The 54,390-nt window shown below is 67.8% G+C and carries 57 protein-coding genes, 1 other RNA gene and 1 riboswitch (2 of these 59 only partly in view); of the genes, 37 read left to right on the forward strand and 21 right to left on the reverse strand.

The annotated features are described in order from the left end of the window. Both PAM7066_RS10580 and ffs read left to right on the forward strand, forming a co-directional pair. Positions 1-138, forward strand: the final stretch of a protein-coding gene (locus tag PAM7066_RS10580; protein WP_085854134.1) for a metallophosphoesterase. Its footprint begins 1,656 nt before the window's first position; only the last 138 of its 1,794 coding nucleotides appear in the window; the start codon falls outside the window, past its left edge; its stop codon occupies positions 136-138. Between the two features lie 31 nt (positions 139-169). Beyond that, positions 170-266, forward strand: an RNA gene (ffs, locus tag PAM7066_RS10585) — signal recognition particle sRNA small type. Here ffs and PAM7066_RS10590 read toward each other — a convergent pair. The 6 genes from PAM7066_RS10590 to PAM7066_RS10615 all read right to left on the reverse strand — a co-directional run bounded on the left by PAM7066_RS10590 (position 262) and on the right by PAM7066_RS10615 (position 4,087). Continuing rightward, the gene (locus PAM7066_RS10590) at positions 262-891 is read right to left on the reverse strand and encodes a trimeric intracellular cation channel family protein (RefSeq protein ID WP_085854135.1); all 630 of its coding nucleotides are present in this window, start codon (positions 889-891) and stop codon (positions 262-264) included. The genes ffs and PAM7066_RS10590 overlap by 5 nt on opposite strands. Continuing rightward, positions 888-1,340 (reverse strand): ribonuclease HI, encoded by a 453-nt coding sequence (rnhA, locus tag PAM7066_RS10595; RefSeq protein ID WP_085854136.1) that lies wholly within the window; start codon positions 1,338-1,340, stop codon positions 888-890. The genes PAM7066_RS10590 and rnhA overlap by 4 nt, the downstream gene beginning before the upstream one ends. Before the next feature lie 5 nt (positions 1,341-1,345). Beyond that, positions 1,346-1,798, reverse strand: coding sequence for a DUF3429 domain-containing protein (locus PAM7066_RS10600; RefSeq protein ID WP_085854137.1), 453 nt, complete (start codon positions 1,796-1,798; stop codon positions 1,346-1,348). 138 nt (positions 1,799-1,936) lie between these two features. Further along, positions 1,937-2,887, reverse strand: a complete 951-nt coding sequence (gene ispH / locus PAM7066_RS10605; protein ID WP_085854138.1) for a 4-hydroxy-3-methylbut-2-enyl diphosphate reductase — start codon at positions 2,885-2,887, stop codon at positions 1,937-1,939. A 189-nt stretch (positions 2,888-3,076) separates the two neighbouring features. Next, positions 3,077-3,511 carry a YqaA family protein gene (locus PAM7066_RS10610; RefSeq protein WP_085854139.1) on the reverse strand — a complete coding sequence of 145 codons (435 nt, stop codon included), beginning with the start codon at positions 3,509-3,511 and terminating at the stop codon, positions 3,077-3,079. A gap of 12 nt (positions 3,512-3,523) precedes the next feature. After that, positions 3,524-4,087, reverse strand: a complete 564-nt coding sequence (locus PAM7066_RS10615; RefSeq protein ID WP_085854140.1) for a LabA-like NYN domain-containing protein — start codon at positions 4,085-4,087, stop codon at positions 3,524-3,526. Between the two features lie 65 nt (positions 4,088-4,152). Between PAM7066_RS10615 and folK the strand changes: the two genes are divergently transcribed. The 5 genes from folK (at position 4,153) to PAM7066_RS10640 (ending at position 8,783) form a co-directional block, all read left to right on the forward strand. Then, a complete protein-coding gene (gene folK / locus PAM7066_RS10620; RefSeq protein WP_245749654.1) occupies positions 4,153-4,782 on the forward strand; it encodes a 2-amino-4-hydroxy-6-hydroxymethyldihydropteridine diphosphokinase in 630 nt (209 codons plus the stop codon). 107 nt (positions 4,783-4,889) lie between these two features. After that, positions 4,890-5,246, forward strand: a complete 357-nt coding sequence (gene rpoZ, locus PAM7066_RS10625) for a DNA-directed RNA polymerase subunit omega (protein ID WP_085854141.1) — start codon at positions 4,890-4,892, stop codon at positions 5,244-5,246. Positions 5,247-5,252: 6 nt separating this feature from the next. Beyond that, positions 5,253-7,394 carry a RelA/SpoT family protein gene (locus tag PAM7066_RS10630; RefSeq protein WP_085854142.1) on the forward strand — a complete coding sequence of 714 codons (2,142 nt, stop codon included), beginning with the start codon at positions 5,253-5,255 and terminating at the stop codon, positions 7,392-7,394. 1 nt (position 7,395) lies between these two features. Next, on the forward strand, positions 7,396-8,034 hold the full coding sequence (locus PAM7066_RS10635; RefSeq protein ID WP_085854143.1) for a DUF2062 domain-containing protein: 639 nt from the start codon (positions 7,396-7,398) through the stop codon (positions 8,032-8,034). Continuing rightward, positions 8,031-8,783 carry a pyridoxine 5'-phosphate synthase gene (locus tag PAM7066_RS10640; protein ID WP_085854144.1) on the forward strand — a complete coding sequence of 251 codons (753 nt, stop codon included), beginning with the start codon at positions 8,031-8,033 and terminating at the stop codon, positions 8,781-8,783. Before PAM7066_RS10635 ends, PAM7066_RS10640 begins: the two co-directional genes overlap by 4 nt. Before the next feature lie 31 nt (positions 8,784-8,814). On the opposite strand, the gene PAM7066_RS10645 is transcribed toward PAM7066_RS10640, so the two are convergent. Together PAM7066_RS10645 and PAM7066_RS10650 are read right to left on the reverse strand one after the other, a co-directional pair. Continuing rightward, a complete protein-coding gene (locus tag PAM7066_RS10645; protein WP_085854145.1) occupies positions 8,815-11,331 on the reverse strand; it encodes an ABC transporter permease in 2,517 nt (838 codons plus the stop codon). After that, positions 11,328-12,017 carry an ABC transporter ATP-binding protein gene (locus PAM7066_RS10650; RefSeq protein ID WP_085854146.1) on the reverse strand — a complete coding sequence of 230 codons (690 nt, stop codon included), beginning with the start codon at positions 12,015-12,017 and terminating at the stop codon, positions 11,328-11,330. The genes PAM7066_RS10645 and PAM7066_RS10650 overlap by 4 nt, the downstream gene beginning before the upstream one ends. Before the next feature lie 40 nt (positions 12,018-12,057). Here PAM7066_RS10650 and PAM7066_RS10655 point away from each other — a divergent pair, with 40 nt between their 5' ends. The 5 genes from PAM7066_RS10655 to PAM7066_RS10675 all read left to right on the forward strand — a co-directional run bounded on the left by PAM7066_RS10655 (position 12,058) and on the right by PAM7066_RS10675 (position 16,466). After that, positions 12,058-12,693 (forward strand): arylesterase, encoded by a 636-nt coding sequence (locus PAM7066_RS10655; RefSeq protein ID WP_085854214.1) that lies wholly within the window; start codon positions 12,058-12,060, stop codon positions 12,691-12,693. A gap of 74 nt (positions 12,694-12,767) precedes the next feature. Further along, entirely contained in the window at positions 12,768-13,967 is a 1,200-nt protein-coding gene (locus PAM7066_RS18960) for an MFS transporter (protein ID WP_085854147.1), read from the forward strand. A 59-nt stretch (positions 13,968-14,026) separates the two neighbouring features. Beyond that, a complete protein-coding gene (locus PAM7066_RS18965; RefSeq protein ID WP_085854148.1) occupies positions 14,027-14,872 on the forward strand; it encodes a prephenate dehydrogenase in 846 nt (281 codons plus the stop codon). Next, positions 14,869-15,720 (forward strand): prephenate dehydratase, encoded by an 852-nt coding sequence (locus tag PAM7066_RS10670; RefSeq protein ID WP_085854149.1) that lies wholly within the window; start codon positions 14,869-14,871, stop codon positions 15,718-15,720. The genes PAM7066_RS18965 and PAM7066_RS10670 overlap by 4 nt, the downstream gene beginning before the upstream one ends. An 11-nt stretch (positions 15,721-15,731) precedes the next feature. Then, entirely contained in the window at positions 15,732-16,466 is a 735-nt protein-coding gene (locus PAM7066_RS10675; RefSeq protein WP_085854150.1) for a hypothetical protein, read from the forward strand. Here PAM7066_RS10675 and PAM7066_RS10680 read toward each other — a convergent pair. Both PAM7066_RS10680 and hemC read right to left on the reverse strand, forming a co-directional pair. Continuing rightward, positions 16,463-17,143, reverse strand: a complete 681-nt coding sequence (locus tag PAM7066_RS10680) for an aminoglycoside phosphotransferase/kinase family protein (protein ID WP_085854151.1) — start codon at positions 17,141-17,143, stop codon at positions 16,463-16,465. The genes PAM7066_RS10675 and PAM7066_RS10680 overlap by 4 nt on opposite strands. Next, the gene (hemC, locus tag PAM7066_RS10685) at positions 17,140-18,072 is read right to left on the reverse strand and encodes a hydroxymethylbilane synthase (protein ID WP_085854152.1); all 933 of its coding nucleotides are present in this window, start codon (positions 18,070-18,072) and stop codon (positions 17,140-17,142) included. Before hemC ends, PAM7066_RS10680 begins: the two co-directional genes overlap by 4 nt. Positions 18,073-18,171: 99 nt before the next feature. Between hemC and hemE the strand changes: the two genes are divergently transcribed. Together hemE and PAM7066_RS10695 are read left to right on the forward strand one after the other, a co-directional pair. Continuing rightward, positions 18,172-19,200 carry a uroporphyrinogen decarboxylase gene (gene hemE, locus PAM7066_RS10690; protein WP_085854153.1) on the forward strand — a complete coding sequence of 343 codons (1,029 nt, stop codon included), beginning with the start codon at positions 18,172-18,174 and terminating at the stop codon, positions 19,198-19,200. A 32-nt stretch (positions 19,201-19,232) separates the two neighbouring features. After that, complete coding sequence (locus PAM7066_RS10695) at positions 19,233-19,901, forward strand: hypothetical protein (RefSeq protein WP_085854154.1); 669 nt, start codon at positions 19,233-19,235, stop codon at positions 19,899-19,901. Positions 19,902-19,921: 20 nt separating this feature from the next. Here PAM7066_RS10695 and PAM7066_RS10700 read toward each other — a convergent pair whose 3' ends face one another. Next, complete coding sequence (locus PAM7066_RS10700; RefSeq protein WP_370738089.1) at positions 19,922-20,473, reverse strand: DUF1285 domain-containing protein; 552 nt, start codon at positions 20,471-20,473, stop codon at positions 19,922-19,924. An 89-nt stretch (positions 20,474-20,562) separates the two neighbouring features. On the opposite strand from PAM7066_RS10700, the gene PAM7066_RS10705 reads away from it, so the two are divergent. The 11 genes from PAM7066_RS10705 (at position 20,563) to PAM7066_RS10755 (ending at position 35,693) form a co-directional block, all read left to right on the forward strand. Beyond that, positions 20,563-21,564 (forward strand): AAA family ATPase, encoded by a 1,002-nt coding sequence (locus PAM7066_RS10705; protein ID WP_085854156.1) that lies wholly within the window; start codon positions 20,563-20,565, stop codon positions 21,562-21,564. Then, a complete protein-coding gene (locus PAM7066_RS10710) occupies positions 21,561-22,436 on the forward strand; it encodes a DUF58 domain-containing protein (RefSeq protein WP_085854157.1) in 876 nt (291 codons plus the stop codon). Before PAM7066_RS10705 ends, PAM7066_RS10710 begins: the two co-directional genes overlap by 4 nt. Continuing rightward, entirely contained in the window at positions 22,436-25,207 is a 2,772-nt protein-coding gene (locus tag PAM7066_RS10715) for a DUF4159 domain-containing protein (RefSeq protein WP_085854158.1), read from the forward strand. Before PAM7066_RS10710 ends, PAM7066_RS10715 begins: the two co-directional genes overlap by 1 nt. A gap of 88 nt (positions 25,208-25,295) precedes the next feature. After that, positions 25,296-27,350, forward strand: coding sequence for a hypothetical protein (locus PAM7066_RS10720; RefSeq protein ID WP_085854159.1), 2,055 nt, complete (start codon positions 25,296-25,298; stop codon positions 27,348-27,350). Positions 27,351-27,440: 90 nt separating this feature from the next. Next, positions 27,441-27,812, forward strand: coding sequence for a preprotein translocase subunit SecG (gene secG / locus PAM7066_RS10725; protein WP_085854160.1), 372 nt, complete (start codon positions 27,441-27,443; stop codon positions 27,810-27,812). Between the two features lie 111 nt (positions 27,813-27,923). Further along, on the forward strand, positions 27,924-29,567 hold the full coding sequence (gene pyrG, locus PAM7066_RS10730; protein WP_085854161.1) for a CTP synthase: 1,644 nt from the start codon (positions 27,924-27,926) through the stop codon (positions 29,565-29,567). Between the two features lie 596 nt (positions 29,568-30,163). Then, positions 30,164-31,612, forward strand: a complete 1,449-nt coding sequence (locus PAM7066_RS10735) for an FAD-dependent oxidoreductase (RefSeq protein WP_085854162.1) — start codon at positions 30,164-30,166, stop codon at positions 31,610-31,612. A gap of 77 nt (positions 31,613-31,689) precedes the next feature. Next, on the forward strand, positions 31,690-32,853 hold the full coding sequence (hflK, locus tag PAM7066_RS10740) for an FtsH protease activity modulator HflK (protein ID WP_085854163.1): 1,164 nt from the start codon (positions 31,690-31,692) through the stop codon (positions 32,851-32,853). Beyond that, positions 32,853-33,893, forward strand: a complete 1,041-nt coding sequence (gene hflC, locus PAM7066_RS10745; RefSeq protein WP_085854164.1) for a protease modulator HflC — start codon at positions 32,853-32,855, stop codon at positions 33,891-33,893. The genes hflK and hflC overlap by 1 nt, the downstream gene beginning before the upstream one ends. Next, on the forward strand, positions 33,893-34,087 hold the full coding sequence (locus PAM7066_RS10750) for a DUF2065 family protein (RefSeq protein WP_085854165.1): 195 nt from the start codon (positions 33,893-33,895) through the stop codon (positions 34,085-34,087). The genes hflC and PAM7066_RS10750 overlap by 1 nt, the downstream gene beginning before the upstream one ends. A gap of 154 nt (positions 34,088-34,241) precedes the next feature. Further along, positions 34,242-35,693 (forward strand): DegQ family serine endoprotease, encoded by a 1,452-nt coding sequence (locus PAM7066_RS10755; RefSeq protein WP_370738090.1) that lies wholly within the window; start codon positions 34,242-34,244, stop codon positions 35,691-35,693. A 64-nt stretch (positions 35,694-35,757) separates the two neighbouring features. Here the strand turns inward: PAM7066_RS10755 and PAM7066_RS10760 are convergent, their stop codons facing one another. Together PAM7066_RS10760 and PAM7066_RS10765 are read right to left on the reverse strand one after the other, a co-directional pair. Next, the gene (locus tag PAM7066_RS10760; RefSeq protein WP_175484621.1) at positions 35,758-36,255 is read right to left on the reverse strand and encodes a peptidoglycan-binding domain-containing protein; all 498 of its coding nucleotides are present in this window, start codon (positions 36,253-36,255) and stop codon (positions 35,758-35,760) included. A 58-nt stretch (positions 36,256-36,313) separates the two neighbouring features. Next, on the reverse strand, positions 36,314-36,703 hold the full coding sequence (locus tag PAM7066_RS10765; protein WP_245749656.1) for an OB-fold nucleic acid binding domain-containing protein: 390 nt from the start codon (positions 36,701-36,703) through the stop codon (positions 36,314-36,316). Between the two features lie 100 nt (positions 36,704-36,803). On the opposite strand from PAM7066_RS10765, the gene PAM7066_RS10770 reads away from it, so the two are divergent. Continuing rightward, positions 36,804-37,127, forward strand: a complete 324-nt coding sequence (locus PAM7066_RS10770) for a 2Fe-2S iron-sulfur cluster-binding protein (protein ID WP_085854168.1) — start codon at positions 36,804-36,806, stop codon at positions 37,125-37,127. Positions 37,128-37,156: 29 nt separating this feature from the next. Here the strand turns inward: PAM7066_RS10770 and purD are convergent, their stop codons facing one another. After that, a complete protein-coding gene (purD, locus tag PAM7066_RS10775; RefSeq protein ID WP_085854169.1) occupies positions 37,157-38,422 on the reverse strand; it encodes a phosphoribosylamine--glycine ligase in 1,266 nt (421 codons plus the stop codon). Between the two features lie 111 nt (positions 38,423-38,533). Between purD and xseA the strand changes: the two genes are divergently transcribed. Beyond that, positions 38,534-40,090 carry an exodeoxyribonuclease VII large subunit gene (gene xseA / locus PAM7066_RS10780; protein WP_085854170.1) on the forward strand — a complete coding sequence of 519 codons (1,557 nt, stop codon included), beginning with the start codon at positions 38,534-38,536 and terminating at the stop codon, positions 40,088-40,090. Here xseA and PAM7066_RS10785 read toward each other — a convergent pair. Next, entirely contained in the window at positions 40,087-40,482 is a 396-nt protein-coding gene (locus PAM7066_RS10785; protein WP_085854216.1) for a hypothetical protein, read from the reverse strand. The two genes, xseA and PAM7066_RS10785, sit on opposite strands and share 4 nt — an antisense overlap. A 132-nt stretch (positions 40,483-40,614) precedes the next feature. On the opposite strand from PAM7066_RS10785, the gene ftsY reads away from it, so the two are divergent. Both ftsY and PAM7066_RS10795 read left to right on the forward strand, forming a co-directional pair. Next, a complete protein-coding gene (ftsY, locus tag PAM7066_RS10790) occupies positions 40,615-41,808 on the forward strand; it encodes a signal recognition particle-docking protein FtsY (protein ID WP_085854171.1) in 1,194 nt (397 codons plus the stop codon). Continuing rightward, positions 41,805-42,206, forward strand: a complete 402-nt coding sequence (locus PAM7066_RS10795; RefSeq protein ID WP_085854172.1) for a GNAT family N-acetyltransferase — start codon at positions 41,805-41,807, stop codon at positions 42,204-42,206. The genes ftsY and PAM7066_RS10795 overlap by 4 nt, the downstream gene beginning before the upstream one ends. A gap of 6 nt (positions 42,207-42,212) precedes the next feature. On the opposite strand, the gene PAM7066_RS10800 is transcribed toward PAM7066_RS10795, so the two are convergent. Continuing rightward, positions 42,213-42,701, reverse strand: a complete 489-nt coding sequence (locus PAM7066_RS10800) for an MgtC/SapB family protein (protein WP_085854173.1) — start codon at positions 42,699-42,701, stop codon at positions 42,213-42,215. Between the two features lie 196 nt (positions 42,702-42,897). Between PAM7066_RS10800 and PAM7066_RS10805 the strand changes: the two genes are divergently transcribed. Further along, a complete protein-coding gene (locus PAM7066_RS10805) occupies positions 42,898-43,485 on the forward strand; it encodes an inner membrane-spanning protein YciB (protein ID WP_085854174.1) in 588 nt (195 codons plus the stop codon). 1 nt (position 43,486) lies between these two features. Here PAM7066_RS10805 and PAM7066_RS10810 read toward each other — a convergent pair whose 3' ends face one another. Then, positions 43,487-44,398: an alpha/beta hydrolase gene (locus PAM7066_RS10810; RefSeq protein ID WP_085854175.1), complete on the reverse strand. Its 912-nt coding sequence runs from the start codon at positions 44,396-44,398 to the stop codon at positions 43,487-43,489. 125 nt (positions 44,399-44,523) lie between these two features. Beyond that, positions 44,524-44,602, forward strand: a riboswitch (SAM riboswitch). A 41-nt stretch (positions 44,603-44,643) separates the two neighbouring features. On the opposite strand from PAM7066_RS10810, the gene metZ reads away from it, so the two are divergent. From metZ to PAM7066_RS10830, 4 genes are all read left to right on the forward strand, one after another. Continuing rightward, the gene (gene metZ / locus PAM7066_RS10815) at positions 44,644-45,825 is read left to right on the forward strand and encodes an O-succinylhomoserine sulfhydrylase (RefSeq protein ID WP_085854176.1); all 1,182 of its coding nucleotides are present in this window, start codon (positions 44,644-44,646) and stop codon (positions 45,823-45,825) included. A gap of 93 nt (positions 45,826-45,918) precedes the next feature. Further along, positions 45,919-47,016, forward strand: a complete 1,098-nt coding sequence (gene folE2 / locus PAM7066_RS10820; protein WP_085854177.1) for a GTP cyclohydrolase FolE2 — start codon at positions 45,919-45,921, stop codon at positions 47,014-47,016. Continuing rightward, positions 47,016-47,609, forward strand: a complete 594-nt coding sequence (locus PAM7066_RS10825; protein WP_085854178.1) for a GNAT family N-acetyltransferase — start codon at positions 47,016-47,018, stop codon at positions 47,607-47,609. The genes folE2 and PAM7066_RS10825 overlap by 1 nt, the downstream gene beginning before the upstream one ends. A 33-nt stretch (positions 47,610-47,642) precedes the next feature. After that, positions 47,643-49,091 (forward strand): TrkH family potassium uptake protein, encoded by a 1,449-nt coding sequence (locus tag PAM7066_RS10830; protein ID WP_085854179.1) that lies wholly within the window; start codon positions 47,643-47,645, stop codon positions 49,089-49,091. On the opposite strand, the gene PAM7066_RS10835 is transcribed toward PAM7066_RS10830, so the two are convergent. Then, positions 49,055-50,068, reverse strand: coding sequence for a P1 family peptidase (locus PAM7066_RS10835; protein WP_085854180.1), 1,014 nt, complete (start codon positions 50,066-50,068; stop codon positions 49,055-49,057). The two genes, PAM7066_RS10830 and PAM7066_RS10835, sit on opposite strands and share 37 nt — an antisense overlap. 114 nt (positions 50,069-50,182) lie before the next feature. Between PAM7066_RS10835 and PAM7066_RS10840 the strand changes: the two genes are divergently transcribed. Then, positions 50,183-50,734, forward strand: a complete 552-nt coding sequence (locus PAM7066_RS10840) for a DUF1523 family protein (RefSeq protein ID WP_175484622.1) — start codon at positions 50,183-50,185, stop codon at positions 50,732-50,734. Here the strand turns inward: PAM7066_RS10840 and PAM7066_RS10845 are convergent. Continuing rightward, a complete protein-coding gene (locus PAM7066_RS10845) occupies positions 50,731-51,546 on the reverse strand; it encodes a sulfotransferase family protein (protein ID WP_085854182.1) in 816 nt (271 codons plus the stop codon). The two genes, PAM7066_RS10840 and PAM7066_RS10845, sit on opposite strands and share 4 nt — an antisense overlap. Positions 51,547-51,667: 121 nt before the next feature. Between PAM7066_RS10845 and PAM7066_RS10850 the strand changes: the two genes are divergently transcribed. Further along, complete coding sequence (locus PAM7066_RS10850; protein WP_085854183.1) at positions 51,668-53,245, forward strand: DUF5928 domain-containing protein; 1,578 nt, start codon at positions 51,668-51,670, stop codon at positions 53,243-53,245. Between the two features lie 14 nt (positions 53,246-53,259). Beyond that, positions 53,260-53,640, forward strand: a complete 381-nt coding sequence (locus tag PAM7066_RS10855) for an HIT domain-containing protein (RefSeq protein ID WP_085854184.1) — start codon at positions 53,260-53,262, stop codon at positions 53,638-53,640. Here PAM7066_RS10855 and PAM7066_RS10860 read toward each other — a convergent pair. Next, positions 53,637-54,035 carry a SpoIIAA family protein gene (locus tag PAM7066_RS10860; RefSeq protein ID WP_085854185.1) on the reverse strand — a complete coding sequence of 133 codons (399 nt, stop codon included), beginning with the start codon at positions 54,033-54,035 and terminating at the stop codon, positions 53,637-53,639. The two genes, PAM7066_RS10855 and PAM7066_RS10860, sit on opposite strands and share 4 nt — an antisense overlap. 69 nt (positions 54,036-54,104) lie before the next feature. Continuing rightward, positions 54,105-54,390, reverse strand: the 3' end of a protein-coding gene (locus PAM7066_RS10865; RefSeq protein WP_245749657.1) for an ABC transporter ATP-binding protein. Its footprint extends 659 nt past the window's final position; the window shows 286 of its 945 coding nt (coding positions 660-945); its start codon lies beyond the right edge, outside the window — the gene reads right to left on this strand; it ends in the stop codon at positions 54,105-54,107.

Here is a 54,390-nt window from a genome sequence, read left to right on the forward strand (position 1 = left end):
AATGCCCGCGCGGTCTTCGAGACCTCGCCGCGGTCGAACGCGCTGCGATCAGACGTGCCGATCCCGGATGCGATGTGGCTGTCGCTCAACCGGGAAGGGTTCCAGGAACTGATCGTGCCGCTCGACTCCACGGGTTGAAAGCCGGTCGCGGGTTGAGTATCTGCAGGTCGAGAGGTTGGCGCGGGCAGGCGCCTCGCCAACCCGGTCAGGTCCGGAAGGAAGCAGCCGCAACGAGCCCCGCTTGGGTCGCTGTCCAGCCTCTCACCCTTTCCCCTCTTTCGGCGGTTCGTGGCCATAGATCGGCAGGCGCCATCCGAGCGCGATGGACCCTGCGCGCAGCCCGAAACAGGCCAGCGCCCCGGCGCCAAGTGCCCATGCCGCATCCACGCCGAGCCACAGGGCCACCAGCGCGATCGCGGTGCCGGCCAGCGCCGCGGTGACGTAAAGCTCACCATGCTTCAGGACGAGTGGCACCTCGTTGGCCACCACGTCCCGCATCAGACCGCCCAATGTCCCGCTTGCCACCCCCATGAACAGGACAATGGGCCAGCTCTGCCCGTCATTCACCGCGATTCCGGTGCCGGCCGCGACGGCCGAACCCAAGGCGAGCGCGTCGATCCAGTAAAGCGTCTGGCGCCGGCTTTCGAGCAGGTGGGCGGTGAAGAAGACGATGATCGCGGCGGCCACCGCAAAGCCGAGATAGCTCGGCCTGTCGATCCACAGGACCTCGCGGTCCAGAAGCACGTCGCGCACCGTTCCCCCGCCAAGGCCGGTCAGCACCGCCAGAAAGGCGAACCCGACGATGTCGAGCTGTGCACGGCTGGCGGTCAGCGCCCCGGTCAGCGCGAAGACGAAGACCGCGACGTGGTCGAGAACCCCGACGGCGCTCATTTCTTGAACGGCGCCATCCCGGCGCGGGCCAGCTCGTCCGCCCTCTCGTTCTCGGGGTGGCCTGCATGGCCCTTGACCCACTGCCAAACGACGTCGTGGCGCTGCCCGGCCTCGTCCAGGCGCTTCCACAGGTCCTCGTTCTTCACGGGCTTCTTCGCGCTCGTCTTCCAGCCGTTCCGCTTCCAGCCGTGGATCCAGCTCGTCACGCCGTTCTTCACATACTGGCTGTCGGTCACCATCGTGATCCTCGACGGCCGCTTGAGCGATTCCAGCGCCGAGATCGCGGCCAGAAGCTCCATCCGGTTGTTGGTCGTGACCTTCTCGCCGCCGTTCAGTTCGCGCCGCTTCTTCTCGGCCTCGCCCTCGCGCGCGATCAGAAGCGCGCCCCAGCCACCGGGGCCGGGATTGCCGGAACAGGCGCCGTCGGTGTAGGCAAACAAGTCGGTCATGGGGCTTATCCGAAGATGACGGGAAGAAGGGTCAGCACGACCACGGCGGTCAGGAGAACCCGCAGGCTCATCCACCAGCCCGGCGCCAGCCCCTGCTTCTGGAACATGAAGTCGAGGCCGAGGATCCCGACAAAACCCAGCGCCAGCCACGTTGCCGCCGAAACCGGTCCGCCGCCCACGAAGAAGAACGCCCAGAGCGCCGGCACGACCGACAGCGCATAGCCGCTGGCGGCCACCGCGCCCGCCGCCTTGGTGGCGAACCCCCAGAGCACCCCCGACATGAAGCTGAGGATCACCGTCCCGTAGGCGAGTTGCACATACGGTCCGACGAAGCGGGGTGAGATCGTCTGTGCCGTCCATAGGCTCAGGCTCGGGACGAACGATGTTAGGACCCCCCAGAGGAACGGCAAGAGACCGACAAGGCCGAGTGCGAGCGGTGCAGCGGGGATACGGGTCATGCGCGCTCCTTCGGGGCTTCGGCCGGGGCAGGGAGGGGCCTTGGCGTCAGGCTCTGCTGATGCCACGGGCGTGGCGCGATGGAAAGCGCGAGGCTGTCAGCCATCTCTCACTCGGACGGGAAACGAGGTGCTGCGTCCTCAGGCTGGTTCGCGCAGGACGCGGGGGACCTTGAACTCGACGTTTTCGACGGCCGTCTCGACCACCTCGATCGACACGTCGTACTGCGCGCGGAAGGCGTCGACCACCTCGTCGATCAGCACGTCGGGGGCCGAGGCCCCGGCCGTGATCCCCACGGTCGTGATGCCATCCAGTGCGCGCCAGTCGATATCCGTCGCCCGCTGGACAAGCTGCGCATAGCCGCACCCGGCGCGGCGGCCGACTTCGACCAGACGCTTCGAGTTCGACGAGTTCGGCGCGCCGACGACCAGCATCGCGTCGATCCGGGGCGCGATGGCCTTAACGGCTTCCTGCCGGTTCGTGGTGGCGTAGCAGATGTCTTCCTTGTGGGGGCCGATGATCGCGGGGAAGCGGTCCCGAAGGGCGGCCACGATCTCGACCGTGTCGTCCACCGACAGGGTCGTCTGGGTGATGAAGGCGAGCTTCTCCGGGTCGCGCACGTCCAAGCTTGCCACGTCCTCGGGGGTCTCGACCAGCAGCACTTCGCCCTCGGGAAGCTGGCCCATGGTGCCCAGCGTCTCGGGGTGGCCGGCATGACCGATCATCACCATCTGGAGACCGTTCTGGTGGTGCCGCTCGGCCTCGATATGGACCTTGCTGACGAGGGGGCAGGTGGCGTCGACATAGACCATCTCGCGCGCGCGGGCCTCGGCCGGGACGGCTTTCGGCACCCCGTGGGCCGAGAAGATCACCGGGCGATCCGTCGGCGCCTCGTCCAGCTCCTCGACGAAAACCGCGCCCTTGTCGCGCAACCCGTCGACCACGAAGCGGTTGTGGACGATCTCGTGGCGCACGTAGACGGGCGCGCCCCATTTCTCGATCGCCATCTCGACGATCTTGATCGCGCGGTCCACGCCCGCGCAGAACCCGCGCGGTGCGGCGAGATAGAGGGTGAGGGGCGGTTTGGTCATCTGCGGTCTCCTTGGGGCCCAGACCTAGGCATCCCTGCGCAATGCGTCCAGTGGGGGCGTGCGAGCGCAAGGAATTGTGGATCGGAGCGTCGATCTATGGTATTCGAATCGTATTGATCGGGACATTGACGACCAAGTGATTGAAAAAGGGGGGGGGCCGCGGACGTTCACGTACCGCGGTCGAACCTTTCATACGAACCCTGCCGTCACCCCGGCAAGGACGGCATATCGCCCCGCCTTGGCCAGGCTGACAAGGGCGAGGAACACCCACCACCGCGTTCTCAGGATGCCCGCGACGACGGTGATCGCGTCGCCGAACGGTGCCCAGCTGAGCAGCAGCGTCCAGACGCCCCACCTGCGATACCACTCCTGCGCGCGATCCAGTTGCGCCCCGGTCAGGGGAAACCAGCGGCGTTGGCGGAACCGCTCGATCCCCATGCCCATCAGGTAGTTGATCACCGAGCCGAGGATGTTGCCGGCGCTCGCGACCGCCAGCAAGAGCCAGAGCGAGACGGTGCCGCGCGCCTGCAACCCGACGAACAGGATCTCGGACTGCGCCGGAAGGATCGTCGCCGCCGTCAGTGCGGTGACGAACATTCCCAGAAGCGACCAGGCCGTTTCCATGGCCTGGCAGGATCAGGCGCTGGCGCGATCCTGCGCCTGGTCGACGTGGCGCGGCGGGCGCCCGATCACCTCGCGCAGCTCTTCCAGTTCGATGAAGTTGTCGGCCTGCCGGCGCAATTCGTCGGCGATCATCGGCGGCTGCGAGCGAATGGTCGACACGACCGAGACGCGAACGCCCGAGCGCTGAAGCGACTCGACGAGCGGGCGGAAATCGCCGTCGCCCGAGAAGAGGACCGCGTGATCCATCCGGGGCGCCAGCTCCATCGCGTCGACGGCCAGTTCGATATCCATGTTGCCCTTGACCTTACGGCGCCCCTGGCTGTCGGTGTATTCCTTGGCCGGCTTCGTCACCATGGTGAAGCCGTTGTAGTGCAGCCAGTCGACAAGGGGGCGGATCGGCGAATACTCTTCGCTGTCCAGTAGCGCGGTGTAGTAGAAGGCCCTGAGCAACTTCCCGCGCCGCATGAATTCCTGGCGCAAGAGCTTGTAATCGATATCGAACCCGAGCGACTTGGCGGCCGCGTAGAGGTTAGAACCGTCAATGAACAGGGCCAGCCGCTCGTCGCGGTAAAACATCTATAAATTCCTTCTATAAAAAGCGCGAATATCGCGAAAATTGAAATGGTAGGGAGCAAGCGTAAGTGCGCGAGAACTCGCAGGAAATTGATCCCGGATCGACCGCGCGGCAACATATCCTGAAGGATAGTCGCTCAGCTACTTTCCTGATCGCCTTCGGGGCCAATCTGCCCGGTCCCGCCGGCACGCCCCAAGAGACGCTCGGGGCGGCTCTGAACCGCCTCGCGACCGACCTGCCCGAGCCGATGAGCATCAGCCGCCTCTACGAGACGCCGGCCTATCCCCCCGGATCGGGCCCGCCCTTCCTCAATGGCTGCGCGGCAGTTCAATGGGCCGCGGGGCCAGAGACGCTGCTGGCGCTGCTGCACGACATCGAAGGCGCGTTCGGGCGAACCCGCGCAGGACGGTGGGAGCCGCGGGTGATCGACCTTGACCTCATCGCCGCGGGCGCATCCGTGCAGCCCGATCCGGCGACCCAGGATGCGTGGAGGGCGTTGCCTCTCGCAAGGCAGCGGGTGCTGCGTCCGGATCGCCTCGTGCTGCCCCATCCGCGGCTTCACGATCGCGCCTTCGTGCTGGTGCCATTGCTCGACGTGGCGCCGGATTGGAGGCATCCGCGGACGGGGCGATCCGTGCGCGAGATGGTCGATGCGCTGGACCGCGACGAAAAAGCCTCCATTCGGCCTGTCGCATAAGGCAAATTCACGGCGTCCCCGGGTTGTCAATAGAGCGCGACTCGCATATTTCCACAGCCTCAGCCGGCGTCATCGTGCGCCGTGCCCCGATTCAGCAGGAGAGTCCCATGGCCCGCGTGACCGTCGAAGATTGCGTCGATAAGGTTCCGAACCGGTTCGAGCTTGTCATGCTCGCCGCGCATCGCGCCCGCGAGATCACCGCCGGCTCCGCACCCACCGTGGACCGCGACAACGACAAGAACCCGGTCGTCAGCCTTCGCGAGATCGCCGAAGAGACGCAGCAGGCCGATGGTCTGCGCGAGCGGATGATCGAAAGCCACCAGACCCAGATCGAGGTGGACGAACCCGAAGAGGATTCCATGGCGCTGCTGATGGGCGCCGAGCAGCAGGACAAGCCCGCCACCGACGACATGTCGGAAGAAAAGCTTCTGCGCGCCCTGATGGAAGCCCAGCAGCAGAAGTAAGCCTACATGGATGACGGCGCGATCTGGCTCGAGGATGCGGAACGACTTGTCGCCCGCGTCCGTGCCTACAACCCCCGCGCCGATTTTCAGAAAATCCGCGCCGCCTATACCTACGGCGCGGAGATGCACGAGGGGCAGTATCGCCACTCGGGCGAGCCCTACATCACCCATCCCGTCGCCGTCGCGATGATCCTGGCAGAGCAGCAGCTCGACGATGCCACGATCATCACCGCGCTGCTGCACGACACGATCGAGGACACCCGCTCGACCTATGGCGAGGTGGCCAAGCGCTTCGGTCCCGAAATCGGCGACCTTGTCGACGGGGTGACGAAGCTGACCAAGCTTCAGCTGTCCTCGACCGAAACCAAGCAGGCCGAGAACTTCCGCAAGCTCTTCATGGCGATGAGCCGCGACGTGCGGGTGATCTTCGTCAAGCTTGCCGACCGCCTGCACAACATGCGCACGATCAAGGCCATGCGCCCCGACAAGCAGGCCCAGAAGGCGCGCGAGACCATGGATATCTATGCGCCGCTGGCCGGTCGCATGGGCATGCAGTGGATGCGCGAAGAGCTTGAGGACCTGGCCTTCGGCGTGCTGAACCCGGAAGGCCGCCGCTCGATCATCACCCGCTTCGCCACGCTGCGCCGCGAGACGGGCGACGTGGTCGAGAAGATCACCGGCGACATCCGGCTGGAGCTCGACAAGGCCGGCATCAAGGGCGAGGTGCAGGGAAGGGCCAAGCGGCCGTTCTCGATCTGGCGCAAGATGGAAGAGAAGAACGTCGGCTTCTCGCGCCTGTCCGACATCTACGGCTTCCGCGTCATCGTCGCGACCGAGGCCGAGTGCTACTCGGTGCTGGGCGCGATCCACTCGCGCTGGCGGGCCGTGCCGGGACGGTTCAAGGATTACATCAGCCAGCCCAAGTCGAACGGCTACCGCTCGATCCACACGACCGTTTCGGGGCGCGATGCCAAGCGGGTCGAGGTGCAGATCCGCACCCGCGCCATGCACGAGGTCGCCGAGACCGGCGTGGCCGCGCATTGGTCCTACCGCGATGGCGAGCGCGTCGAGAACCCCTTCGCGGTCGATCCCGCGGGCTGGGTCGGTGCGCTGATCCAGCAGTTCGACGCGGCGGACGACCACGACGAGTTCCTCGAGGCCGTGAAGCTCGAGATGTACCAGGACCAGGTGTTCTGCTTCACCCCGAAGGGCGAGGTGGTGAAGCTGCCCAAAGGCGCGACGCCGCTGGATTTCGCCTACGCGATCCACACGAGGATCGGCGAGCGCGCGGTGGGCGCAAAGGTGGACGCGGTCCGCGTGCCGCTCTGGCACCGGTTGCGCAACGGCCAGTCGGTCGAGATCCTGACCGCCGAAGGTGGAACGCCGCAGGCCGGGTGGCTCGATCTGGTGGTCACGGGGCGGGCGAAATCGGCGATCCGACGGTCCCTGCGCTTCGCGGATCGCAAGCGCTTCATCAAGATCGGGACCGAGCTGGCTCGCGTCGCCTTCGACCAGATCGACCGGCGCATGACGGACAAGGCGCTGACCGCCGCCGCACGGACGCTGCGCCTGCCGTCGTCCGAGGAACTGCTGGCCCGGTTGGGCTCGGCCGAGCTGGAAAGCCGCCAGGTGATCGAGGCGCTCTATCCCGGCATCGCCCCGCGCGCGGGCGACGAGATCGAGCCGACCGCCGCGATCGTGGGCCCGCAGCCCGATCTGACCTTCCGCCGCGCCCCCTGCTGCCAGCCGGTGCCCGGCGAGCGGATCGTCGGCATCTCGTACCGGGGGCAGGGGGTGCTGGTCCATGCCATCGACTGCGAAGCGCTGGCCGGGTTCGAGGACCAGCCCGAGCGCTGGATCGACCTTGCCTGGCACGCCGGCAACCACCCGGCTGTCCACGACGTGACCTTCGACCTGACCATCGTGAACGATCCGGGCGTCCTGGGGCGGATCTGCACCATCATCGGGGTGCAGAAAGCGAACATCTCGGACCTGAGATTCCTGGACCGGCGGCAGGACTTCTTCCGCGTGCGGGTCGATGTCGAACTGCGCTCGGTCGAGCATCTTCACGCGCTGCGGATGGCGCTCGAATCGGAACACGACGTCGCCCTGGTCGAGAGGGTGCGGGATCCGGCGTTGAGCCCCTGAGATGTTCAAGCGCCGCACGCCCCGATCAACGTTCGCGCAGATCGGCCGCTCGCTCTGGCCGCGCGGGGGGTGGCTGCGGGCGGTGCGCTACGTCGTCTATCGCATCCGCCGCCTGCCGGACCCGGCCTACAAGATCAGCCGGGGGATCGCGGCGGGCGTCTTCGCGTCGTTCACGCCGCTCTTCGGGTTCCACTTCTTCGTCGCGGCGGGACTGGCCTGGATCATGGGCGGCAACATTCTGGCGGCGCTTCTGGCGACCTTCACCGGCAACCCGATCACCTTCCCGATCATCGCCGGGGTCTCGGTCCAGTTGGGAAGCTGGATCCTCGACCGGCCCGAGCCGATGCCTCTGAACGAGGTTTTCAACGCCTTCAGCCACGTTTCGGTCGAGCTCTGGCACAACCTGCACGCCACGTTCACGTCGGCCCCGGTCATCTGGTCCAACATGGCCGACTTCTTCGCCATGGTCTTCCTGCCCTACCTCGTCGGAGGCATCTTTCCTGGTGTGGTCGCGGGCATCGTGGCCTACTGCGTGTCGCGTCCGGTGATCGCGGCGTATCAGAGGGCCCGGATCACGCGCCTCAAGGCGCGGTTCGAGAAACGGCACGACCTGAGGGTGCCGAGGGAGAAGAAGATATGAGCGAGCGGCTGCGTCTCGGCGTCAACATCGACCATGTCGCAACTGTGCGGAACGCCCGGGGCGGGGACCTGCCCGACCCCGTCCGCGCGGCGAAGCTGGCCCAGGCCGCCGGGGCGGACGGGATCACGGCGCATCTGCGCGAGGACCGGCGGCACATCTCGGACCGGGACATCGACGCGCTGAAGAGCGCGCTGTCGGTGCCGCTGAACTTCGAGATGGCGGCCACGGACGAGATGCAGGCGATCGCGCTGCGTCACAAGCCGCACGCGGTCTGCATCGTGCCGGAACGGCGCGAGGAGCGGACGACCGAGGGGGGGCTCGAGGTCGCGCGCGACGAAAACCGGCTGGCGCATTTCATCGCGCCTCTGGCCGAGGCGGGGTGCCGGGTGTCGATCTTCATCGCCGCCGACCGCCCCCAGATCGAGGCTGCCGCGCGGATCGGTGCCAGCGTCGTCGAGCTTCACACCGGCGCCTATTGCGATGCCCACGCCGAAGGTCGCGAGGCGGATCGCGAGGCCGAGCTCGTGCGGATCACCGACATGGCGGGTTATGCTGACGAATTGGGGCTCGAGGTGCACGCCGGCCACGGCCTGACCTACGGTTCGGTGCCCCCCATCGCTGCGCTGCCACAGGTGCGCGAGTTGAATATCGGGCATTTCCTGATCGGCGAGGCGATCTTCCGCGGCCTCGACCCCGCCATCCGCGAGATGCGGCGCGTGATGGACGAGGCCCGGGAACTCACCCGATAGGGGGCGCCAGCAGTCGGCAGGCTGGCGCCGGTCAGTCCTGTGCGCGCAGGATCCGGGCGGGCCGGGCCGCCAGCGGCCCCCAGGCGAAGGCCAGCCCCGCCAGAAGGGTCAGGGAGACGCCGCCTGCTATGATCGTCAGGGCCGAAAGGGGCGCGAAGCGGTAGCTCGTTTCCATGATGTAGACCGATACGCCCCATCCTGCCGTCGCGCCCGCAACGGTCGCCACGAGGCCGGCGACGAGGCCCAGGATCGCCCAGCGCAGAGCGAAGCTCGTGAGGATCGTGGTGCGCGAGGCGCCGACGGTCTTGAGGATCGACGCCTCGTAGGTGCGCGCCCGTGTCCCCGCCGCCGCCGCGCCGATCAGCACCACGGCGCCGGTCACGAGGGTCGCAGAGGCGCCGTAGGTGATCGCTGCGGCCACCCCGGCGAGGATCTCGGACACCCGGTCGATCGCGTCGCGCACCCGGATCGCGGTGATGTTGGGGAACTGGCCGGCGATGTCTCGCAGGATACGCGCCTCGGCCTCTGGGGCGGCGTAGATCGTCGCTATCCAGGTATGGGGCGCGCCTTGCAATGCGGCCGGGTTCATCGACAGGACGAAACCGATCCCCGCGTTCGAGAAATCCACCTCTCGGAAAGACGTGATCTCGCCTTCGATGTCGCGGCCCAGGACGTTCACTGTCAGGCTGTCACCCAGCTCGAGCCCCAGCTCTGCGGCCTCTTCGGCGGCGAAGCTGACCTGGTTCGGGCCGTCGTAGCCCTCGGGCCACCATTCGCCGGCGGTGATCGTGGTGTCCGGCGGCGGGGTCGGGGCGTAGGTCACACCGCGGTCACCGCGCAGCACCCAGTGTTCGCCGGCGACAGTCTCGGCATCCTGGCCGTTTATCTCGGTGATGATACCGCGAAGCATGGGCGCGGCCTCGATCCTCTCGACCTGCGGGTCATCTTCAAGGGCGCGGATCGTGTCGATCTGGTCGGGCTGGATATCCACCATGAAATAGGCGGGCGCGACCTCCGGCAGGTCGCGCTGGATCGCGGCGCGCAAGTTGGCGTCGATCTGGCCGACCGCGGCCAGAACGGTGAGCCCAAGCCCGAGGGACAGCACCACCGCCCCGGCCTCGCCCGACGGGCCGCCGACCGCGCCCAGCGCCATGCGCAGCGACGAGCGTCCTTGGAACATGGGAAGGCGTCCCAGCCACCGGGCGGTGCGGCGCACGGCCCAGGCGGTGCCGAGCAACGCGAGGAATGCGGCCAGAAGTCCGCCGGCGGTATAGAGGGTAAGCGTCGGAATGCCCGAGAGCAGCGCGGCGGCGGCGACGAGGGTGAGCAGGAGCAGCCCGGTGGCCAAAAGGTAGCCGCGCCGGGGCAGCCCGCCGGGCAGGCCGCCGGCTTCGCGGAACAGGGCTGCGGCGCGGATGTCCTGCGCCTTGGCGAGCGGCCAGAGGGTGAAGAGCGCAGCGGCGAGGGTGCCGTAGAGCGCCGCCTCGACCAGCGCCAGCGGGTAAACCGAGATCGCGGCGGGAATCGGCAGGCGGTCCTTGATCAGCGGGGCGAAGACGAGGGGCAGCGCGCCGCCAAGCGCGAGGCCAAGGACGACGGCAAGCGCGGTGACCGCGCCGATCTGCAGGGCGAAGGCCAGGAACAGGGTCCGTGCCTCGGCGCCCAGGGTCTTGAGGGTGGCGATGGTGGCGGTCTTTTCCACCATGTGCGCGCGCACGGCCGAGGCCACGCCGATCCCGCCGACCGCCAAGCCGGCGAGCCCCACCAGAACGAGGAAGGCCGACAGGCGCTCGACGAAGGCCTGGATGCCGGGCGCGCCGTTGCGGCGGTCGCGCCAGCGGTAGCCCTCGTCCGGCATGACGGCCGCGAGGTTCTCTTCGGCCGCGTCGAGATCGGTCCCCTCGGGCAGGCGCAGGCGGTACTCGGTCTCGTAGAGGGTGCCGGGCTGGATCAGGCCGGTGCCCTCCAGATCCTCGGTCAGGATGAGCGTCCGGGGCCCCAGTTCGAAGCCGCCGGCGGCGTTGTCGGGCTCGGCCACGATCCGCGCGGTGAGGCGGAAGGTCTTTTCGCCGAGGGTGAAGGTCTCGCCGATGTCGAGGCCGAGGCGGTCGGCCAGCACCGGGTCCATCGCGGCACCGGGCGGGTCGCCTGCGGTGGCCTGTGCCAGGGTTTGCGGGGGATCGAGGCGCAGGTCGCCGTAGATCGGGTAGGCGTCGTCGACCGCCTTGATCTCTGTCAGGGCGCGGTCCTCACCGACCCTCACCATCGAGCGGAAGTCGACGATCTCGGACACCTCGCCCAGATCGGCGAGAGCGGCACGCTCGGCCTCGGTGGCGAAGCGATAGGTGAACTCGACGCTGGCATCGCCGCCCAGCAGGGTCGCGCCCTCGCGGGCAAGGCCCTCGGTGATCGCCTCGCGCACCGAGCCCACGGCGGCGATCGCGGCGATCCCGAGGGCGAGACAGGCGAGGAAGACACGGAATCCACGCAGCCCGTGCCGGAACCCGTTGCGCAGCTCTCGGCGGGCGATGTTGAGGGCGGGGTTCACTCCGCCGCCTCGGCGTTGCGGGCAAGGCGGCCGTCCTCGAGCCGGATGGTGCGGCCACAGCGCGCGGCGAGGTCGGGGGCGTGCGTGACCAGAATCAGCGTCGAGCCGTGGCGCGCGTTCAAACCGAAGAGCAGGTCCATGATGGCATGGCCTGTGGGACCGTCCAGGTTGCCGGTCGGTTCGTCGGCAAGCAGGATTTCGGGCCGAGGTGCTGCGGCGCGCGCCAAGGCCACGCGCTGCTGCTCGCCGCCCGACAGCTCGGACGGGTAGTGGTGCATCCGGTGCCCGAGACCGACGGCCTCAAGCTCGGCGGCGGCGCGCTCGAACGCGTCGCCATGTCGCGCCAGTTCGAGGGGCGTCGCCACGTTTTCGAGCGCGGTCATCGTCGGGATCAGGTGGAAGGACTGGAACACCACGCCCATATGGGACCGACGGAAGCGGGCGAGCGCATCCTCGTTCATCGCGGTCAGGTCGTGACCCAGCGCATGCACGGTGCCGCCCGTGGCCCTTTCGAGGCCGCCCATGACCATGAGGAGCGACGACTTGCCCGACCCACTCGGCCCGACCAGCCCCACCGTCTCGCCACGCGCCACGTCGAGCGTGACGCCCTTCAGGATTTCCACCGGCCCCGCATTGCCGGCAAGGGTGAGTTCCGTGTCGGCGAGCGTGAGGATGGTTTCGGCCATGTGCAACTCCGTACTGCGTTCCGCATATGGGGCCGGGGGCATGGCCCTCAAGGCAGGCGCGCTGATCTGTCTGGCCGGACCCGCGCTGGCCGAGGTCACGGTTGCGGCACTGGGCGATTCGCTGACCCAGGGCTACGGGCTGCGGCAGGACGAGGGGTTCGTCCCGCAGCTTCGCGAATGGCTGCACGCGCAAGGGGCCGAGGTGGAGGTGATCAATGCCGGAGTCTCGGGCGACACAACGGCGGGCGGGCTCAGCCGTGTGGCGTGGACCCTGACCGATGAGGTGGACGCGATGGTCGTGGCGCTGGGCGGAAACGACCTGTTGCGCGGGATCGACCCGGCGGCCTCGAAGGCCAACCTCGACGGTATCCTCGCGGCGGCAGACGAGGCCGGGGTCGAGGTGCTGCTGATCGGCATGGAGGCGCCGGGCAACTACGGTGCGGACTACAAGCGCGCCTTCGACGGGATGTACGGCGAGCTTGCCGAAAAATGGGACGTGCCGCTTGCCGAAACCACGTTCCTGGGCGCCTTGATGGAGATCGAGGACCGCCAGGCCGCGACCGCCCGCTACATGCAGGACGACGGCATCCATCCCAATGCCGAGGGCGTGGGCGTGATCGTCGAAGCGCTTGGCCCCGCCGTGCTGAACCTGGTGGAGCGCACCGAGGGCGAGTGACCGGGCGGCCATGATCCCGCGGGTTGTTCGGGCCTGATATTGCACGCCTGCATGGGCCATGCGAAGCCGCGCCCATGCAGGCAATCCGACTCATCGCGGGGGACCGGGCGCTTCAGCTCATCACCCTCGCGTTCCTCCTCCACGGCAGCTTTGCCGCGTCATTGGTGCCCTACCGCTCGCTTCTGGGGGTAGAGTGGTTCGGCTTGTCGGACGGGATGTTCTCGCTGGTCTTCGCCTGCGGGTCGATGCTCAGCCTGTTCTGCGCCATCGGGGTGGGCGTGCTGACCGACCGGACCGGGCGGCGGCGCAACGCAGCGCGGCTGGCCTCGGCGGCTGGTGTCACGGGCGCGGCGCTGGTGTTCCTGGTGAACGAGACCTGGGCCTTCGTCGTCGCGCATATCCTGTTCTTTCCCGTGGGAATGACGCTGTTCTCGCAGCTTTTCACCTTGGCCCGCCTCGCCGCCTCGACCCATCCGCCCGAGATGCGCACCGGCCTTCTGGCGGCGATCCGCGCGGCCTTTGCGGTGCCCTTCGTCGTCGTGCTGCCGGTCTGGTCCGTCGTGCTTTCGGCCGGCGTGCCGCTGATCTGGGTCTATGGCGTCTGTGCCATTGCCGAACTGACGACCCTGACGCTGTTCGTGCTGGCCTGGCCGGCGGACGGACGGACCCGCTGGAAGGATGCGCCCTCGGGCCTGACGCTGGTGGGTGCCCTGCGGGAGCTGTCGGAGCCGCGCGTGGTGGGGCGGTCGGCGATGGTGGTGCTGGTGCTGTCGGGGTTGCAGATCTACCTCATCCTCGTCGGCCTGATCCTGACCGGGTTCGCAGAGCGCGATGCGGGCGACGTGGCGCTCTTCGTCGGCGCCGTGGCGGCGCTGGAGATCCCGATCATGCTGGCGCTGTCGGGGCCGTTGCAGCGGTTCGGGCAGGTCCGGGTGATCGCCTTCGGAGCGTTGGTCTACGCCGCCTTCGTCGGGCTGATGCCGGTGCTGGGGCCGCTTCCGGTGGTCTGGGTGCTGCCGGTGCTGGGCGCGCTGGGCGGCGCGGTAATCCTGACCGTCCCGAACGCCTACCTGCAGGACCTGATGGATGCACGCCCCGGCGCAGGCGGATCGCTGATCGCGCTGTGCAACCTGGCCGCGCAACTGCTGGCCGCGGCGCTGTTCGCGGCGGGCACGGCGATCGGGGGCTATGGCCTTGTCGCGTGGATCGCCGCAGGGGTCGTGTCGGTCGGTGGTGTGGGCTTGGCGCTTCGGGGCGCGCCCGCTCGCGCGTGACACCATTGTCATCGCGCGCGGGGCCTGTAAGACAGGGCCGCACGCACGCGAGGAGCCCAATGGACGCCCCAGACCGCATCGGCATCGTCGGCACCGGCCTGATCGGCGCGGCCCTCGCCGCGCTCGTGTCCCGTCGCGCGCCGAACGTGGCGATCGAGGCGGTCGAGCCGCAGGGCGCCTATCGCGCTGCGGTCGCCGCCCAGTTTCCGCGCATCACCTGGCGCCACTGTGCAGAGGATCTCAGGGCCTGCGACATGGTCTTCCTGTGCTGCCCGCCGCACGCGATCCAGAAGCTGGCGCGCGAGGTGCTGGACACGTGCGACGGCCTCGTGATCGACGCGGGCTCAGTCAAGGGGCGCATCGTCGAGGGGCTGTCGGACGCGCCGCGCTTCATCGGCGGCCACCCTCTTGCCGGCGGCAACCGCCCCGGACCCTTCCGTGCCGAGCCCGACGCGCTGGTCGCGGCCCGTTTCGTGCTGACCCCGCATGCAGGCAATGCCGAGCCCGACGTCGAGCGGGTCGAGAGCTTCCTTGCCCGCCTCGGCTTCTCGGTCGTCCGGTTGGACGCCGGGGCCCACGACCAGATCGTGGCGCGGACCTCGCACCTGCCGCACCTTCTGTCCTACGCCTATGCCGGCCTGCTGTCCGAGATGGACCACGACGAGCTGCAGGTCTTCGCCTCGCGATCGACGCGGACCCTCAGCCGCCACGCGGCGCAGAACACCCGCATGTGGGGCGAAATCTTCGAGCAGAACGACACGGCGCTGTCGGACGCGCTGGACGACCTGATCCTCGAACTGATGGCCCTGCGCAACGGCTTTGCCGGCGCGGGCGACAGCGTGGCCAAACGCCTTGAAACGGCCGCCCAAACGGCCGCGATCCTCAACGGGAGCAACGACGAATGAGCAAGATCGGCTATCTCGGCCACCCCGGCAGCTACTCGCACCAGGCGGCCACGCAGCTGCGACCCGACGGCGAGCACGTGAACTTCCCCTCGTTCGACGAACTGGTCGCAGCCTGCGAGCAGGGCGACGTGGCCGAGGCGGTTCTGCCGCTGGAAAACTCCGAATCCGGCCGTATCCCCGACGTGCACCGGTTGGTCGCCTCGATGGAGCTGTTCATCGTCGGCGAGCTGCTTCTTGATGTCGGCCACTGCCTCGTGACCTGCGGCCCGGCGGTCGAGGCGGAGATCCACTCGATCTTCTCGCACCCGCAGGGCTTCCTGCAGTCGTCGAAATTCCTGAAGGAGCGCTTTCCCGACGCGCAGCGCCGCACCCGGTCCGACACGGCCAGCGCCGTGCGCGAGGTGGTGGCCAGTGGCGACCGGCACATCGCCGCCATCGGGTCGGAATTCGCGGCGAAGCACTACGGCGGCACGATCCTGCACCGGGGCATCTCGAACCGCGAGGACAACATCACCCGCTTCGTGATCGTCGGCAAGGAAGCCACCTTCGATGCCACGGACGACATGTCCTCGCTGATCATCCAGGTCAGCCACAAGCCGGGCAGCCTGGTGCATGCGCTGGCGGTATTCGGCAATCACGGCGTGAACATCACAAAGCTCGAGACCTACATGATCTCGGAGCGGACCGAGCTGCCGACCTTCTACCTCGACATCGGCTGCGGCGGGCAGGCGCAGAAGCTGATCGACGCCATGTCCGAGATCGAGCCGCATATCTCGTATTCCAAGTTCCTCGGTTCCTACAAATCCGATTCGCGCCGCACCGGGCGCAACGGGTTCCTGAAGCCCTGATGGAGAAGAGCATGACTGCGAAATACGACGACGTCGCCTTCTTCGTCCCCGAAGAGAAGGCCAAGTTCGAAGCCTTCGCCCGCGGCCGCTCGATCACCGAGCTGGGCAAGCTGGTGCTGTCGGTGCGCAACGCCGAGAGGCTGGGCGCGGCGGCCGAACCGATGGCGGCGGCCTACCTCATCACCAACCTGCTGCTGATGAGCCGGGCGCAAAGGCGCATCGCCAAGCTGGTGATCCTCGACATGGCCGGAACGGCCCGGTCCGAACTGTTCCCGCTGACCAACGCGCTGCGGTATTTCCTGATGGAGGATTACACCCAGCTCGACAATTTCGACGCCTGGGTCACCTCGCTGAAGGACGTGGCGAAGGTCTCGCCGCGGCTTCGGGACGAGCTGAGCGACCTGTCCGACTTCATGAACTCGTCCGAGCTTGGCGATGCTGGTCTTGGCCAGCGCAAGGCCGAGACCATGCTGGCAGTCCGCTCACCCGAATTCACCGAGGATCAGGGCCTGACGGCCGATGTCGGCAACCCGTTCATGGTGCGCTTCTCGGCCGCGGGCGAGGAAAGCCTCGACGTGCTGGGCCAGTCGATCCATGGCGAGGCGTTCTCGTTGCGGGTGGCGAACTCGCGCGACGTGATCGTGATCGAGATCGACGGCGCCCAGGCCGAGACCGCGATCTCGCAGTGGATCAAGCGGCTGGACGACGTTCTGGACAACGCGTTGCTGGGGCTGAACTCGGCCTAGCCCGTCAGGCGCGAGGCGAGGCGGCGGGCGCGCGTCGGCTCGCGGGTCCAGCGGGCGGCGACCTGCCAGGCCAGGCGCGGCTGCTCGGCCTCGGCGCGGTCGAACAGCGCCACGTCGCGGCGGCTTTCGTCCCAGCCCAGCAGCCCGGGACGGCCGTCCGCGCACCGGACCAGGGTCTTTGGGCTCAGGTCACCGTGGACCACCGTCAGCGGCTGGTTGACCAGCGGCTCCCATGCCGCGCGGCAGGCGGCGGCAACCTCTGGCGGCATCGCGTCGAGGTCGATATCGCCGCCGCGGCTCCACTTCAGAAGCGACTGCGAAGACAGGAAATCGGGCCGCTGCGGCACACGGCGGGTCAGGTCGTGGAAGACGGCGATCCGCGTGCGGATCTGCGGCAGCTCGGTCGGGGCAAAGGGGCGGCCGGAGAGGGCCATCTCGCAGGTCCAGCCGTCCTCGACCAAGCGGCCGTTCACGCTTGGCACGTGGCGCGGCACGGCAAACCCTGCGCGCTCCGCCAGGTCGTGAACGTCGTTCAGCCAGGCCACCGCCTCGTCGCTGCGGGTCGTGGGGCGGAAGATTCGATCGGCGGCGCGGACGGCGCGGTTGTCGGCGGGGACCGGCGTGGCCTTGATCCTGACGTCCCAGAGATGCAGCGGCGGCCCGTCGTTCCGCGTCATTTCCAGTCGAAGAAATCGTCCGACGCCCGCGACAGGAGCGCCTCGGCCAGTTGCCGGCCCAGTTCGGCGCCGTCGGCGATTGCCCCCTGGACCTCGTCCGACAGGCATTCCGACCCGTCGGTCCGCAGGATCTCTCCCCGAAGCCGAAGAGTGTCGCCGGTCAACTCTGCCAGACCGGCAATGGGCGTCTCGCACGACCCGTCGAGCCGGGCGAGGTACGCCCGTTCCGCCGCGAGGCGCAGGCCGGTGTCGTGGTCGTGGATCGCGGCCAGCATCTCGGCCATGCGGTCGTCGGACAGGCGCCTTTCGATCCCGATTGCGCCCTGGGCGACGGCTGGCAGCATCTCGTCCTCGGGGATGGGCAGGCGGGGGACATCATCGTCGCCGAGGCGGTTGAGGCCGGCCATGGCAAGGAAGGTCGCATTCGCCACGCCGTCCGCCAGCTTGCGCAGGCGGGTTTGCACGTTGCCGCGGAACTCGACCACGGTCAGGTCGGGCCGCCGGTTCAGAAGCTGCGACTTGCGCCGCAGCGACGATGTGCCCACCACGCGCCCCTCGGGCAGCTCGGCGAGGCTGCCGCCGTCCAGCGAGATGAATGCGTCCCGCGGATCCTCGCGCGGAAGGTAGGTGTCGAGCGTCAGCCCCTCGGGCTGCGCGACCGGCATGTCCTTCATGGAATGGACGGCGATGTCGATCTCGCCCGACAGCAGCGCCTCTTCGATCTCGCGGGTAAACAGGCCCTTGCCGCCGATCTCGCGCAGGGGGCGGTCGATCACCCGGTCGCCGGTGGTCTTGATGACGACGATCTGGAACGCCTCGCCCGGCAGGTGGAAGGCGGTCGCCAGCCTGTCGCGCGTCTCGTTGGCCTGTGCGAGCGCCAGCGGCGAGCCGCGCGTGCCGATCTTCAGCGGGGTATTTGGGGTGGGCATATCCATGGGTCCGAGGCATAGGGCCGCGGCGGGGGCAGGGCAACAAGCCTTGACACCCGTGCCTGCCCGCCCGACCAAGCGCCGACCGGACGGAGAGCCATGATGACCAAGAAGCTGTTGCGCGCGCTCGGGGGCGAAGTGATGGACGTGCCGCCCGCGTGGATGATGCGCCAGGCAGGGCGCTACCTGCCCGAATACCGCGAGACGCGCGCCAAGGCCGGCGACTTCCTGTCGCTGTGCTACAATCCCGAACTCGCCGCCGAGGTCACGTTGCAGCCGATCCGCCGCTTCGGGTTCGACGGGGCGATCCTGTTCGCAGACATCCTGCTGGTGCCACAGGCGCTGGGTGCCGACCTGTGGTTCGTCACCGGCGAGGGACCGCGGCTGTCGCCCATCGAAACGCCCGAAGGCGTCGCCGCCCTGAAGCCCGCCGACGCGGTCCACGACACCCTGTCGCCCATCTACGAGACGGTGCGCATCCTGTCGCGCGAGCTGCCCGACGACGTCGCGCTGATCGGCTTTGCCGGCGCGCCCTGGACCGTGGCGACATACATGATCGCCGGGCGCGGCACCCCCGATCAGGGGCCGGCGCACGCGTTCAAGGAGGCGCACCGCCCGGCCTTCGATGCGCTGATGGAGCGGATCACCGAGGCGACCATCGAATACCTCTCGGCGCAGGTCGATGCGGGGGCCGAGGTGGTCAAGATCTTCGACAGCTGGGCCGGATCGCTCAAGGGCGACGACTTCCTCCGCTATTCTCAAGAGCCGGCGGCGCGCATCACCGCCGCGCTGAAGGAACGCCACTCGGGCATTCCTGTCATCGCCTTCCCGCGCGAGGCGGGCGAGCGCTACGTCGGCTTCCACAACGCGACCGGGGCGGATTGCGTCGCGCTGGACAACTCGGTCGATCCCGAATGGGCGGCAGCCAACGTGCAGGTCTCGGGTTGCGTGCAGGGCAACCTGGCGCCGGGCCACATGGTGACGGGCGGTCAGGCGCTGGTGGACGAGGTGCGGCGCATCCGCGACGCCTTCTCCGGCGGGCCGCACGTGTTCAACCTGGGCCACGGGATCACGCCGGACGCGGATCCCGACAACGTGACCCTGATGCTCGAGACGCTCAGGGGGTAGGAACCGCGCCAGGCCGCAGCCGTTGCGCCGTCATGTTCGATTTCATGGCGCAGCATTCCGACGTCATCTCGGTGATCGTCAACATCATCCTGACGATCGTCTGGATCGTCTACTTGAACCTGTTCTTCATCAGTCATCGCAGGCAGAAGTCGCCGATGATCCTCATCCGTCGCGGCGCCGGGACCGGACCCGAAGCGCGGTTGTTCATCTCGAACATGGGGGCCGAGCCGATCTACGTCTCGGCCCTGATCGCGGATTGCTACTCGGGCGACAAGGTGACGACGGCCTACATCACCCAGAACGATCACATCAGCGCGGAAGAGCTCTCCACCCCCGACGCGGCGACGAACGAGGGGCCGCTGGGCTCGGGCGACTACCTCGACGCCGGCAGTTTCGACAGCCTCATGAAGCGGATCGAGCGGCATTCGGACCAGCCGCTGAAAGCCGACGAGGTCGAGCGCGTCACGATCACGGTCGTCGCCTCGACAGGATATTCCGCGCTGATCTCGGCGGCCAGCTCGACCTACACGATCCTGCAATGCGGTCAGACGCGCATTTTCCACCCCGAGCATGTCTCGACCATCCAGCACACGGGGCGGAGGGCGCGGCGGCGCATCCGGCGCCGGCTCGAACAGCAGATCGAAAGCGAGCTGGAGATGGCCACGCCGGTGAACGGCCAATCAAAATCCGAGGCGGCCTGATCAGGGTCGAGAGCCATGCGTCAGTCCGGCAATTCGGCCGCCGGGACAATGGGAAAGAACGTGCCGGCCGAGCGGATGCCGAACCAGTCGCCCTCGACCTCGCCCCGATCCACCAGGCGGTAGAAGCTTTTACGGTCGATCCGCGCCTCGAGACCGTTGCGCACCATGACGTAAGGCGAGGGCTCGCCACTTTCGTCACGCTCGACCCGGATCGGGTGGTCGGCATCGGCGCCGACGCGGTCGCCCACATTGGTCTGGAAGGTCAAGGTTCCGTCATCCACCGTGAAATCCACCGCGATGAAGGGCGCGTCCTCGACCGTGATTCCCACCTTTTCGACCGGTGTGACGAGGAAATAGGCGTCGCCCTCGCGCTTGAGGATGGTCGAGAACAGCCGCACCAGCCGGTGCCGTCCGATGGGCGTTCCCTGGTAGAACCACGTCCCGTCGCGCCGGATCTGCATGTCGAGGTCGCCGCAGAAGGGGGGATCCCACTTCTCGACCGGCGGCATACCGCCTTTGGAAGCGGCACGGGCGGCATCGGCCAAGGCATTCGCGTCCGGCATCACGGCCATTTGTCTCAACCCCGCTTTTGTCATTTGTGCCCCCCGCGATAGGTCTGCGATGGTGCGTTGAATGACCTAGTTGCCCGAGGAGCGATGTCATGGTGGACCCCATCCTGTACGAGATCGAGACGCTGGGCGACAAGCTATCCCAGGCCCGCGCGTCGATCACCAAGCGATTCATCGGCCAGACCCGCGTGGTCGACCTGGTGCTTGCGACCCTTCTCTGCGGTGGCCACGGGCTGCTGATCGGCCTTCCGGGCCTCGGAAAGACGCGGCTGGTCGAGACGCTGTCGATCGTCATGGGCCTTGATGGCAAGCGGGTGCAGTTCACGCCCGACCTGATGCCCGCCGACATCCTGGGCTCCGAGGTGCTGGAGACCGGCGCCGACGGCAGCCGGGCGTTCAAGTTCATCCAGGGCCCGATCTTCACCCAGCTTCTGATGGCGGACGAGATCAACCGGGCCTCTCCTCGGACCCAGTCCGCGCTGCTTCAGGCCATGCAGGAGAAATCTGTGACCGTGGCGGGGCAGGACCATGCGCTGGCGGCCCCCTTCCATGTCCTCGCAACCCAGAACCCGATCGAGCAGGAGGGGACCTACCCGCTGCCCGAGGCACAGCTCGACCGGTTCCTGGTCCAGATCGACGTGCCCTACCCGGACCGCGATACCGAGCGCGACATCCTGCTGGCCACGACCGGCAGCACCGACGAGGTCGCCCACGCGGTCTTCACCGACCACGAGCTGATCGAGGCGCAGATGCTCTTGCGCCGGATGCCGGTGGGCGACGGCGTGACCGATGCGGTCCTCGACCTGGTGCGCGCCTGCCGCCCCGAGGACCCGACCGCGTCGCAGGCGGTGCGCGAGCATGTCGGCTGGGGCCCCGGCCCCCGCGCCGCACAGGCGCTGATGCTGACGGTGCGCGCGCGGGCACTGATCGACGGACGGCTGGTGCCGAATGTCGAGGACGTGGCCGACATGGCCGAGCCGGTGCTGATCCACCGCATGGCCCTGACCTTCGCCGCCCGCGCCCGGGGCGAAAGCCTGGCCCGCGTGATCGCCGAAACCGTCGAGCGTACGACGAAGGTGCGGTCGGCCGCGTGAGCGATCCCGTCACCCTCCGGTCCCGTGCCGAACGGCTGGCGGCGCCCTTCCCGCCGCTTCTGGCGGGCGCACGCCATCTGGCGGGCTCGGTCGTGCTGGGCTCGCACGGGCGTCGACGGCCGGGGCATGGCGACGAGTTCTGGCAGTACCGCACCGCCGTTCAGGGCGACGAGGCGCGCAATATCGACTGGCGCCGCTCGGGACGATCGGATGCGCATTTCATCCGCCAGATGGAATGGCAGGCCGCGCAATCGGTGACGATCTGGGTCGATACTTCGGCCTCGATGCGCTTTGCCTCGACCCGGAACCTGCCCGAGAAACGCTTCCGCGCCAGCGAACTTGGCCTCGCGCTTGCGATCCTGTTGAACCAGGCCGGCGAGCGCTTTGGGCTGATGGGCCACGACCTGCCCGCCCGCACCGGTGAGCTGCAGTTGATGCGCATGGCCGAGGCGCTGGAGCGCAGCGGTCCGGGCGGCGAATACGGCGCACCCGTGGCGCGCGAGATGCCGTCGCGGTCGCGCGCGGTATTCCTGTCGGATTTCCTGGGCGACATCGCCCCCGCCCGCGCCGCGCTGACGGAAGCCGCCGATCGCGGCGTATCGGGCATGCTGATCCAGGTGCTCGACCCCCAGGAAGAGGCGTTCCCCTTCGATGGCCGCACGATCTTCGAAAGCATCGGCGGGACCATCCGCCACGAGACGCTGAAGGCCCGCGACCTGCGCGGCCGCTACCTGGAGCGTCTGGCCGAGCGCAAGGCCGAGCTGCAGGGCCTCTGCCGCGCGACCGGCTGGCAATACAGCACCCACCACACCGATCATCCGGCCACGAGCATCCTGCTCTGGGCGTGGTCGGCGCTTGAAAGGGTCGTGTGATGCTGATCCTCGGCCCCATCGGCTTCACGGCCCCCTGGATCCTTCTGGGACTGATCGTGCTGCCGATCCTGTGGCTTCTGCTGCGCGCCGTTCCGCCCGCGCCGATCCGTCGGCGCTTCCCGGGCGTCGCCCTGCTTCTGGGCCTGAAGGACGAAGAGCATCAGGCCGACAAGACGCCGTGGTGGCTGCTGCTGCTGCGTTCGCTGGCCATAGCCGCGCTGATCGCGGGCTTTGCCGGGCCGGTGCTGAACCCCGACCCGCGGACGGCGGCAAGCGGGCCGCTTCTGGTCCTGATGGACGGCACCTGGTCGGATGCGCGCGACTGGCCGCGCCGGATCGAGCGCGTCGAACAGGCGCTGGACGAGGCCGCGCGCGACGGACGGACGGCGGCGCTGGTGGTGCTGACCGACCGGCCCGAGGGCGAGTTGCCATTCCGCGCCGCACAGTCGTGGAAGGCGCAGCTTGCGGGTCTCACGCCCGCACCATGGGCGCCCGAGGGTGCCGCGGATTGGGCCGCGAGGCTCGACGGGGCCTTCGACACGATCTGGCTGTCCGACGGCCTGGCCTACGACTGGCGCGCCGAGGTTCTGACGGCGCTCGAAGCGCGGGGTGCGGTCAGCGTGTTCGAAAGCCCCCGTCCGATCTACGGACTGCGTCCCGCCGCGTTCGAGGATGGCGCCATAGCCCTGTCCCTGACCCGCGCCCGCCCCGAGGGCGCGGCGACCGTCACGGTCGCGGCTAGCGGGCTCGATCCCAACGGGGTGGAACGCGAGCTCGCCACCGCCGAGCTGGAGTTCGAGGACGGCGCGACCGAGGCCGAGCTGTCGCTGTCCCTCCCGCCCGAGCTGCGCAACCGGGTCAGCCGGTTCGAGGTCATCGGCACCCGCTCGGCCGGGGCGGTTACGCTGACGGACGACGCGCTGAAACGGCGCGAGGTGGCGCTGATCGCCGGGCAGGACGACCGTGAAGGGCTCGAGCTGCTGAACCCCACGCACTACATCGAACAGGCGCTGGACCCGGTGGCGGACCTTTTGGACGGCTCGCTGTCCGAGGTTCTGCTGGCCAATCCCGATGCCATCGTCCTGGCCGACGTGGCCACGGTTCCTGCCGGTCAGGCCGACCAGCTGCGCGAATGGGTCGAGGATGGCGGGCTTCTGGTGCGCTTTGCCGGCCCGCGCGTGGCGGCGTCGGACCTGTCGCGCGACCGCGAGGAGCCGCTGATGCCGGTGCGGCTGCGCGCGGGCGGCCGGTCGGTCGGCGGCGCGATGAGCTGGGGCGAGCCCAAGACCCTGCGCGCCTTCGATGCCGACTCGCCCTTCTCGGGCCTGTCCATTCCTGAGGATGTCTCGGTGAACGCCCAGGTCCTGGCCGAACCCGACCCCGAGCTGTCGGACCGCACGATCGCCTCGCTTGCCGACGGCACCCCGCTCGTCACGCGCAAGCGGATCGGGGCGGGGCAGGTGGTTCTGTTCCACGTCACCGCCAATGCCGAGTGGTCGAGCCTGCCGCTGTCGGGTCTCTTCGTTTCGATGCTGGAACGCCTGGCCGTCTCGACCCGTCCCTCGCAGCCCGATGCCGAGGAATTGGCAGGCACCACCTGGACCATCGACCAGCGGCTCACCGCCTTCGGGCAGGTCGAGGAGGCCGGGACGCTGCCCGGCGTCCCGGGCGAGCGGCTGGCCGCCGGTGAGCCCGGCCCCGAGGCGCCACCGGGCCTCTACGCCGGCGAGGATCGCCGGATCGCCCTGAACGTCGTCGGGCCCGAGACGAGTCTCACCCCCGCGATCTGGCCCGCGCGCATCCCGGTCGAGGGGTTGCGAACCAGCGAGGAACGTTCCCTCGCGGGGTTGCTCCTGTCGCTGGGGCTCGGTCTCCTGGCGCTCGACGTGCTCGCCGCGCTCTGGCTTGCCGGGCGTCTGACCGGGCCGCGGGCGGCTGCGGTGGTCGCGGCGCTGGCGTTCATGCCCTTGGGCGGCGAGGTCCGGGCGCAGCAGGCGGCGGCGACCACGGACGAGGGCTTTGCCGTCGACGTGACGTCGGAAGTGACCCTCGCCCATGTCCTGACCGGCAATCCGGAGGTGGACCGCGTGGCCGCCGCCGGCCTCGAAGGGTTGGGGCAGACGCTGTTCCGCCGCACCTCGGTCGAGCCGGCCGCGCCGGTGGGCGTGAACGTGGAAGAGGACGAACTGGCCCTTCTCCCGTTCCTCTACTGGCCCGTGACGGCCGACATGGAGCGTCCCTCGGACGAGGCCTATGCCAAGCTGAACGCCTACCTGCGCACCGGCGGCATGATCCTGTTCGACACGCGCGACGCAGACGTTTCCAGCGCCGGCGGCGCCACCGCGACAAGCCGCATGCTGCAGGAGCTTGCCCGGCCCCTCGACATTCCGCCGCTGGAGCAGATCCCCGACGACCACGTCCTGACGCGGACGTTCTACCTGCTGCAGGACTTTCCCGGGCGGCACCGCGAAGGCACGATCTGGGTGGAGGCCGCCCCCCCCGGCGCCGAAGAGGCCGTCGAGGGGATGCCGTTCCGCGACCTCAACGACAACGTGACGCCGGTGGTGATCGGCGGCAACGACTGGGCCGCGGCCTGGGCGGTGGACGAGCAGGGGCGGCGCATGTTCCCCGTGGGTCGCGGCTTTGCCGGAGAGCAGCAGCGCGAGATCGCCCTGCGCTTCGGCGTGAACCTGATCATGCACGTCCTGACCGGCAACTATAAGTCGGACCAGGTGCACGTGCCGGCCCTGCTCGATCGGCTGGGAAATTGACCGGGGGCGGAAGGGGCGCTGCCCCCGCGGCTGCGCCGCTCCCCCGGAGTATTTTTCGCAGGATGAAGACGCGGAAGGATAGGACGACGTGACCGAAACCGTGATCTTCGACCCGCTCGTGCCCTGGGCGGTGATCGCCGCGCTGGGTCTTCTGGCGGCGCTGGTCGTGGGGCTGGCCCTATGGCGGGGCCTGGGCGGCTGGTGGCTTCGCGGGTTGGCCGCGGTGGCGCTTCTGGCGGCACTGTCCGGGCCGTCGCTGCAAAGCGAAGAACGCGCGCCCCTGTCCGATATCGTGATCGCGGTGGTGGACGAAAGCGCATCGCAGCGGATTTCGGACCGGGAATCGCAGTCCGAACGGGCGCTGGAGCGGCTCGAGGCCGAGGTGGCGGCGCTGGAGAATACCGAACTGCGCGTGGTGCGTCTTGGTGACGGGGACGAGGACGATGGCACGCTCCTGATGACCGCCCTGGCCGAGGCCATGGCCGAAGAGCCTTCGGCACGGATCGCCGGCGCGGTGCTGATCTCGGACGGGCGCCTTCACGACATCGAGCACGCGCCGGACCTGCCCGCGCCGCTGCACCTGCTGATGACGGGCCACGAGGACGACTGGGACCGGCGGCTCGAGATCACGACCGCGCCCGCCTTCGGCATCCTGGGCGAGGAGGTGGCGCTGCGGCTGCGGGTCGAGGACCAGGGCGCCGTGCCCGATGATCGGCAGGGTCCGGTGGAGCTGCTGATCTCGGTCGATGGGGGCGAGGCGCAAAGCTTCACCGTGCCCACCGGCGAAGAGATGGAACTGCCCGTGGTGCTGTCCCATGCCGGGATGAACGTGATCCAGTTCCAGGTTCCAGTCGCCGAGGGCGAGCTGACCGACCGCAACAACGCTGCCGTGGTGCAGATCAACGGCGTGCGGGACCGGCTGCGGGTGCTTCTGGTTTCCGGCGAGCCGCATCCGGGCGAGCGGACGTGGCGCAACCTGCTGAAGTCGGATTCCAGTGTCGACCTAGTGCACTTCACGATCCTCAGGCCGCCCGAAAAGCAGGACGGCGTGCCGGTGAACGAGCTGTCGTTGATCGCCTTCCCGACGCGCGAGCTGTTCCTTGAGAAGATCGACGAGTTCGACCTGATCATCTTCGACCGCTACCAGCGGCGGGGGATCCTGCCCGCGCTCTACCTCGACAACGTGCGGCAGTATGTCGAGAACGGCGGCGCGGTGCTGGTCGCGGCCGGCCCGGATTTCGCGACCGCCGCGTCGCTCTATCGCTCGCCACTTGGGGAAATCTTGCCTGCCGCGCCGACAAGCCGCGTGCTGGAAGAACCCTACCTGCCCGAATTGACCGATATCGGGCGGCGCCACCCGGTGACGCAAGGGCTGGGCGGCGACGGCGAAACGCCCGCCTGGGGCCGCTGGATGCGCCAGATCGAGCTGGAGCCGGTGTCGGGCGAGGTCGTGATGACCGGGATCGGGGACAGCCCGCTTCTGGTGCTCGACCGGGTTGGCGAGGGTCGGGTGGCGCTGCTGGGTTCGGATCACGCATGGCTGTGGTCGCGGGGTTTCGAAGGGGGCGGGCCGCAGCTCGACCTGCTGCGCCGCGTCGCCCATTGGTCGATGGAAGAGCCCGAGCTTGAGGAAGAGGCGCTGACGGCGACGGCGGACGGCCAGACAATGACCGTGACGCGACGTACCCTCGACGATGAGGCCGGCCCGGTGGAAATCGAGGGGCCGACCGGCGAGACGGTCACGCTGGAGATGGAAGAGGTCGCCCCCGGCCGGTTCCAGGCGGTGTATCAGGGACCTGAGATCGGCCTTTATCGCCTGACACAGGGCGACGAAGAGGCGGTGATCGCCCTCGGCCCGCAATCGCCCCGTGAATTCGCAGAAACCGTGGCGAGCGGCGAGGTGCTCGAGCCGGTGATCGACGCGACTCAGGGCGGTATCCGCTCGATTGAAGAGGGGCTGCCCGGCCTGCGCCAAGTGCGCGAGGGACGGCCGGCGGCCGGGCGCGGCTGGATCGGGATCACCCCGCGCGGCGCTTATCTGACGGCGGACGTGACGGCGGTGCCGCTTCTGCCCGCGTGGCTGTGGCTGCTGATCGCTGGCGCGCTCGCCATCGGGGCGTGGCTGCGCGAGGGGCGCCGCTGACCCGGGCGTGATCGACTGCGCTTGGGCGGGTTGCGTGCGGCGCGGGTTCCCCATAGATGGAGACGGTCACGCGAGACGGGATACCGCCCCATGGAAAACATCGTCCTTACCATCCACCTGATCCTGGCCCTGTGCCTGATCGGTGTCGTGCTGCTTCAGCGCTCGGAAGGCGGTGGGCTTGGCATGGGGGGCGGTGGCGGCACCATGTCGGCGCGGGGGGCGGCGACCGCCCTCGGCAAGATGACCTGGGGCCTGGCGATCGCGTTCATCTGCACCTCGATCTGGCTGACCGTCATCGCGGCGCAGAATACCTCGGACAGCTCGGTTCTGGATCGGCTGGGGACCTCAGGCGCGCCGGTCACCGATGGCGACCAGTCGCCCAGCGTGCCGGAACTTGGCGGCGACCTTCTGCCCCCGCCGACCGCCGCGCCGGACGCCTCGCTGCCGCCCCGGGCCGAGTGAGTCGAGGTCGCGCGCCTGTTGCGGGTGGCGCGCGAATGCCCTAGGCACCAAATCCCGTGAGGGGCCCGTCGGGCCGTTCGGATTCCTTCGAAAATCACGGGGAGCTCCCGCATGGCGCGTTACGTTTTCATCACAGGCGGCGTGGTTTCGTCCCTTGGAAAGGGGCTGGCCTCGGCGGCGCTCGGGGCGCTTCTGCAGGCGCGGGGCTTCAGCGTGCGGCTGCGCAAGCTCGACCCCTATCTGAACGTCGATCCCGGCACGATGAGCCCATTCGAGCATGGCGAGGTCTTCGTCACCGATGACGGCGCCGAAACCGACCTGGATCTCGGCCATTACGAGCGGTTCACCGGCGTCGCGGCGCGCTCGACGGATTCGGTATCGGCGGGGCGGATCTATTCGTCGGTGCTCGAAAAAGAGCGGCGGGGCGACTACCTGGGCAAGACGATTCAGGTGATTCCGCACGTCACCAACGAGATCAAGGATTTCCTGACGATCGGCGCCGACGAGGTGGACTTCCAGCTCTGCGAGATCGGCGGCACCGTCGGCGACATCGAGGGCCTGCCCTTCTTCGAGGCGATCCGCCAGTTCGCGCAGGAGCGGCCGCGCGGGCAGTGCATCTTCATGCACCTGACCCTGCTGCCCTGGATCGCGGCGAGCGGCGAGCTGAAGACCAAGCCGACCCAGCACAGCGTGAAGGAGCTGCGGTCGATCGGTATCGCGCCGGACGTGCTGGTCTGCCGCTCCGAACGCCCGATCCCCGAGAAAGAGCGCGAGAAGCTGGCCCTGTTCTGCAACGTGCGCCCTGACAGCGTGATCGCGGCCTATGACCTGAAGTCGATCTACGAGGCGCCGCTGGCCTATCACCGCGAGGGGCTGGATCAGGCGGTGCTCGATGCGTTCGGCATCAGCCCGGCGCCGAAGCCGATCCTGGATCGCTGGCACGACGTGGCGGACCGGGTGTTCAACCCCGAAGGCGAGGTCAAGGTGGCCATCGTCGGCAAGTACACGCAGCTCGAGGACGCCTACAAATCCATCGCCGAGGCGCTGACCCATGGCGGCATGGCGAACCGGGTGAAGGTGAAGATCGAGTGGGTCGATGCCGAGATCTTTGACCGCGAGGATGCGGCGCCTCATCTCGAGCCCTATGACGCGATCCTCGTGCCCGGCGGCTTCGGCGAGCGTGGAACCGAGGGCAAGATCAAGGCCGCGCAATTCGCCCGCGAGCGGAAGATCCCGTACCTCGGCATCTGCCTGGGGATGCAGATGGCGGTGGTCGAAGCGGCGCGGAACCTCGCGGGGCTCGAAAACGCCGGCAGCCAGGAATTCGACCACGAGGCAGGGGGCGAGAGGTTCGAGCCGGTGATCTTCCACCTCAAGGAATGGATCAAGGACAACCAGACCATCGCCCGCGACGTTCTGGACCAGAAGGGCGGTACGATGCGCCTGGGGGCCTACACGGCGCAGCTGAAGGACGGTTCCAAGGTCGCCGAGGTCTATGGCAGCCACCGGATCGAAGAGCGTCACCGTCACCGCTACGAGGTGGACATCAAGTATCGCGAGGCGCTCGAGGCGCAGGGGTTGTGCTTTTCGGGTATGTCGCCCGACGGTCGCCTGCCCGAAATCGTCGAGGTGTCGGACCACCCGTGGTTCATCGGCGTGCAGTTCCACCCCGAGCTGAAATCCAAGCCCTTCGCGCCGCACCCGCTGTTTGCGGACTTCGTGCGGGCGGCGAAAGAGGTCTCGCGCCTAGTCTGAAAGGTGTATGCGGGTGTAGTGATGGTATATCCAATGGATAGCTGCCCCGCCGCCAATACTCATCTTAATATGAGCCCGGGGAGCCTTGAGGGCGCGCGGGACCGCGCCTGCCGGACTGCGAGTCGTGTTTGCTCGAAAGTGGCACTGCGCTTCGAACGTGTTTCGCTTCGGGATGATCTATGTCGACACGACTCTTCACATGCCGTTTTTGCGGCCATCGCATGCGTCTCGGCGTTTCACATTGCGGCGCGTGCTTGATGCCGGCGCCCTCGCATAACAGGCCGACATTCGTGGCCGTCGTGTCTCTTGGCGCAACGATCGCGTTCGTTACAGGTATCTTCCTGGCCACGAGCGCGCTTGCCCATCGTTCCCACACGACCGCAGACGCGCAGGTGAGCGGCGCTGTTGCCGTGACCGAGTGTTGCTCTCCCGACGTTTGATCAGCACGACGGCCAGGCGGATCAGGTCGAGGGGAACGTCCAGCAGATCTCTGACGGTGTGATCTTGCCGCATGAACGACGGGCGCCGGACCAGCGCCCGTTTTCTTATGCGCCATGTCTGCTATCTCTGCGGCGCGCGACCCTGGGGAGACTGGAATGAGCGATTTCGACTACGACCTTTTCGTGATCGGCGGCGGATCGGGTGGCGTGCGCGCGGCGCGCACCGCGGCTGCGACCGGTGCCCGGGTCGCGCTGGCCGAGGAAAGCCGGATGGGTGGTACCTGCGTCATCCGCGGCTGCGTTCCCAAGAAGCTGATGGTCTTCGCCTCGAACTTCCCGCGCGAGGTCGAGAACGCCGCGCTCTACGGGTGGGACGCGGATGTCGGCGACTTCGACTGGCCGATGTTCCGCAAGCACCTGCACGCCGAGCTGGACCGGCTCGAGGGGGTCTACGGCACGATGCTGCGCAAGTCGGGGGTCGAGATTTTCCCCACCCGCGCCCGCGTGACTGGGCCGCACGAGATCACGCTGGCCGACGGCACGGTGAAAAGCGCCCAGCACATCCTGATCGCCACCGGCGGCCGCCCGGTGAAGCCGCCTTACGCGACGAAGGATCTGGGCCTCGTCTCGGACGACATGTTCGACCTCGACACCTTGCCGAAGTCGCTGCTGATCGTGGGGGGCGGCTATATCGGCTGCGAGTTCGCCTGCATGATGGCTGGCCTCGGCGTGAACGTGACGATGTACCTGCGCGGCGGCCAGATCCTGAACGGGTTCGACGAGGAAAGCCGGGGCCTCGTGGCCGAGATGATGCGCGGCAACGGCATCGACATCCACACCGGCACGTCCGTGGTCAACATGGACCGCGCCGATACCGAGCACATGCCGACGGCCGGCGGCTCGGACGCGGCAATGGGGGCGCCGGTGGGCGAGGACGTGACCGACCGGACCGAGACCCCGGGCGGCACCGGGTCGATCTGGGTCAAGGCCTCCAATGGGCGGGAGGGGGTGTTCGACCGGGTGCTCTTCGCCACGGGGCGCGCGCCCAACACCGAAGGCATGGGCCTGGCCGAGATCGGGGTCGAACTGGGCCGACGGGGCGAGATCGTGGTCGACCGCTACAGCCAGACCAGCGTCCCCTCGATCTACGCTATCGGAGACGTGACCGACCGTGTGCAGCTGACGCCGGTGGCCATTCGCGAGGCAATGGCGTTCACGCGGACGGTTTTTCTGGGCGAGGATTGCCCCGTCGATCACGAGCTCATCCCCTCGGCCGTGTTCACCCAGCCCGAGCTCGGCTCGGTCGGCCTGACCGAAGAGCAGGCCCGCGAGACGCACGACATCGAGGTCTACGCGACCTCGTTCCGGCCCATGAAAACCGCCTTCATCGACCGCCCGGACCGCACAATGTTCAAGCTGATCGTGGACAAGGAGACGCGCGTGGTGCTGGGGGCGCATATCGTGTCCGAAGGTGCGGGCGAGTGGATCCAGCTTGTCGGGATCGCGGTGAAGAACGGCCTCACGAAAGAGCAGTTCGACATGACTTGCGCCGTGCACCCGACGGCCACGGAAGAGCTCGTCACCATGTCGCAGCCGCGCGCCTGAGGTTGAACGGCTTTCCCTCAGTGCGCATCTAAGACAAGTTACACGGGACATTTGAAACGCGAGGGGACTCACCGAACATGGCGAGCAACAATGGCGGCCCCTGGGGCGGTTCTGGCAACAGGGGCAGCGGCGGCGGAAACGGAGACCGCCGCCCCCCCGGCCAGCGACCCGGCTCGGGCGGCAACGGGCAGGTGCCCGACATCGACCAGATCATGAAGAAGGGGCAAGAGCAGCTCCGCGTCCTGATGGGCGGCAAGGGCGGCACCGGTGGCGGTGGCGGCACCGGAGGGCCAAGCTTTGGTCGCGGCACGTGGATTCTTGCGGGGCTCGTCCTCGTTGCGCTTTGGCTCTTCGCCAGCGTCTACACCGTGCGCCCTGAAGAGCAGTCGGTGGAGCTGTTCCTGGGCGAATACTCTTCGACCGGTCAGCCCGGCCTGAACTTCGCGCCGTGGCCCCTCGTCACCGCCGAGGTCCTTCCGGTCTCGCGCGAGCAGACCGAGCAGCTGGGCGAAGGTCGCGGATCGGACATCGACGATGGCCTGATGCTGACGACCGACTCGAATATCGTGGATATCGATTTCGATGTCGTCTGGAACATCAGCGATCCCGCGCAATTCCTGTTCAACCTCGCCGATCCGGTGGTGACGATTCAGGCCGTATCCGAATCGGCCATGCGCGAGGTCATCGCGTCGTCCGAGCTTGCGCCCATCCTGAACCGGGATCGCGGAGCCATCGCGCAGGAGGTCGAGGAACTGATTCAGAACACTCTCGATTCCTACAACAGCGGGGTGAACATCATCCGTCTCAACCTCGACAAGGCCGACCCGCCCACCGAAGTGATCGACGCGTTCCGCGACGTGCAGGCAGCCGAGCAGGAACGTGACCGGCTTCAGCGCCAGGCCGACGCCTATGCGAACCAGGTCCTGGCCGGCGCCCGTGGTGAGGCCGCGCAGATCCTCGAAGAGGCCGAAGGCTATCGCGCCCGCGTCGTCAACGAGGCCCGAGGCGAGGCATCCCGCTTCTCGGCGGTGCTGGGCGAGTACCAGCTTGCACCCGAAGTGACCCGCAAGCGTCTCTACCTCGAAACCATGGAGAACGTTCTGGGCCGCGTCGACAAGGTGATCCTGGACGAACAGGGCGGTGCCGGAGGTCAGGGTGTCGTGCCCTATCTGCCGCTGAATGAACTTGGCCGGAATCGCGCTGGTGCGCAGCAGACCCAACCGATCGTAGGGGCAAACTGATGAACAAGGTATACATCTTTCTCGGCCTCGTCGTCGTCGCGCTCTTCCTGCTCTTGTCCTCGATCTTCGTCGTGGACGAGCGCGAGAAGGCCCTCGTCCTCCAGTTCGGCCAGATCAAGGACGTCAAGGAAGAGCCCGGGCTTTCCTTCAAGATCCCGATCATCCAGGACGTCGTGCGCTATGACGCCCGGACGCTGTCTCTCGACACCGCTCCGATCGAGGTCACGCCTTCGGACGATCGCCGTCTGATCGTGGACGCCTTCGCGCGCTATCGTATCCGCGACGTCGAACAGTTCCGCCGCGCCGTCGGTCTTGGCGGGGTTGCCTCGGCCGAAGAGCGTCTGGGCCGGATCCTCGTTGCGCAGACCCGCGAAGTGCTCGGCTCGGAAGGGGTCACGTCGAACACGATCCTGTCCGATGATCGCTCGCTCCTCATGACCCGGATCCGGGATCAGGCGCGCGAGGAATCGGAATCCCTGGGGATCGAGGTCATCGACGTTCGTCTGAAACTGACCGCCCTGCCGGATCAGAACCTCGAAGCGACCTTCGCCCGCATGCGCGCCGAGCGTGAGCGTGAAGCGACGGACGAACGCGCCCGTGGTGAAGAAGCCGCGCAGCGTGTCCGCGCGCAGGCCGACCGGACGCGGGTCGAGCTTGTGTCCGACGCGTCTCGCGAGGCGGACATCGCCCGAGGCGAGGCGGATGCCGAGCGCAGCCGAGTCTTCGCCGAGGCCTTCGGCGCGGATCCGGCGTTCTTCGAGTTCTACCGCTCGCTGGCTGCCTATGAGACGTCGCTCCAGGGCGATAACTCGACGATGGTCCTGTCGCCCCAAAGCGAGTTCTTCGAATACCTGAAGAGCGCAAACCCGAACGGCGCCGGCCCAGCGACAAGCAGCGAAGGATCGGCCGCGAGCGTGAGCTCCGAGGAAAGCGCGGCGGCAACGCAGTCGTCGGATGAAGGGGGCAACGGCGCCGTGATCCGCGGCACGGCGGTCCGGACCGACGACACGCAAGGCGAGGCGGCGGCGCAGACCAACTGATGGCCACGTTGCTCCTCGTGCTCGGGGCGGTCGCGGTCGTGGAGGGCGTCGTTCTCGCCCTCCTTCCCCACCGGATCGAAGACGTCCTCGAGATGTTGCGAAGCTTCCCGATCGAGGCCCGCCGCCTGGCGGGCCTTATTGCCGTGGTGGCGGGCGTGGCCCTTGTCGCGCTTGCCCGCAGCCTCGGCGCCTGATGCCAAGATTACATTGTTTCACACGGTGTTGAGCCGGCGCGATGGATCGTTGTGTTGAGGGCGGCCGAACTTATCTTTTACGACATCAGCACGTTCAGCCCGGTCGGCCGCCGACCGGGAGAGCCGCAAGGCACCCGACCCCTAGGAGAGCAGAGTGACCAGATTCACCATCACCCCCGCGCGCCAGGTCCGCCGTCTGACCACGGCCCTGTTGCTTGGCACCACGATGGTGGTCGCGCCGGCCATCAGCGCGAACGCCGCCCCCGAGACCTTCGCCCCGCTGGCCGAGCAGATCAGCGATTCGGTGGTCAACATCACCACCTCGACCATGGTCTCGCGCGATACCGTCCAGATGCCGCAGATCCCCGAAGGTTCGCCCTTCGAGGACTTCTTCCGCGACTTCATGGATCGCAACCAAGAGCAAGGCACGCCCCGCCGCAGCCAGGCCCTGGGCTCGGGCTTCGTGATCTCGGAAGACGGCTACATTGTGACGAACAACCACGTCATCGAGGGTGCCGACGAGATCCAGATCGAGTTCTACAACGGCGAAACCCTCGATGCCGAGATCATCGGCACCGACCCGCAGACCGACATCGCCCTTCTGAAGGTGGCCAGCGACGCACCGCTGCAGCCCGTGCCCTTCGGCAATTCGGACGAGGCGGCCGTGGGGGACTGGGTCATGGCCATGGGCAACCCGCTTGGGCAGGGCTTCTCGGTCTCGGCCGGCATCGTCTCGGCCCGGAACCGGGCGCTGACGGGCACCTATGACGACTACATCCAGACCGATGCGGCCATCAACCGCGGCAACTCGGGCGGTCCGCTGTTCAACATGGATGGCGAGGTCGTCGGCGTGAACACCGCGATCCTGTCGCCCAACGGCGGCTCGATCGGCATCGGCTTCGCAATGTCTTCTAATGTGGTGCAGAACGTCGTCGACCAGCTTCAGGAGTTCGGCGAGACCCGCCGCGGCTGGCTGGGCGTCCGGATCCAGGATGTGACCGACGACATCGCCGAGAGCATGGGGCTTGAAGAAGCCGCCGGCGCGCTTGTCACCGACGTTCCCGAAGGCCCCGCCGAAGAGGCCGGGATCGAGGCTGGCGACGTGATCATCTCGTTCAACGGTTCCGAGGTCGAGGACACGCGCGGCCTCGTCCGCCGCGTCGGCGACGCACCGGTCGGCGATACGGTACCTCTCACGGTTTATCGCGATGGGGACGAGGTCGAACTCGACGTGACGCTTGGCCGCCGCGAGGATGCCGAGGCCGTGCCCGCCGCGATGGAACTCGATGCGCCGGACGAGGCCAACGAGACCGACGTGCTCGGCGTCACCGTGCAGCCGCTGACGTCCGAGATGCGTGAGCAGCTGGGCCTGTCCGAGGACCAGGACGGGCTGGCCGTGACCGACGTGGCCACCGACAGCGAAGCCTACGAGAAGGGCATTCGCGCAGGTGACGTCATCACCGAAGCCGGGCAAGAGCAGGTCGCCTCGGTCTCGGAACTCGAAGAGCAGATCGAGGCCGCGCGCGACGCTGGCCGCCGTTCGCTTCTGCTGCTTCTGCGGCGCGATGGCGAGCCCCGCTTCGTGGCGCTGCCGCTTGAGGACTGATCAGGACACCCCGTAACGGGTTCCATGCGGGCGCGCTCCTTCGGGGGCGCGCCCTTTTTCATGCTCAGCGCTTTGCCATGGCCTCGTCTCGGTCATAGACGATCAGCCCGAGCCGCTTTCCCGCGGCGATGCTCAGCACGTCCGAATCGATGCCCTCGACCTTCTGGAAAGCGCGGATGGCCCGCCGGGTGCTGCGGTCGATCGTTCCGGTGGCGGGGCCGGCCATGTAGCCGCGCACGATCAGGGCGCGCTGCACGCTGGCGATGAACTCGGGGGTCCAGGCGTCGCGGCAGGGGGTGTCGAACCAGATCTCGTCGCGCGCTGCGACGATCCGATGCGTGGTCCGCGTCTGATAGCGACCATCCGCGCCGGCCCGGCTTTCGGTCACTGTCTCGACGATGGCAGGTGTCTCGTCGCGCGACTGGCAAATCTCGGGGCGGGTCAGGTCGACCTGCTGCTCGCCCGTCGCCCGCAGCATCGGCTCGACGAAGCGCGCGACGTCGGGACGGCCGGACGCGCAGGCCGACAGCACGAGAAGCGCGGGAAGGGTCAGGCGGAACATGCTGCTCTTGGCCTTCTGTGGACCTTTCGCCGAAGCTAGCCGCGGGCGGTCGGTGGGCCTAGCCCCGGTCGGCCCCATTCTCGTCCGCTGTGGCTTCGACGCGCAGCAGGTCGTCCAGCATCCAGCTGATATCCTCGACCTGCTCGGCGATGACGTGGCAGATCCCGCTGTCGCGCTGGACACGGCCCGTCACCCGCAGGCACCGTCCGGCGATCACCGCCCGGCGGAACCGTTCGTAGATCGCGCGCCAGACGATCACGTTGCAGACGCCCGTCTCGTCCTCGAGCGTCACGAACACGACCCCTTTCGCCGTGCCCGGCCGCTGCCGCAGCAGGACCAGCCCCGCCACGGTCACGCGCGCCCCGTTCGGCGGGCGGTTCAGCCAGCCATGGGGCAGGGCGGCCGGCGGGCGTGGCCAGCCGGTGGGGGGAGACTCGAAATCAACCATGGAACAAGGGTAGAACATTGCCGTCCGGCGGCCAATCCCGCACTGGCATCATGCGGCAACAGGTCCTAGCTATGGCCCGAAGAATGCGAAGGAGCCCCCGATGGCGAAGATTACCTATATCGAGCATGACGGCAAGGAACACGTCGTGGACGTGTCGAACGGCCTGACGGTCATGGAAGGCGCGCGCGACAACGACATCCCCGGGATCGAGGCCGATTGCGGCGGCGCCTGCGCCTGCTCGACCTGCCATGTCTATGTCGCCGAGGACTGGGTCGGGAAACTGCCCGCCCGCGAGCCGATGGAAGAGGACATGCTCGACTTCGCGTTCGAGCCCGACCCGACCCGGTCGCGCCTGACGTGCCAGATCAAGGTCAGCGACGACTTGGACGGGCTGGTCGTCCAGATGCCGGAAAAGCAGATCTGACGCGGATCGCGGCCCCTTTTGGGGCCGCATCAGTCCAGCGCGCGCCAGCCGATATCGCGGCGGCAGAATCCTTCCGGCCACTCCACCGCGTCGACCATGGCATAGGCCCGTTCGCGCGCCTGCCGCAGGTCGTCGCCACGCGCGGTCACGCCCAGCACCCGTCCGCCGTTCGCCACCGGCCGCCCGTCGCGCAGGCTGGTCCCCGCGTGGAACACGACCTGCGAGGACGTCGCCGTCAGGTGCTCAAGCCCGCCGATGGTGCTGCCCTTCTCGTAGGTGCCTGGATAGCCCTCGGCCGCCATCACCACGCACATCGCGTGATCGTCCGCCCAGTTCACCCGCGCCTCGGACAGCCGCCCCTCGGCGCAGGCCTGCATGAGGTCGAGCGCCTGCGCCCCCAGCCGGATCATCAGGCATTGGCATTCGGGATCGCCGAAGCGGGCGTTGAACTCGACCAGCCGCGGCTGTCCGCCCTCGATCATCAGGCCCACGTAGAGCACACCGGAATAGGGCGTCCCGCGCCGCGCGAGTTCGGCGATGCAGGGGCGCACGATCTCGTCCAGCGCCTTCCGCGTCACTGCCTCGTCCATGATCGGGGCAGGCGAGTAGGCGCCCATGCCGCCGGTGTTGGGGCCGGTGTCGCCCTCGCCCACCCGCTTGTGGTCCTGCGCGGTGCCCAGGGGCAGCACGTCCTCGCCATCGACCAGAACGAAGAACGAGGCTTCCTCGCCGGTCATGAACTCTTCGATCACGACCGAGGCACCCGCGCTGCCGAACTGGCCGCCGAAGATGTCGTCGATGGCAGTGGTGGCGTCTTCGACCGTCTCGGCCACGATCACGCCCTTGCCGGCCGCCAGCCCGTCGGCCTTGACGACGATGGGTGCGCCCTGCTCGGCCACATAGGCCTTCGCCGGTTCGGCGGACTCGAACCGCGCATAGGTCGCCGTCGGCGCGTTCACCGCATCGCAGAGCGCCTTGGTGAAGCTCTTCGAGGTTTCGACCATGGCCGCATCCCGGTTCGGGCCGAAGACGGTCAGCCCCGCTTCCCGAAGCGCATCGCCCACGCCGGCAGCCAGCGGGGCCTCGGGTCCGATCACCACAAGATCGACCGCGTTCTCGCCCGCGAACTCGGCCACTGCCGCGCCGTCCTCGATGTCGATATCGGCGCATTCCGCGATGCCCGAGATGCCGGCATTCCCGGGCGCCACGATCAGGCGGTCGCATTTCGGGTTCTGCAGGACGGCCCAGGCCAGGGCGTGCTCGCGCCCGCCGCCGCCGAGGATGAGGATGTTCATGGGCGCACCTCCGCTTGGATCGCCCCGCCGATAGCGAGCCGCGTCTCCTTTGTGAAGCACCGCGCGACCCGAGACTTCAATCCGCCGCCGGCACAAGGTAGTCCTATCGGCATGGAATTGTTCGAAGACGACCGCAGCGGGCCGGGCGGGAATGCCCATGAATTCACGGTGTCCGAGATCTCGGGCGCGGTGAAACGCGTGATCGAGGGCGAGTTCGACCGCGTCCATGTGCGCGGCGAGGTCGGCCGCGTGTTCATCGCGCGGTCGGGGCACCTCTATTTCGACATCAAGGACGACCGGAACGTGCTCGCCTCGGTTGCGTGGAAGGGGCAGGTCGGCGCCCTGACGCAGCGCCCCGAAGAGGGGATGGAGGTCATCGCGAGCGGCAAGCTGACCACCTTCGGCTCGCAGTCGAAATACCAGCTGAGCGTCGACGACGTGCGGCCTGCTGGCGTCGGCGCGCTGATGGCAATGCTCGAAAAGCGCAAGAAGGCGCTCGAGGCCGAGGGGCTGTTCGCCGCCGAACGCAAGCGCCCGCTGCCCTACCTGCCCGAGGTGATCGGCGTCGTGACCTCTCCGTCGGGCGCCGTGATCCGGGACATCCTCCATCGCCTGCGCGAGCGATTTTCGCGGAAGGTCCTGGTCTGGCCTGTGGCCGTGCAGGGCAGGGACTGCGCGCCGCAGGTGGCGGCGGCGATCCGGGGCTTCAACGCATTGGCGCCGGGCGGAGCGATCCCTCGACCCGACCTGCTGATCGTCGCGCGGGGCGGCGGTTCGATCGAGGATCTGTGGGGCTTCAACGAGGAGGTCGTGGCCCGCGCCGCCGCAGAAAGCAGTATCCCCCTGATATCGGCCGTGGGTCACGAGACCGACACCACGCTGATCGACTACGTCTCGGACCGTCGCGCGCCGACGCCGACCGCGGCGGCCGAGCTTGCCGTGCCGGTGCGGATGGAGCTTCAGATCACGCTGGACGGGCAGGGCGGGCGGCTGAACCGTGCGCTTCTGCAGGGAATCGCGGCGCGGCGGCAACGGCTGGCGGACCTGTCCCGCGCGCTGCCCCGCCCCGAGAGCCTGACCGCCACCGCCCGCCAGCGCTTCGACTGGATCGAGGCGCGGCTGCCGCAGGCGCTTCTGGCCGGGGTGTCTGCCCGCCGGGCGCGCCTGGATGCGGCCGCCGCGGCCCTGCGGCCAGCAACCCTGCGCGAGCGGATCGGGAGGTGCAGCGCCGCCGCCTCGGGGCTGGGCACGCGCCTGGCTCCGGCGCTGCGGCGCGGGGTTCGCGAACGGCAGCGCGCCGTGGCAGGGCTGGCTGCGCGCCTGTCCCCCCGCCCGATCGCGCGTGAGGCCGAGCGTGGCCGGCGCGAGCTGACGCGGATGGAGGATCGGCTGAATCGGGCGTTCTGCGCCCGGATCGACGTGGCGCGGCGGCGGCTCGACGGGCTCGATCGGTTGCATTCGACGCTTGGCTACCGGGAAACGCTCGCCCGTGGATACGCCGTGGTGCGCGAAGGAACCGAGATCGTCACCGACAAGGCGCGCGCCAGCGAAGCGCGCACGCTCGAGATCGAGTTCGCCGATGGTCGCGTGACCGTGGGGCCGGGTGGCGCAGCGCCGAAGCGAACCAAGCCGAAATCGCCGCCGCCCGAGCAGGGATCGCTGCTCTAGACGCCCACCTCGGGGCCGAGGCAGTAGAGTGGCTCGTCCGTCCGGGTCGTCGAGTAGAGCACCGTGTCGCCGCCCCCGCCCAGGAACTCGGCCCGCAGACCGGTGCCCTCGCGGTAGAAGCGCCAGCACTGCACGGGCGGGCCGTCCTCGTAGACGAAGCAGATGTCCGGCCCGTCGGCATACCATCGCCCGGTCATGCACTCGCCGTCGAGGAAGGACCACTCGACGCTCCGGCCCGTTCCATATTCCTCGGCACCGTAGGGCACGCCATTTGCTGAATAGTTGAACGTCTTGCCCGCGGTGAAGGCCTCGAACGCCTCGGCGTCGAGAGGCGAGTCCTGCGCGGCGGCCGGCGCCGCCAGGGTCGCGATGAGAAGGATGCCTCGCCACATGGCCCGAGTTTGCCATGCCGGCGCGCCGGGGTCCATGGCCGGGTTTTCCTGCCCGGGATCCGCGGTAAACACGCGGCCGACTTTCACGTCGGCGCCATTCGTCCTAGATGGGCGGGGAAGGAGAGCCCGTCCATGTCGTTTTTCAACAAGCTGAAGTCCAAGCTCTTCAAGTCGTCTTCGCAGCTCGAAGAAGGGCTCGACGCGATCGTGGAGGAGGGCGGCGCGCTGTCGGAGCCCGACGCGCCGGAACCCCCCGCCGCGCCTGAGCCGCCGAAGCCGGAGCCCCGACCCGACCCCGCGCCCGAGCCGTTCCCCGCGCCGCAGGACCCCGATCCGACGCCGCGACCGCAAGAAGTGCCCGATCCCGCGCCGTCCGAGGTTCCCCAAGGCCCGGTGCCGGTCGAGATCCCGGACGACACCCCCCCCGGCCAACCGAATACGGGCGGTCTTCTGGGGCGGGTCTTCGGCAGGCAGTCTGCGGCCCCGGTCGTGCGCCGTCCGCTGGACGACGACATGCTCGAAAGCCTCGAGGACCTGCTCATCACCGCCGATATGGGGGTCCAGACCGCCGCCCGCGTCACCGCCAACCTGGCCGAGGGGCGCTATGGTCGCCGCGTCTCGACCCAGGAGATCAAGGAGGCGCTGGCCGAAGAGATCGCCCGCATCATGGAGCCGGTCGCCCGGCCCCTGCCGCTTTACGCCAAGAAGCCGCAGGTCGTGCTGGTCGTGGGCGTGAACGGCTCGGGCAAGACAACGACGATCGGCAAGCTGGCCAGCCAGTTCAATGCCGCCGGCAAGTCGGTGGTGATCGCCGCGGGCGACACGTTTCGTGCTGCCGCGGTCGAGCAGTTGCAGGTCTGGGGTGATCGCGCCGGGGTGCCGGTGATGACCGCCCCGCAAGGCACCGACCCGGCAAGCCTTGCCTATGACGCGCACAAGAAGGCCGAGGAGGACGGGGCGGACCTGCTGATGATCGACACCGCCGGCCGCTTGCAGAACCGTGCCGACCTGATGGAGGAACTGGCCAAGATCATCCGCGTGATCCGCAAGCGCGACGAAACCGCGCCGCACAACACAGTTCTCGTGCTCGACGCGACCACGGGGCAGAACGCGCTGAACCAGGTGGAGATCTTCCAGAAGATCGCCGATGTTTCGGGCCTCGTGATGACCAAGCTCGACGGGACGGCGCGGGGGGGCGTCCTCGTGGCGCTGGCCGACAGGTTCGGCCTGCCGATCCATGCGATCGGCGTGGGCGAGCAGATCGACGACCTTTCCCCCTTCGATCCCGAAGAATTCGCCGCCGCCTTGACGGGGCTGACCCGATGAGCGCGCTGACCTGGAAAGAGGGCGACACGCCCATCGTCGGCGAATTCCTCGAACTGCGCCAATCCTGCGAGCTGGACCGTCTCAACGCCGGTGCGGCGGCCAAGGGGCTGGCGGGGTCGCTTCATTGCGTGACGGCGAAATCCGGTGTGCGGCTTGTGGCGATGGGGCGGATCGTCGGTGACGGCGGGATGGCCGCGATGCTCGTGGACCTCATGGTCGAGCCGAACATGCGCGGGCAGGGTATCGGGCGCGAGGTCATGGAACGGCTCGTCGCCTGGTGCCGGGAAGAGCTGCCGCGATCGTGCAGCATCTCGGCAATTCCGGTTCCGGGGAGCTATTCGCTCTACAAGGGGGCGGGATTCGAAATCCGGGGCGGCATGGCGTTCAGCCTGCCGTAGCTTGGTTCACGTCTCGTCCTCGTCGTGCCGGCGCTCGAAAAGGCCGACCACTCCGACGACGATGACGACGATGACCGTCGCCATCGCGGCCAGTGGCATCTGGCCTGCCCCGCAGGCCAGCCCGATCGCGCCGGCCAGCCAGAGGGACGCGCCGGTGGTGACGTTCTTCACCTTGCCGCCCGCGGTAAAGATCAACCCCGCGGCAAGGAACGCCACGCCGGCAGTAGTCGCCTCGATCAGGCGCAGCGGATCGACCCGCTTGTCATCGTTGCCCCCGAACTCCAACGAGCTGATCTCGAGGCCGACGAGGGTGAAGAGGCAGGCGGCGATCGACACCAGCATGTGCGTGCGCAAGCCCGCTGCCTTGTTCCGCCACTCGCGTTCAAACCCGATGATCCCTCCGAAGGTCATCGCCGCGAACAGCCGCGTGGCCGCAACAACCGCCGGGACCTGGGAGAACGGAGTCGCGAACTCGTCTACGAAGATGTCGAACACCGATGACGTCCTCCACGTGGCTGGGCATCGGAACACGCGGGAGGGCGCTTCGGTTCCGGCGCCGCGGAGGGCTGGGCCAGCGGCTTCCTCGGCTGGTTGATGCGGGGTGCGGGTGCGGCACCGAAGCGGCTGGCCCTCGTGGCCCCGATCGCGCTAGGTGCGGTCATCGTGGAATTCAGCGGATGAGGCTTCGGACATGTCGCGCAACGGATTGAAGACGATTCTCGAGATCGGCCCAGTGGTGCTGTTCTTCGCGGCGTACCTGATGCTGCGCGACCGGACATTCGATATCGCCGGAACGGAATATACCGGGTTCATCCTCATCACGGCGGCCTTCGTGCCGTTGATCGCGTTGTCCACGTTCCTGCTGTGGCGGCTGACAGGCGAGCTGTCGAAGATGCAGATCGTGACGCTGGTGCTGGTCGTCGTGTTCGGCGGGCTGACCGTGTGGTTCAACGACGAGCGGTTCTTCAAGATGAAGCCCACGCTGATCTACCTGATCTTCGGGGCCATCCTGGGCGCCGGCCTGCTGCAGGGTAAAAGCTACCTGCGCATGGTCATGGGCGAGGCGATCCCGCTGGACGAGGAAGGCTGGATGAAGCTGACCCGCCGCTTCTGCGCCTTCTTCTTCGGCCTCGCGGTGCTGAACGAGATCGTCTGGCGCACGATGTCCACCGATGCGTGGGTGAACTTCAAGACGTTCGGCCTGACGGCGGCGATCTTCGTGTTCTTCGTCACGCAGGGCAAACTGTTCCGCGACCACGGCACCCAGTCGGGCGACTGAGCTACTGAACGATCCCGGTCGCGCGGCCCGGCATGAGGCGCGCCACCATTGCCGTGCCGATCCGGGTCCAGCGGGCCTCGGGCGTGGGAAGGTGGGCGCGCAGCAGCCCGAAGGCCAGGCGGTGATCCTCAAGCAGGGCGCGATACAGGTGCAGCAGGCCCGGTCGGGTATAGGCGGACCAGTGACTGACGGTGGTTTCGGGCTTCGCGATCGGGTAGCCGAGCGTCCCGAGAGCGCGTCGAGTGTCCGCGGCGTCGATCTGCAGGTCCAGCCAGCGGCGGTCCTCGACCTCCAGCCCCGACCCGATGGCCACGTCCCGGAACCCCATCAGCGCCTCGACCAGCGCGTCAAAGAGGTCGTTCTCGCGGCTGGTCACGTTGATGATCTCGGCATCTTGACCGGCTGGCGAGGCAAGCGCCGTCAACGCCTCGTCGCGGGGTGCCGCGCCGGTCATCAGGATGACCCGGTCGATCGATCCCGCGGGTGCCTGGGCCAAGGCCTGCAGACAGACCCGCGCGCCCATCGAATGCGCCAGAAGATGCACCCGCCGCCCCTGTGCCGCGATGGCCGAGATCAGCCCGGCCAGCGGCCGCGCACTTTCTGCGCTTTGCCGCCACGCGCGCCAGGCCGAGCCGCGGCCCGGCCAGCCGAACCCGATGCAAAGCGGCTCGGCCCCGCCTTCGCCGACGCCCAGCCCCGCCGGCCACGATGCGACCCGCCCCCCGCTGCGGGCCGGCGCGGCTGCGAAGAGGTGGCGGTGGGGGGAGTGCAACGGCGAATGGGGGTCGTACTTGAAGCCGTGGACCATGATGACGACCGGTGCGGTCGTCGGAAGGTGGGCCAGCGCGCGAGCGACGGCCTCGTGACCTTCCAGGGCACCTTCGAGCGTTGCGTTGACGGCAAGAATCGGCATGACCTGCTCCTGCGACCGACCCCATATCTGGTAGCTCGGTTCTCACAGGCCGCTACGACCCCTCGGTGACGCGAGGATGAAGGAAACGTGACGTTACTTGACGATTGGACGCATCAGTCCTACCCGGCACTCCACGTGGCGATTTGTTCACCGGATTGCGGGCCACGTTAAAAACTCCGCTAAAGAGGTCGGTCGCGGACCGTCCCTTCATCGGTGGGTCGAGACGCGAAAGGAACGATGACCCCATGAGCAACGACAGAAAGACCCGGACCCGCCTGGTCCATGACGGAATCCGCCGCAGCCAGTACGGCGAAGTCAGCGAGGCGATCTTCCTGACCCAGGGCTTCGTCTACGACACGGCCGAGCAGGCCGAGGCCCGCTTCGACAAGCTGGGCGAGGACGAGTTCATCTACGCCCGCTACGGCAATCCCACGGTCCGCATGTTCGAGGAACGCCTCGCCGCCGTCGAAGGGACCGAGGACTGCTTTGCCGCCGCAAGCGGCATGGCGGCCGTCAATGCCGCGCTGATGTCGATGCTGAAGGCCGGGGATCACGTCGTCTCGGCCCGGGCGCTGTTCGGCTCGTGCCTCTATATCGTCGAGGAAATCCTGACCCGCTTCGGGGTCGAGGTGACGTTCGTAGACGGCACCGACCTTGACCAGTGGCGCGAGGCGATCCGTCCCGACACCAAGGCCGTCTTCATGGAGATGGTGTCGAACCCCGCGCTCGAGGTGGTCGACCTGAAGGCCGTCGCGGGACTGGCGCACGAGGTCGGGGCAACCGTGATCGTGGACAATGTCTTCGCCACCCCGATCTACACTCGCGCGGTCGAGCTTGGCGCCGACGTGGTGGTCTATTCGACGACGAAGCATATCGACGGGCAGGGCCGCGCGCTCGGCGGGGCGATCTGCGGCACGCGCGAGTTCATCCGCAAGACGCTGGAACCCTACCTCAAGCATACCGGCGGCGCGATGTCGCCCTTCACCGCCTGGATCATGCTGAAGGGCATGGAGACGCTGGACCTGCGCGTCCGCGCGCAGACACAGGCGGCGCAGCAACTGGCCGAGGCGCTGGCCGACCACCCCAAGCTGTCCCGCGTGATCTTCCCGGGTCTGCCGTCGCACGCGCAGCACAAAGTCGCGCGCGAGCAGATGAACGGCTTCGGCACGGTCCTGTCGCTGGACATTGCCGGAGGGCGGGACGCGGCGTTCCGGTTTCTGAACGCGCTGGAGATCGTGACGATCTCGAACAACCTCGGCGACGCGAAGTCGATCGCCACCCATCCGGCCACGACCACCCATTCGCGCCTGTCCGACGAGCAGCGCGCCCATCTGGGGATCGGGCCGGGGCTTGTTCGTCTGTCCGTCGGGCTCGAAGACCCCGAGGATCTGCTGGCCGATCTGACGGCGGCGCTCGCCGCGGTCTGAGATGGCGCTTGTGGAGAGGAATTGACGCAGGGTCGTGGAACGGGGAACGGGAATGCCTATCTAGAGGGCGAATTCGTGAAGGGACCAAAGGTCATGAACATTCAGCCGCGCGACTTCGATACGCCCGCCACCCGCGAGGAGGCGGCAGATCTGCTCGCCCGCCTGCGCAACTGGGCGGCGACGGCTGACGCCGCAGAACTGAACGACCTCGATCCCCGGCTCCGCCTGCTCGTCGAAGGGGACGAGGTCAGCTACCCCGTGCTCGACCGCGTCTATCCCGAAGCCTTCAAGGCGGATGCCGCCTACGTGGCCGGGATGCCCGATCTGCAGAACGGTCCCGCCAGCCTGATCCGAGGCGCGCGGCGGGCGATCCAGCATGTCGGCATCTCGAACTTCCGCCTGCCGATCCGCTACCGGCTGCGCGACGGGGGCGAGGCCATGCTGGAGACGTCGGTGACGGGCACGGTCAGCCTCGAGGCCGAGAAGAAGGGCATCAACATGTCCCGCATCATGCGCAGCTTCTACGAGCACGTGGACGAAACCTTCGGGCTGGACGTCATCGAGAGGGCGGTCGACGGCTACAAGGCGTCCATGGACAGCTTCGACGCGCGCATCCAGATGCGCTTTTCACAACCTTTGCGGGTCGAGAGCATGCGCTCGGGCCTGTCGGGCTATCAATATTACGATGTCGCACTCGAACTGATCGACCGGGGCGAGGTGCGGACGCGGGTGCTACATCTCGACTATGTCTATGCCTCGACCTGCCCCTGCTCGCTTGAGCTGTCCGAGCACGCCCGTCAGACCCGCGGGCAACTCGCCACCCCGCATTCGCAGCGCTCGGTCGCGCGGATCTCTGTGGTCGTCGAGCCGGATGCGGACCTTCTTGTCGAGGACATGGTCGATCTCTGCCGCGGGGCGGTGCCAACCGAGACGCAGGTGATGGTCAAGCGCGAGGACGAGCAGGCCTTCGCCGAGTTGAACGCCGCCAACCCGATCTTCGTCGAGGACGCCGCGCGGCTTTTTGCCCATGCCTGCGAGGCCGATCCGCGCATCGGCGATTTCCGCATCGTCGCCAGCCACCAGGAAAGCCTGCACAGCCACGATGCGGTCAGCATCCTGACCGAGGGCGAAACCTTCGACGCGATCAGCATCGACCCGCGGCACCTGCAGACCCTCGTCCACGCGGGCTGATGGGACGCGAAGTCCGCACCACGCTTCGCGACGGCAGGACGGCGCTGCTTCGAGACCTGGTTCCGGGGGACGCCGACGCCCTGGTCGCCGGGTTCGCGCGGCTCTCCCCGCAAAGCCGGGTGTTCCGGTTCCTGCGGGCGATCGAGCGGCTCGAGGCGCGCGACATCGAGACGTTCACCCATCCCGACCACACCAACCACGAAGCTATCGGCGCGCTCGTCGAGGACAGCGAGACGCTGGTTCCGGCCGGGATCGGGCACTTCTTCCGGGCTCCGACGGCGCTTGACCGGGCGGAATTGGCGCTGACGGTGATCGACCCGTACCAGCAGAAGGGGCTCGGATCATTGATCCTCGGGCGTCTCCTGCAGCGGGCGGCCACGGTCGGGATCCGCAGGTTAGACGCAGTGGTCCATGTCAGGAACGAGGGCATGGCGCGCATGTTGCGCCAACTTGGCGCGTCGAGTTTCCTTGATGGCACGACGCGATATTTCGATCTGCCGGTCCATCCCGATCCGGCGACGTATCCCGATACGCATGCCGGGGATGCCGTCCGCCGCGCATGGGCGCTCGAGCCCGAGCCCGTCGTGGCTTGACAGCCGCGACGGCCGGCGACAAGCGTCACGTCCATGATCGATCCGCGACCAGTTGCACATGTCATCGGCTTGCTGGTCGCTGCCCTCGGGGCGTCGATGCTCGTGCCGATGATGATCGACCTCTTCGCGAGGAACGGCCATTGGGGCGTCTTTCTCAACGCGGCGGCGGTCACGAGTCTGATGGGCGGTGTCGTTGCGCTGGCGACCGCCAACCTCGACACGACCCGCCTGACCTTGCAGCAGACATTCCTTCTGACGACCCTCGTCTGGGTGATGCTGCCGCTTTTCGGCGCGATCCCGTTCCTGTTCTCGCCCGTCCAGGCGACGCCGACCGACGCCTTGTTCGAGGCGATGTCGGGCTTCACGACGACGGGCTCGACCGTGTTCGTCGGGCTCGACGACATGCCCGAGGGCATCCTGCTGTGGCGTTCGATGATGCAATGGTTCGGCGGGATCGGGATCATCATCGTCGCCATGGTCTTCCTGCCCGAGCTTCGGGTCGGGGGGATGCAGATCTTCCGCTCGGAAGCCTTCGACACGATGGGAAAGATCCTGCCCCGCGCGGCCGAGATCGCCAGTCAGATCAGCTGGATCTACGTGATCCTGACACTGGTCTGCTTTCTCAGCTACCTGACCCTCGGGATGACCAGCTTCGAGGCGATCAACCACGCGCTGACGACGATCTCGACCGGCGGCTTCTCGACCACGGACCTGAGCTTCGGCGCCTTCCAGGGCCTGCCCGAGTATTTCGCGAGCGCCTTCATGATCCTCGCGAGCCTGCCCTTCGTGCGATACATCCAACTGGTCGCGGGGACGGCGCGGCCGATCCTGAGGGACGCGCAGGTTCGGGCCTATATGGCGGTGATCACCATCGCGGTGGTCGTCCTGTCGGGCTTTCAGGTCATCGCGGACGAACGGGGCCCCGAAGAGTCGTTCCGCGAGGCGCTGTTCAACGTAACCTCGATCATCTCGGGGACGGGCTATGCCAGCGTGGACTACCAGCTCTGGGGCACCTTCGCGATGGTGCTGTTCTTCTTCATCGGCCTGATCGGGGGCTGCGCGGGGTCCACCTGCTGCTCGGTCAAGATCTTCCGTTACCAGATCCTCGCCTCGGCCATCTGGGCGCAGGTGCGGCGCATCCATTCTCCGCACGGGATGTTCTACCCCAGGTACGAGGATCGGCGCGTGTCCGAGGAAGTGCTGGCCTCGGTCATGGCGTTCTTCGTGCTGTTCGTCGTTTCGCTCGGGGTGCTGTCGGTCGCGCTCGCGATGACCGGGCTGGATCTCGTGACGGCGTTGTCGGGGGCTGCGACGGCAATCGGGAATATCGGCCCCGGCCTTGGTGACACGATCGGCCCCGCGGGCAACTTCGCGCCCCTGAGCGATGCGGCGAAGTGGCTGTGCATGATCGGAATGCTGGTGGGGCGCCTCGAGTTGATGGTCGTCTACGTCCTGTTCACTGCGGCGTTCTGGCGCAACTGATCGCCGAAGCGCGCGGCCCAGGTCGGCACCGGGTCCGCGATCGCGGGGGTGGCGTGCCAAACGGCGCGGGCGATGGCGCGACTGAGGCACGTGGCGCCGGCGTGGCCGATCAGTGCGAGTGCCGCCGCGTCGGGGGGCGGTCGGGAGTTCGTCGCGGCGACGAACACCAGGTCGCCGTCGAAGGGCGTGTGGGCGGGCAGGATGGCGCGGGCCAGCCCGTCATGCGCGGCGATGGCGAGCCGCGTCGCCGCGGCCTTGTCCAGCGTGGCGTCGGTGGCAACGATGGCCAGCGTTGTCGCGGTTCCGGGCAGGGCGACCTTGGTCTCGACCGCCGCGCGCTGCGGTGCGCCCAGGCCGCCGAACTCGTCGTTCAGTTCGAACGGAGCGGCCCAGAAGCGACCGGTCTCGGGGCAGCAGGTGCCGCCGACCGGGTTCGCCGCGACGAGCGCGCCGACGTGGTAGCCGTTGTCGAGCACCACCGAAGCCGAGCCGATCCCGCCCTTCAGCCTGCCGGCGATGGCCCCGGTACCGGCGCCGACCGAGCCAAGCTCGAACTCGACCGCTGCCGCCTCGAGCGCCTGCCGGCCCACGCAGGGATAGGGGCTGTCCGACCAGCCGTGGTCGCCGCCCGCATCGAGGTCGTAGAGGATCGCCGCCGGCACGATCGGCACGACGTGCCCGTTCACCTCGAACCCGCGTCCCATGCGGCGCAGGCCGTCCATCACCCCGTCGGCGGCGGCGAGCCCGAAGGCCGAGCCGCCCGACAGCACCAGCGCATCGACCTTGACCACCAGCTTGTCGGGGGCCAGCAGGTCCGTCTCGCGCGTGCCGGGGGCACCGCCCATGACGTGGACGCCCGCAGTCAGCCGGTCCTCGCCCAGCAGGACGGTCACGCCGGACTTCACCACCGTGTTGCGGGCATGGCCGACCCTCAGGCCGGGGACGTCGGTGATCAGGTTGCGCGGGCCGGGTCTCATGTGGGCAGAATGGGTCGGGGCCGGGGATCCGGCAACCCCGGGGCGGCGAAAGGAGGTGGCGCCGTGGCGCCTCAGTTGCGATACGGGGGAGGCGATGAGCGGAAGGTGCCACGAATGAGACGACTGAGACTGATCCTCCTCGCCATCCTGATGATCGTCGTGTTCGCGGTGCTGCACTATGTGCTGCCGCAATCCGACGTGGTGCGGATCGTGAACACCGATGTCCGCCGGATGGATTTCGGAGCGAACGCGATCTTCTACGCGGGCGCGACCGGCGCGGACGGCACAACCGACGTGCGGTTCATCGAGACGGTCGATGCCGACGGCGATCCGATGGTCTATCGAAACGAGGACACCGGCTGGGGCTGGCCGTTCTACTTCAAGTTCGACAGCGCCGACCTGCAGGCCCGCGCCGCCGACCTCTCGTCCACGCGAGAGGCGCCGGTCTGGGTGGTAGTGCGGCACTATGGCTGGCGCTCGCGGCTTCTGTCGGCGTTCCCGAACGCCACCACGATCCGCCGCGCCGAAGGTCCGGACGTCAGCACCTTCCCGTGGCGCGCGATGGTCATCCTGCTGGGCCTCGCCGTGCTGGGCGGGGTTCTGATCCGGGTCGGGCAGCTGTTCTGGCGGAACACGGTCCGGCCGCTTTTCGATCGACGGGGCTAGGCGAGCTTGGCGTGAACCTCGTCGAGGTCGATCTCGGCCGTGGGCATCTTGTTGGCCGGATTCTCGAAATCGTAGCGGAAGAGCCGGAAGTCGCGGTGATAGATCTCCCACATCAGGTGCATGGAGAGATCGTCGAAATAGGCCTCGACCGGGTGGGCGCGCCTAGGACCGTGGCTTTCGGATTCGTTGAAGCGGGGCATCGATTCCAGATCGACCGAGTGGGGCGTGTCGACAGCGTCGAGCACGCTCTGCATCCCGTCGTTGAACCGCTCGGTCCAGAAGATGCGGTCATAGCGTCCGCCATTGGCAATGAAGGTCGAGACATGGCCGCTGGTGGCAGACCAGTGGATGTCGGGGTCCATCGGCTTGCGCCACCGGATCGTGTCGCGGACGAACAGCAGAAACCTGCGGAACGAGGCGACCTGGTCGAACTCTTCCTTGCCGTCGGGTCCGCCGACCTCGATCCCGTATTTCTGGACCAGGAGGGGCACGAGATTGCCGCGGTAGCGCTTGCCGTTGCGCTGGATGCCGCAGATCTTGTCGAAGAACGACGACAGGACGCGCGTGTAGGGATTGCGCACGCAGGTGAAGGCGTAGACGTCCCGCGATGTCACCGCGCGGGTGATAGGGGCTTGGCTATCCTCCTGCGCCCATTTGTGCAGGCCTTCGGAGGCGTCATGGATGTCGCCGTCGAAGAACGTGCCATGGTCCGAGAAATACATGATCTGACCGATGGTCGAGCAGGCGCATTTCGGGACGACGCGGTACAGGGCGCTTTCGCTCGGCGTCATCCAGGTTCCGGGAAACCCCATTCGTTCAACTCCAGACAGGCCCCCGCCATCTACCGGAAACTTGCAAAGAAACACCTGTTTTCGCAATCGCTCTTTGCGGTATCAGGGCCGGACTGTTGCCCCATGCGAGCTGTGCATCCGAATGGCGAAGATCGCGTATCTCCTTCTGTGCCACAAGGATCCCGACGCGGTGATCGCCCAGGCGAGGCGTCTGACCTCGCAAGGTGACTTCATTTCGATCCATTTCGATCGCCGTGCGCATGCGGCCGATTTCGCTCGAATTCGATCCGAATTGCAGGACAACCCCAACGTCGCCTTCGCCCGGGAACGGCTCAGATGCGGCTGGGGCGCATGGAGCCTCGTGGCCGCGACCCTTGCGGCGCTGGAGGCAGCGGTCGAGGATTTCCCGCGAGCGACGCATTTCTACCTGCTCTCGGGCGACTGCATGCCGATCAAGTCGGCCGCGTACTGCCACGCATTCCTCGACAGCGCGCCCGTGGACTACATCGAAGGGCACGACTTCTTCGAAAGCGACTGGATCAAGACCGGCTTCAAGGAGGAACGGCTGATCTACCGCCACCCGTTCAACGAGCGCACGCAGAAACGGTTGTTCTATCTCACCTACGAGGCGCAGAAACGGCTGGGCGTGACGCGAACGGTGCCGGCCGATCTCAGGGTGATGATCGGGTCGCAATGGTGGTGCCTGCGGCGTTCGACCGTCGAGGCGCTGCTGGCCTTCTGCCGCGCGCGCCGTGACGTGATGCGGTTCTTTCGGACGACATGGATCCCCGACGAAACCTTCTTCCAGACGCTCGTCCGCCACCTCGTGCCCAAGGCGGAGATCCGGAACCGCACGCCGACCTTCCTGGTCTTTTCCGACTACGGGATGCCGGTGACCTTCTATAACGACCATTTCGACCTGTTGCTGGGCCAGGAGTATCTGTTCGCGCGCAAGATCAGCTCTGACGCGATGGAACTGAAAAAGCGCCTGGGCGAAGTCTATGCCGAGGACAGGACCGAGTTCGCCATGACGGGCGAGGGGCGGCGCGTCCATGCCTACCTGACCGAGCGGGGGCGGGTCGGACGCCGGTTCGCGCCGCGCTTCTGGGAGCGTGACGCAAGCCTTGGAGCCGGGCGCGAGCTGATGATCCTGATCTGCAAGAAGTGGCACGTGGCCAAGCGGCTTGCCGCGCGCATCCAGGCAGAGGCCGGCATTCCGGCCGTGGGGTACCTCTTCAACGAGGTAGAAGAGGGGTTCCCCGATCTCGGCGGAATCGAAACCACGCTGACCAAGCGCCACAGGCACCGCCGCGCGCTTCTTCGTCTGCTGATGGATCACTTCGACACCGACCGGCTGGTGATCTGCGTCGATCCATCGGACCTCGCCCTGATCGAGGATTTCGCAGCCGACCGGTGCGAGACGCGGATCCTCGAACTCGAGTGCGGTTTCTCGGATGCCTACCTCCGCGGCCACGCGGCCCGCATGGGTCTTGCGGCGCCCGATGCGTCCGACGAGACCTTCGCGCGCCTTGCGCCGACGCTGCGCGCGGATATCGCGTTCGAGCATCAGGCGATCCGGGAAGCCGGTCTCGCCGCTGTCGGACAGCTTCGCGAAGGCATGCCGCCAGAGGCCTGGTCCGATGCCGTCGCGAAATTTCTGGCGATCGATGCCGAGACCGCGGGACGTGTCCTGGAAATCCCCTATCTCTTCTCCGACTGAAGCCGGGAGGCCCCATGCCCTACAAGTACGACGACCAGAACATCTTCGCCAAGATCCTGCGAGGAGAGATCCCGAACGACACCGTGGTCGAGACCGAGCACACGCTCGCCTTCAACGACATCGGACCAAAGGCGCCGGTTCACGTGCTGGTCGTCCCGAAGGGCTCCTACGTCAATCACGACCATTTCCACTCCAGGGCCACAGACGCCGAGATCCTGGATTTCGTCCGGGTCACGGCCCGCATCATAGCAGACAAGGGTCTTGCGCCGGGCGCAGGCGGGAGCGGGTACCGGGTGATCGGCAACGCCGGCCCTCACGGCCTGCAGGAGGTGCCGCATTACCACCTGCACATCCTGGGCGGCCGTCCCCTTGGCGCGATGGTGCCGGACGCCTAGGCGACGGGGCCGGTGTCGCGGGGCGTGGCGCCGAGATAGGCCCACGCCTCGGCCTCGTCGTCGAAGGTCATCGCCTCGACCGGGATCAGGCTGCCCATGGTCTTGATCTTGCTCTTGGCGTGCTCGGGGGCGTTGACCACCACGTATCTGTCGACCTTGGTCAGCGACTTCACCCGCGTCTTGAGGACGTCCCAACTGAGCGTCGCGCCGCTCTGCGCGCCCTTGTACGGGTCGAAGATCAGAAGCATCGACACCTTGTCGTGCGTCTTGAACTGCGCGTCCATGTAGCGGGACATCTCTTCCATGTCGACGCGTGTGACCTCGCCCACGATGCGGAAGGCGAAGAGGTCCTCGCCGTCATGCGGAACCTCGCGGATACTGGAATTGGCAAACATGGAAACGCTCCTCGGTCCGGGATCGAGGAAATGCGCTCGGCCGGGCCCGGGTTCCGGGGGGGGGGGGGGTCAGGCCGCCTGCGTCGGCGTGCGGGTAAGGTTGAGGAACACGTCCTCCAGCTTGGGTTCCTCGATCGAGACATCGGCGATCACGATGCCGGCCTCGCGCAGCGCGGCAAGGATGTCGCCGGGCCGGGTCCGCGTCTTGGCATAGGTGAACGCGATCCTGCCGTTCCTGCGCCGCTCCATCTCGACCCCCTCGGGCAGCGCGACGGTTTCGGGCACCGTGCCCTCTGGCTCGATCACCAGCGTCTTGGCGTCGACCCGGCTGATCAGCCGCTGGGTCGTGTCCCGG

This window comes from Palleronia marisminoris (genome assembly GCF_900172315.1).
Lineage (GTDB): Bacteria > Pseudomonadota > Alphaproteobacteria > Rhodobacterales > Rhodobacteraceae > Palleronia > Palleronia marisminoris.

Bases quoted from the DNA above. Each gene is read 5' to 3' on its own strand.
- hemE (WP_085854153.1), top strand. From the start codon at position 18,172: ATGATGACCAAGAAGCTGTTGCGCGCGCTCGGGGGCGAAGTGATGGAC.
- rpoZ (WP_085854141.1), top strand. From the start codon at position 4,890: ATGGCCCGCGTGACCGTCGAAGATTGCGTCGATAAGGTTCCGAACCGG.
- folE2 (WP_085854177.1), top strand. From the start codon at position 45,919: ATGAACATTCAGCCGCGCGACTTCGATACGCCCGCCACCCGCGAGGAG.
- ispH (WP_085854138.1), bottom strand. From the start codon at position 2,887: ATGACCAAACCGCCCCTCACCCTCTATCTCGCCGCACCGCGCGGGTTC.
- secG (WP_085854160.1), top strand. From the start codon at position 27,441: ATGGAAAACATCGTCCTTACCATCCACCTGATCCTGGCCCTGTGCCTG.
- PAM7066_RS10650 (WP_085854146.1), bottom strand. From the start codon at position 12,017: ATGGCCGAAACCATCCTCACGCTCGCCGACACGGAACTCACCCTTGCC.
- PAM7066_RS10615 (WP_085854140.1), bottom strand. From the start codon at position 4,087: ATGTTTTACCGCGACGAGCGGCTGGCCCTGTTCATTGACGGTTCTAAC.
- PAM7066_RS10850 (WP_085854183.1), top strand. From the start codon at position 51,668: ATGGCGAAGATCGCGTATCTCCTTCTGTGCCACAAGGATCCCGACGCG.
- PAM7066_RS10655 (WP_085854214.1), top strand. From the start codon at position 12,058: ATGGCCCTCAAGGCAGGCGCGCTGATCTGTCTGGCCGGACCCGCGCTG.
- xseA (WP_085854170.1), top strand. From the start codon at position 38,534: ATGGAATTGTTCGAAGACGACCGCAGCGGGCCGGGCGGGAATGCCCAT.
- rnhA (WP_085854136.1), bottom strand. From the start codon at position 1,340: ATGACCGACTTGTTTGCCTACACCGACGGCGCCTGTTCCGGCAATCCC.
- PAM7066_RS10590 (WP_085854135.1), bottom strand. From the start codon at position 891: ATGAGCGCCGTCGGGGTTCTCGACCACGTCGCGGTCTTCGTCTTCGCG.
- PAM7066_RS10680 (WP_085854151.1), bottom strand. From the start codon at position 17,143: ATGACGCGGAACGACGGGCCGCCGCTGCATCTCTGGGACGTCAGGATC.
- hemC (WP_085854152.1), bottom strand. From the start codon at position 18,072: ATGCCCACCCCAAATACCCCGCTGAAGATCGGCACGCGCGGCTCGCCG.
- PAM7066_RS10760 (WP_175484621.1), bottom strand. From the start codon at position 36,255: ATGTTCCGCCTGACCCTTCCCGCGCTTCTCGTGCTGTCGGCCTGCGCG.
- PAM7066_RS10805 (WP_085854174.1), top strand. From the start codon at position 42,898: ATGTCGCGCAACGGATTGAAGACGATTCTCGAGATCGGCCCAGTGGTG.
- ftsY (WP_085854171.1), top strand. From the start codon at position 40,615: ATGTCGTTTTTCAACAAGCTGAAGTCCAAGCTCTTCAAGTCGTCTTCG.
- PAM7066_RS10855 (WP_085854184.1), top strand. From the start codon at position 53,260: ATGCCCTACAAGTACGACGACCAGAACATCTTCGCCAAGATCCTGCGA.
- PAM7066_RS10600 (WP_085854137.1), bottom strand. From the start codon at position 1,798: ATGACCCGTATCCCCGCTGCACCGCTCGCACTCGGCCTTGTCGGTCTC.
- PAM7066_RS10670 (WP_085854149.1), top strand. From the start codon at position 14,869: ATGAGCAAGATCGGCTATCTCGGCCACCCCGGCAGCTACTCGCACCAG.
- hflC (WP_085854164.1), top strand. From the start codon at position 32,853: ATGAACAAGGTATACATCTTTCTCGGCCTCGTCGTCGTCGCGCTCTTC.
- PAM7066_RS10610 (WP_085854139.1), bottom strand. From the start codon at position 3,511: ATGGAAACGGCCTGGTCGCTTCTGGGAATGTTCGTCACCGCACTGACG.
- PAM7066_RS10765 (WP_245749656.1), bottom strand. From the start codon at position 36,703: ATGGTTGATTTCGAGTCTCCCCCCACCGGCTGGCCACGCCCGCCGGCC.
- purD (WP_085854169.1), bottom strand. From the start codon at position 38,422: ATGAACATCCTCATCCTCGGCGGCGGCGGGCGCGAGCACGCCCTGGCC.
- metZ (WP_085854176.1), top strand. From the start codon at position 44,644: ATGAGCAACGACAGAAAGACCCGGACCCGCCTGGTCCATGACGGAATC.
- PAM7066_RS10840 (WP_175484622.1), top strand. From the start codon at position 50,183: ATGAGACGACTGAGACTGATCCTCCTCGCCATCCTGATGATCGTCGTG.
- hflK (WP_085854163.1), top strand. From the start codon at position 31,690: ATGGCGAGCAACAATGGCGGCCCCTGGGGCGGTTCTGGCAACAGGGGC.
- PAM7066_RS18965 (WP_085854148.1), top strand. From the start codon at position 14,027: ATGGACGCCCCAGACCGCATCGGCATCGTCGGCACCGGCCTGATCGGC.
- PAM7066_RS10845 (WP_085854182.1), bottom strand. From the start codon at position 51,546: ATGGGGTTTCCCGGAACCTGGATGACGCCGAGCGAAAGCGCCCTGTAC.
- PAM7066_RS10705 (WP_085854156.1), top strand. From the start codon at position 20,563: ATGGTGGACCCCATCCTGTACGAGATCGAGACGCTGGGCGACAAGCTA.
- PAM7066_RS10635 (WP_085854143.1), top strand. From the start codon at position 7,396: ATGTTCAAGCGCCGCACGCCCCGATCAACGTTCGCGCAGATCGGCCGC.
- PAM7066_RS10735 (WP_085854162.1), top strand. From the start codon at position 30,164: ATGAGCGATTTCGACTACGACCTTTTCGTGATCGGCGGCGGATCGGGT.
- PAM7066_RS10835 (WP_085854180.1), bottom strand. From the start codon at position 50,068: ATGAGACCCGGCCCGCGCAACCTGATCACCGACGTCCCCGGCCTGAGG.
- PAM7066_RS10640 (WP_085854144.1), top strand. From the start codon at position 8,031: ATGAGCGAGCGGCTGCGTCTCGGCGTCAACATCGACCATGTCGCAACT.
- PAM7066_RS10630 (WP_085854142.1), top strand. From the start codon at position 5,253: ATGGATGACGGCGCGATCTGGCTCGAGGATGCGGAACGACTTGTCGCC.
- PAM7066_RS10715 (WP_085854158.1), top strand. From the start codon at position 22,436: ATGCTGATCCTCGGCCCCATCGGCTTCACGGCCCCCTGGATCCTTCTG.
- PAM7066_RS18960 (WP_085854147.1), top strand. From the start codon at position 12,768: ATGCAGGCAATCCGACTCATCGCGGGGGACCGGGCGCTTCAGCTCATC.
- PAM7066_RS10795 (WP_085854172.1), top strand. From the start codon at position 41,805: ATGAGCGCGCTGACCTGGAAAGAGGGCGACACGCCCATCGTCGGCGAA.
- pyrG (WP_085854161.1), top strand. From the start codon at position 27,924: ATGGCGCGTTACGTTTTCATCACAGGCGGCGTGGTTTCGTCCCTTGGA.
- PAM7066_RS10785 (WP_085854216.1), bottom strand. From the start codon at position 40,482: ATGTGGCGAGGCATCCTTCTCATCGCGACCCTGGCGGCGCCGGCCGCC.
- PAM7066_RS10695 (WP_085854154.1), top strand. From the start codon at position 19,233: ATGTTCGATTTCATGGCGCAGCATTCCGACGTCATCTCGGTGATCGTC.
- PAM7066_RS10750 (WP_085854165.1), top strand. From the start codon at position 33,893: ATGGCCACGTTGCTCCTCGTGCTCGGGGCGGTCGCGGTCGTGGAGGGC.
- PAM7066_RS10825 (WP_085854178.1), top strand. From the start codon at position 47,016: ATGGGACGCGAAGTCCGCACCACGCTTCGCGACGGCAGGACGGCGCTG.
- PAM7066_RS10700 (WP_370738089.1), bottom strand. From the start codon at position 20,473: ATGGCCGTGATGCCGGACGCGAATGCCTTGGCCGATGCCGCCCGTGCC.
- PAM7066_RS10810 (WP_085854175.1), bottom strand. From the start codon at position 44,398: ATGCCGATTCTTGCCGTCAACGCAACGCTCGAAGGTGCCCTGGAAGGT.
- PAM7066_RS10830 (WP_085854179.1), top strand. From the start codon at position 47,643: ATGATCGATCCGCGACCAGTTGCACATGTCATCGGCTTGCTGGTCGCT.
- PAM7066_RS10770 (WP_085854168.1), top strand. From the start codon at position 36,804: ATGGCGAAGATTACCTATATCGAGCATGACGGCAAGGAACACGTCGTG.
- PAM7066_RS10860 (WP_085854185.1), bottom strand. From the start codon at position 54,035: ATGTTTGCCAATTCCAGTATCCGCGAGGTTCCGCATGACGGCGAGGAC.
- PAM7066_RS10675 (WP_085854150.1), top strand. From the start codon at position 15,732: ATGACTGCGAAATACGACGACGTCGCCTTCTTCGTCCCCGAAGAGAAG.